Consider the following 57671-nt stretch of genomic DNA (forward strand, 5'->3'; position numbering starts at 1 on the left):
GTTGATGCCCAGCCGCTCGGCGAGTTCCTTGGTGCCGAGTGGATGATCGCTGGTCGTCAGCTCCTGAAAACAGCGGATGCCATCGACAAGGCTCTGATTGGGCTGGGATGTCTGGGGTTTATCACTCACTTCACAGCTCCCGAGGTCACGCCGCCGATGAATTGCTTCTGCAGCACGGAAAACACAAGGATAATCGGTGCGGCGACGATAAAGGAAGCCGCCATGGCCCCGCCCCAATCGGCATTGTTTTCGTTGATATAGCGTAACAGAAGGCCGGGACCGACGGTGCGCTTGTCGTCAGAGGTGATCAGCGTCATCGAATAGAGCAGATCATTCCACGACCACATGAAAGCATAGAGCGCAACGGTGATGAAAGCCGGCAGCGAGATCGGCATGACGATGCGGCGGAAGATCCTCATGTTGCTGGCGCCATCCACTTTGGCCGCCTCGATCAACTCGTTCGGCACCTGCTTGAAATAGCTGTACATCATATAGGTCGAGACCGGCAGCGCGAAGACGATGTAGGAGATCGTCAGGCCGATGCGGGTGTCGAGCAGGCCGACCGATTGCAGCATGGGATAGATGCTGATCAGCAGCACACCAAAGGGAAACATCTGCGCCGACAGGATCAGCAGCATCAGTGGACGTTTCACCGGATAGTCGAACTTGGCGAAGGAATAGCCGGCAAGCGCTGCCAGAACCGCATTCAAAAGCGCCGAAGCGGTGGAGGTGACAAGGCTGTTGCCAAGCTGCAGGACCAACGGACCCTGCGTGACGGCATTGATGAAATGGCCAAGATAAGGCCGGTGCGGCACGAAGGTCGGGTCTGACAGGTAAAGCTCTGCATTGGCCTTGAAGGCGCTAGACAACGCCCAATAAACCGGGAAGAACAAAAAGAAGGCGATGACGGCGAGAATGACGATAAAGCCGGTCTTTTCCCGCCAGGTACGCAGTTCAAGCATGGCTCAATCCTCCCTGAACAGGCTTCTGAGATAGAAGATCACGATCGGCATCAGCGTGAAGACCCAGAGCACACCGATGGCGGAAGCCATACCGAGATTCCAGTTCTGGAACGCCTGCTTGTAGACCTCGATCGACAGGACCGAGGTTGCCCGGACCGGACCGCCGCCGGTCAGCGCGAAAATAATATCGAACTGCTGCAGATTGCCGATCATGCCGAGCGCGCCGGTGACGAGGAAGACCGGTTTGAGATGCGGCAGGATCAGGCGCCGCACGATTTTCAGATTCCCGGCGCCATCAATGCGCGCTGCCTCGATCTGCTGAAATTCCATGCTCTGCAGCCCTGCAAGGAAGAAGGACATGAACAGCGGGATGGAAATCCAGGTCCGCGTCAGGATGACGGCCATCATCGCCCCGACATCATTGGAGAGAAACTGAACGGGGGAATTGACCGCCCCGACATCCATCAACAGCACGTTGACGATGCCGTAGCGCCCGTTCAGCATCCAGGCCCAGATGAAGGCGCTCACCGTCGACGGCAGGATCCACGGCAGCAGCGTCATGGTGCGGAAGACGGCGCGGCCGCGGAAATCCTGATACATGAGCAGCGCCCAGGAAAGGCCGAGAAACATTGTCAGAAGCGTTGTGCCGGCAACAAAGATGGCCGTCGTCACCCAGGAACCGAGAACGTAAGGGTCAGTCAGAATGGTCTCGAAGTTCTCAAAGCCGATGAAGATCGGCTCCGTGTCGTAGATCGTGTACTGGTAGAAGGCCATGGACATGGCATCCACAAAGGGCCAGGCCACCATGACCAGAAACGCAATCATCGCCGGGGCGAGAATCAGATAGGCAAAACGCCTGTCTGAACGTTTCAGATAGCCGGGCTTGCGCCGAGCCGGGTTTTTCGTCCCCAGCTGGTGCGTGGTCGCCATGTCCATGTCACCGTCCTCAGTTCATCAGTTTTTCGATGCGGGCCTGCATATCGGCCGCAGCCGCTGTCGCATCCTTTTTGCCCAGCATGGCGGACTGCACTTCCTCAGATACAATGCCGACATAGTTGGCGCTGTCCTTGAGAGAGGCCAGTTCGTTGAGCTTCGGCATACCAAGCGAGGCATTCCAGTCGACAATATACTGGTCGGAGGTAACGATGTCGCTCGCCCGTGCCGACTTGGTGACTGGGATTGCGCCAAGCTTCTGGAAATATTCGAGCTGGATCTCGTCATTCATCGTCAAGCCCGAAATCAGCTTTGCCGAGGGGCTCTCGGCGGAAAGGGCGCCGTCCACCATACCTTCGTCCGTCTTGCGCATCACCAGAAGGTGACCCCATTCCATGGAATGCGGCGTCATGCCGGCCTCGGCTACCGGCATGGGGATCGGGTAGACGTATTTTACGAAGGCTTCGCCCTCGCCGGAGAAATCCTCAGCAAAGCCCTTGGCAACCGGCGCGTCGAAATAATAGGCGCTCTCGCCCTGACCGAACATGCGCCGTGCAGCACCACGATCAACATCAAGGGCGGCAAGGCCGCGATCGACCAGATCCTTCATGAAGTCCAGCGTCTGAACCGTCGCTTCAGAATCGACGACCGGCTGGCCGTTCTCGTCGAAGATCGAGCCACCAAACGCCCAGAGCCAGAGCTGGAAATCACTTGTTACAAGATCGTCACCCTTGGTCATCATTGCATAAGGCGTGCTGTTCGGATTGGCCGCCTTGACCTTTTCAAGGTCAGCAACGAAGTCGGCGATCGTCGCCGGTGGTTCGCTAACCCCTGCCGGCTCCAGCACCTTTCGGTTGGAGACAAGGCTGATCGAGCCGATATTCCATGGCATACCCACCTGTCTGCCCTGAACCTGACCTGCGGCCAGCACTTCCGGCGGGAACATCGCCGCGAGCTGTTCCTCGCCGTAAAGCTCGTTGAAATCGACCACATCCGGCATCTGGGCGAAGGTCGGCAGCCAGCGTTCCTGCGCCTGGTAGACATCAAGCGGCTGCTTGGTCCTGATCCTCAGGAAAACCGTCTTCTGCATATCCCCCCAGGCGCTCGAAAGCACATCAACCGGCACGCCGGTCTCTTCGATCAGCCCGGTCATGACCGGCGCATTGCTGGGCTCGGCAGTGATCCAGTTCAGGAATGTCACCTGGCCATCGGCGGCATGAGCGCCAAGCGCACTTACCGAAAGCGCTAGCGCTGCTACGCCCGCTTTGAAAGTCATCATCGTTTCTCCTCCAGTTATCGGTTTACTCTAAACGCAGTCCAAGCAGTGACACGGCGTGGCCCTGTCTGTTGGCCAGCCGCAGGCTCAAGCTGTCGATCTGGTTTTCCTCCGAAAGATCGACAGTGAGGACGGGATTGCGATTGTCGTGAATCTCGGCCACGACGCGGCCATTTGCGCTGACCGTGACGTCATGGACAAGAAGCGGCATAACCCGATCATGGTGGCGGTATTGCACGCTTTCCAGCGGATGATCGTAGTCGCAATCAAGGTAGAGAATAAGTTTCCTGGCGTGGACCGCTTTCTCGAAGCTGAGTTCTATTTCTGGCGCCGGGTCCGAGCGATCAGCCACCCAGGCATTGGGTCCGAAGGTTGGCCTGAGTGGCCCGAATGTCAGATTGGCGACATCGAAGACATGCACGGGGTGGTCGGCGACAAAGGCGATATTGGCACCGCCGGGTCGCCGCTCGGGCACCCAGAAATCGAAACTGTCGACGCCAAGTTCGCTTGGCGCGTCCTGACGTGCCGTGGTCGAGACCTTGTCGAGGCCGCCTTTCTTGACCGCGACCAAACCGGTGATGCGTTCACTCGAAAGCCCAAGCTCGATATCCGGATTTTCTGCAAAGCAAACAAACACATACTGTGCCCGCGCAAGTTTCGGCAGCGGGATCGCGACTGTCTGCTCGCCAGCTTCAAGCGAGAGCGAAACCGTACTGACCAGGATCTCCGGTGTATGATTTTCAGGCTTTTCGGCAATCTGCAGCTCTACTTTGAGCTCTGTCTGCCGCGCGACCCTAAGCGGTACGTGGATCACATTGTCGATGTCGGTACGCCCCGGCAAGAGCTGGGCATAGCTGGCGGTCAGCTGCCTGTAGCCGTGGTCATGGGCGAGACCGGAGAGTGCAAGGGTCGAGGAAGCGGTAATTTTCGCGGTACGCGCCAGATTGCCGTCTGCCAAGGCATCGTAATGGGGGACGTAATGGCCCGCACGTGACAAAGACCGCTTCAGAGCGGGAAGATATTCCGGCTTCGCCACATCGCGCGGCAGAATGCCAGCCCTGACGCAAAGGGCTGCAGCCGTGCCGATCGCCTGACCAACGGTCGACGAGGTTGCCATCACCCGCGAGGAACCGAAGGCGACGTGAGAGGCGGACAGGAGCCTGCCATTGGTGAAGAGATTTTCGATATTGCGGCTGTACATGCAGCGGAATGGAATGCCGTAGACACCCTTGGCGTGAAATTGATTGCAGCCATCGGCGTCGCCATAGACGCCGTCGGCAGGATGCAGGTCGATCGACCAACCGCCATGGCAGACGTCGTCTTCATGGACGACCTGGCGGATGATATCCTTCTGTCTCAGAATATAATCGCCTTCTGCGCGCCGGCTTTCGCGCTTACCCGGAATGGTGCCGACCCATTCAAGCGCCAGATTGGCGGCTTCAGGAAATTCGCCGGAATTCTTGATGTAATTCCAAACACCATAGACGATCTTCTGCAGCTCGACCTTGATCTCTTCCGACTGATGGATGGTGTCCAGTCTACCGCCCCATTCGATCCACCACAGCGAACATCCCTGCTCTGTGGTGCGGAACCGGCGGTAGCGCGGAATAAGACTTGGCACGTCCTTCAGCGCAAGATCGGGCGCAACATAATCGACGGGATGGCCGACATCCTTGGTATAGAAGTACATCGAATGGCCAAGCAGCTCGCCGTAATTATTGCCCGGCGCCATCGGTTCATCAAACTCGTCCGCCTTTTCCGCGCCCATGCGATAGGCCGCACCCGACATGTGAACGAGGATCCCGTCACCGCTAGAGTCGGCAAAGAAAGCGCCGGAAAGCCGGTACATGGTGCTGTTCTGGGAATTGAAGGCATGGATCTCGCGGACTCGATTGTCCGTTGTCACAGCGTGAAAAACCTGAGTGTTGACCAGTACGGTCAGGCTCTGCTCCCGGCTCACCCAATCCTGAACGATGCTGTCGAAGATGACGGGATTGCCGCCCGGGTTGCGGAACTGGTTTTCCAGCAGCAGCTCGTTGATGATGCCGCCCTCGCGGGCAAAGCGGTTGTTGTTGCCGCCATGGGAGGTGGCGCCCAGGATCCAGAGACGGACTTCGCTTGAAGCATTGCCGCCCAAAACCGGCCGGTCCTGCACCAATGTAACCTTCAGGCCCTCTCTTGCTGCCGAAATTGCAGCGCAGACACCGGAAAGACCGCCTCCCACAACGACCAAATCCGCCTCAATCTCTACACTTTTCAGATCCCGCGGCGTGCTGGCCCCCTCAACGATCATACCTTCCTCCAATTTCAATAATAGAAATATCTATAATTGAAATTATCCTGTCAAGGCAGAAATGACGTGACGCGCAGATATCCTGTTGCAGATGACCTGAGTCCCAACTTCTCTCCAGGCCCTGGTAGACACTTGGGCATCGATGGACACGCGCGCCGGCGACGTTTCGGAAACGGCTGCAGCGACAAGATCATTGGATGGGGCTCGGATACTCACGACCCTTGCCACAGTGAAAATGACAGAGAGATATTCCCGAGGAGACAGGCTCGAAGAGACCGAAAAGATCGCGAAAGCGCGAGCAGGTATAAGGCTAATCAAATCGGCCGGGTGAAATGCAGTGTAGCGAATGAACGCTTTTAGCCTACTGGCTGAAATTTTTGGAGCGGGTAGCGGGAATCGAACCCGCGCGTTCAGCTTGGGAAGCTGACAGGCTACCATTACATCATACCCGCAGCCGGAAGCCGTTCAATACCACCGGCGGCGGGCCGGCGGCAAGCGCAAAAAAAACGGCGATCAACCGGCCGGTGAGAGGCCGCCTGCCAGCGTCGGCAGAAGTTCCGAAACCGTCGGGTGGATCGGCACGGCCCATTGCAGGTCCTTCGCCGTCGCGCCCATGTTGATGAGATTCAGCACCGCATGGATGGCCTCGTCGCCGCCCGGGCCGAGAATGGCGCCGCCGAGAAGCTTTCCGGTATCGGCATCGGCGACGAGCTTCATCAGGCCGGCGGTCTCGCCCTTTTCCTTGGCGCGCGCCACGTTCGACATCGGCCGACTGCTGACCAGAACCCTGTGGCCGGCCTTCACGGCCTGCGCCTCGCTCATCCCGGCCCGACCAAGCGGCGGATCGGTGTAGAGCGCGTAGCCGGCGATCCGGTCGTCCACCGAGCGGCTTTCGCCGTCGAACAGATTGGCGGCAACAATCTCGTAGTCGTTATAGGCAGTGTGGGTGAAAGCGCCGCGGCCGTTGCAATCACCTAGCGCGAAAATGCCGGGAACGCTGGTTTCGAGCCCGGAGCCGACGGTGATATAGCCGCGCTTGTCCACCGTGACGCCGGCCTTTTCGAGGCCGAGATTGTCGGTATTCGGTCGGCGCCCCAGCGCCACGAGCAGATCGGAGCCCGTCGCCGTGCGTGTGTCGCCGCCGCAATCGGCATGCATCGTGATCTGGCCGCCATCGCGGCTGAGGCGGATGCACTCCGCGCCGGTCATCACCGTGACGCCCTCGTCCTCCAGGAACCCACGCACGGCATCGCTGACCTCCGGGTCCTCGCGGCCGATCAGCCGCTCGCCACGCTCGACCACGGTGACCTTTGCGCCGAAACGAGCGAGCATCTGCGCGAATTCCAGCCCGATATAGCTGCCGCCGAGCACCAGCAGATGCTCCGGCAGCCGGTCGAGGCCGACCATATCGCTGTTGGTGAGGTATGCTATGTCCGCGAGGCCCTCGATATCGGGCACTGTCGGACGACCGCCGACATTGATGAAGATCTTGCCCGCCGTCAGGATTTCGTCGCCGAGCGCGATCCTGTCCGGTCCTTCGAAGCGGGCGTGGCCGCGCAGGAGCGACACCTTGTCCAGACCTTCAAGCCAGCCTTCAAGCCCCTTGCGCGACGCGCCGGCGACGTCAGCGGTGCGCGCCTGCACCCGCTTCATGTCGACCGTGATGGCGCCGGCGATATCGACGCCGAAATCGGCCGCCCGCCGGGCGACATGGGCGGCGCGGGCGCTCGCAACCATGGTCTTCGTCGGCGTGCAGCCGGTGTTGACGCAGGTTCCGCCGACGAGATGACGCTCGATCAGCGCGACAGTCTGCCCTTCGGCAGCGAAGCGCGCGGCAAGCGGGGCCCCCGCCTGACCGGCGCCGATGATGATGGCATCGAATGTTTTCATAGGCTCCACACGATAGCCCAGGCACCGAGAATGGCAACCGCATCCTCGATCAGGGCCGCCGGCAGGTCACGGCCGAAATAGACGGCGAGGCGATGGCGCGCCGCAGCACCGCCGAGCGTGCCGAGCACCGCGCCGACCATGCCGAGCACAAGCCCCGCAAGCCAGAAACCGCCCGCAATGCCGAATGCCGCGCCGCAGACCGCGCCGGTGAAGATGCGCGCGCCGAACTGCGGCGGCACCTTGCGGCTTGGCGTGGAGGGAAGCTGGTCGGTAACGAGTTCGGCGAGGGCGAGCACGGTGAGAATGCCCACGGCCCATGGCGAGGCCAGAAAGGAAAGCCATGATCCGGAAAGATCGAGAGCACCAAGATAGGCCGCCCAGCTGATCGCAGCAGGTGCCATCATCGCCCTCAGGCCTGCAACAATGCCGATTAACAACGCCAGAAGATAAAGCATGCCGCCAACTCCGACTTGGTTGAATTTTGTCAATCTAGCACGCCGTGCTTGAGCCGCAACGGGAAAAGCGTGCAATGCAGCAGACCTTGACGCCGGCGAATTCCAAGCTAAATCTGGGGCACAGTCCGGCGGAACCTGAAGACGCCGAGACGAACCCGGTGCCGGGCCCCTCTGGCGAGAGTTCGACGGCGCTCTCGTGATGTCGGTACCGCCCGCAAATCAGCCGGCGGACATGGTAACCATGTATCATCTTCAGACTTCCGCAACGCGCTGGCGTAACGCCGGCGCTCGAACCCGTATTGCGTCCCTTTCCGCCCTCCTTTGCTGCGAGGTGCGACCGTGAGCACGCTTTCCTATTTCAAGTGGGCCCTGATCATCACGGTGCTCGGCCTCGCCGCGAGTGCCGCCTATGGCTATTTCGCCTTTGGACCCGAGGCCGCACTGGCCTTCCTGTTCATCACCGCGGTTCTGGCGGTGCTCGAAATCTCGCTGTCCTTCGACAATGCCGTCGTCAACGCCAACAAGCTGAAGCAGATGAGCCATGCCTGGCAGCGACGGTTCCTGACCTGGGGCATACTGATTGCCGTCTTCGGCATGCGGCTCTTGTTTCCGCTCGTCATCGTCGCGCTTGCCGCCCATCTCGGTCCGCTCGATGCCATCCACCTCGCCTTTGCCGAACCCCGCGCCTACGCCGCCATCATGCACGAGGCGCATATGCCGATCGCGGCCTTCGGCGGCACCTTCCTCTTGATGGTCGGGCTCACCTATTTCTTCGACCACGAGAAGGACGTGCACTGGGTGTCTTCGCTGGAGCGGCCGATGTGCCGGCTCGCCTCGATCAAGGGCATCGAGATCGGCATTGCGCTATTGCTCATCCTGGTGTTCTCCGGCCTCGTCGCCGAGGAGCGCAAGACCGATTTCCTCTATCCCGCGATCTACGGCCTCGTCACATTCCTCGCCGTCGAAGTGCTGAGCGGTCTGCTCGATGCCAGCCAGGCGAAAACGGCGAAGATGGCCGCGCAGGGTGGTTTCGGCGCCTTCATCTATCTCGAAGTGCTGGATGCCAGCTTCTCCTTCGACGGCGTCGTCGGCGCCTTCGCGCTGACCAAAAACCTGCTGGTCATCGCCATCGGTCTCGGCATCGGCGCGATGTATGTGCGCTCGCTCACCATCATGCTGGTCGACCGCAAGACACTATCGCAGTTCCGCTTCCTCGAACATGGCGCCTTCTACGCCATTCTGGTGCTGGCGGTGATCATGTTCACGCAGACGCTGATGCACATCCCGGAAGCCATCACCGGCCTTGTCGGTGCGGGCCTCATCGGGCTTTCGATCTGGTCATCGGTGCGCTGGAAGCGGGCAATGCAGCAGGCCTGAGCCTATTCGGCCGCCGCCTTGTGGAAGATGGCGATCTGGTTGAGAAAGGCGCGCAGCACGGCCGGCTTCAGCGGCTTGTGCTGCACGCTGATATCCTCCGCCTCCGCCATGTCGCGCACCTCCTGGGTGCGGTCCGCGGTCACCAGCACGGCCGGGACATGCCGGCCGTGATGCTCGCGCAGTTTTGCCACGACATCGACCCCGCAACCGCTGTTGTCGAGATGATAGTCGGCGATGATGACATCGGGCAGCGTTTCGATCGCCTTCGCCTCGTCAAGGTCGCGCGCGACGAACACCTCTGCGCCCCAGCCGCCGAGCAATAGCCGCATCCCTTCGAGGATCTCGGCCTCGTTGTCGATGCAGAGCACCTTCAGCCCGTGGATCGCCTGACCGAGCGGGCGTGCGGAAACCTTTGCCGCCGCTTCCTGCGCGGCCTCGGCTCCAGCATCCGCCAGCGGCACCGAAAGCCGGAACACGGTTCCGGCGCCGGGCGCCGAGGAGAGCGCCACCGGATGCTCCAGCATGCGCGACAGCCGGTCGACGATCGAGAGGCCGAGGCCAAGCCCCTGCGCCGCCCGCGCCCCCTCCTCCAGCCGGGTGAATTCCTTGAAGATCGTATCCGCCTTGGACGGCGGTATGCCGATGCCGGTGTCATAGACCTCGACGACGGCGAGCCCGCCGCGCCGGCGCACGCCGACCAGAACCTTGCCGGAGAGCGTATATTTGATCGCGTTGGAAACGAGGTTCTGCACCAGCCGTCGCAGGAGCTGCGTATCCGAGCGCACCTTCAGCGACGAGCCGACGACCACCAGTTCGAGGTCCTTTTCATCGGCCAGCGGGCGGAAATCGGTTTCCACCCGGCGCAGCACTTCGCCGAGATTGACGGTGGTGAAATGCGGCTTCATGGCCCCGGCATCGAGCCGGGAAATGTCGAGCACGGCGCCGAGAATGTCCTCGACCGAGAGCAGCGCGGAATCGATGCGGCCTGCAAGGTCGCGGTTTTCGCCACCCGCCGGCATGCGTTCGCCAAGCGAGGTGGCGTAGAGCCGCGCCGCGTTCAGCGGCTGCAGGATGTCGTGGCCGGCGGCGGCGAAGAACCGTGTCTTGCTGATATTGGCCTCGTCGGCCGCAGCACGCGCCTCGCTCAGCGCCTTGTTCACTTCGGTGAGCTCGGCCGTGCGGGTCGCGACGCGCTGTTCCAGCGTCTCGTTCGCCTGCTTCAGCGCCAGGTCGGCCTCCACCCGCCGCGTGATGTCAGTAAAGGTCACCACCGTGCCGGCATCCGGCATGGCGCGTGACTGCACCTCGATGATGCGCTTGCCGAGCACCATCGGAAACGCCTTCTCATGGCCGCGCAGTTTCCTGAGCGCCTCCTGCGCCTCCTCGCCCGTCAGGTCGCCGCGCGAGGACAGCCGACCCATGATGTTGATCAGCGGATAGCCGACCTGCCCCACCTCCTCCGGCAGGTCGAGCAGCGAGCGGAAGCGCTTGTTCCAGACGGTCAGCCGGTTCGAGGCATCGAACACGGCGATGCCCTGGTCGATCTGCGCCAGCGCCGATTGCAGCAGTCCCTGATTGTACTGCAGCGCCTCGCTGGCCTGATCGAGCAGGAAGGCGGCATCGCCCGAGGCGGCTTCGGCGCGCTGCAGCACCAGCGACAGCACCAGACGGGCCGATGAGGAGCCGATGGCGCTGCCGAGAAGCTGTTCGGAGAAATGGATCAGCGCCATATCCGCCTGTTCGCCATCGGCCATCCGCCGCCCGGCATTGCGCTCGAAGGTGGCGAAGGACCGCGCCGTGCGCTCTTCACCGAGATAGCCGTTCAGTGTCTCGCGCAGCATGCCAACGGAAACGCCCGTGCCGATGCCGCGCGCCGAGGATTGCCAGCGCGCCTGCCGCTTGACGAAGATGCCGGACTGAATGCGTTCCAGCGGCCGGGCCGGTCGGCTGAGCGATCCGAGAACGAGCGCCCCGACATTGGCGATCAGCGACAGGCAGGTGACGTTGAACAGCGCGTCCGCATTCGGCCCGGTGAAAAGCCCGGTTCCGGGAACCAGAAGATCCATGATCGAGCCGGCGATCGCCGAATGATCCGGTCCGCCGAGGCTCGGCACGAACAGGAGGTAGACCCAGATGAGAAAGCCGAGGACCAGGCCGAAGATCGCGCCACGGGCATTGGCATTGCGCCAGATAAGGCCGATGAACAGCGCCGGCGCCACCTGCGCGATCGCCGCGAAGGCAAGAAGGCCGATCGAATAGAGCCCGCGATCGCTGTCGACATGGCGATAATAGACATAGCCAAGCAGCATGACCCCAAGGATCGATGCCCGGCGAATATTGAGAAGAACGGAATGGAAGTCGCGATGCTGACCCTCGCCGGCAATCATCCGACGCCGGAGGAAGATCGGCGTGACGATATCGTTCGACAGCATGATGGCAAGCGCGACCGACGAGACGATCACCATCGCAGTCGCCGCTGAAAAACCGCCGATGAAGGTGACCAGCGAGATCAGCGGCATGCCTTCGACGATCGGGATCTGCAGGACGTAGAGGTCCGGATCGATGCCCGGACCGAGCCGCATGGCCCCGCCGATTGCGACCGGCAGAACCAGCGCGTTGATGGCGACGAGATAGAGCGGGAACAGGAAGCGGGCGAGGTTCAGTTCCCCCTCCGACCTGTTTTCGACCACGGTGACATGGAACTGTCGCGGCAGGAGCAGGATGGCGCAGGCCGACAGGACCGTCATCAGCACCCAGCGGCTGAGCGGCGTATCGTAGCTCAGCGCCGAAGAGGCCTGAAGGTTGTTGCGCGCCTGGGCCAGCAGGTCCGCCGGGCCGTCGAACAGGAAGAACAGCACGAAGAGGCCGACCGAAGCGAAGGCAACCAGCTTCACCACCGATTCCATCGCGATGGCGAGGATGAGCCCGTCCTGGTGCTCGGTCGCGTCCGTATGTCGCGTGCCGAAGACGATGGCGAAGCTTGCGAGCACCAGCGTCACCGAAAGCGGCAGGCCGAGGCCGAAGACGGCTCCGGACGGCTCGATGCCCGTCTGCGCCTCGACCATCACCGAGACCGAATCCGACACCGCCTTCAATTGCAGCGCGATATAGGGAATGGCGGCGGCCAGCGAGATGATCGCCACAAGGCTCGCCACCATCGGGTTCTTGCCGTAGCGGGCAGCGAGAAAGTCGGCGGCAGAGGTCAGCTTCTCGGATTTCGCCAGCGACACGATGCGGCGCACGACAGGCATGCCGACCGTGAAGACGAGGATCGGGCCGATATAGATGCCGATGAATTCGAGACCACGGGTCGCGGCAAGGCCGACGCCGCCGAAATAGGTCCACGACGTGCAGTAGACGGCAAGCGACAGCGCATAGACGAAGGGACGGCCGGAACGCGGCGCGATCGCCCGCTTCGCCCGCCGGTCGCCGAAGCTCGCGACGACGAACAGAAGCAGGATATAAAGCAGCGCCGCCAACGATATCAGCCAGCCAGGCAACATCCGGTTTCTCCCATGCCGGCGGCTGGAAACGCGCGCTCTCCCGCCGACCGTCCGAAGATAGTCCAGCCTCGCGGATTTTGGAATGCGACTGAGGGTGCAGAAGGCATCACAAAAAACAATGATTTGCGCTTCAAAATTGATGGAATCCAGCGCCCGCTTCGCTCTAGAAAGGAAGGACATCGGAGAACAGCATGTCCTATCTCGAAACCATCAGCGCCCGCGCCAAGGCCGCGCCCGAAAGCGGCATCGTCGAAATCATCAACTATGCGCGCGGCCGCGACAATCTGCTGCCGCTGTGGGCCGGCGAAGGCGACCTGCCGACGCCCGGTTTCATCCGCGAGGCCGCCAAGGCGGGTCTCGACCGCGGCGAGACCTTCTACACCTATCAGCGCGGCATTCCCGAACTGCGCGCGGCGATCGCCGATTACTATGCGCGTTATTTCAACGCCGCGCTGTCGCCGGAGCATGTCTATGTCACCGGTTCGGGCATGCATGCGATCAAGCTGATGGTGGAGGCACTGACGGAGGTGGGCGACGAGGCGATCTATCTCGCCCCGGCCTGGCCGAATATCTCCGCCGCCCTCGGCGTTTCGGGCGCGAAACAGGTCGGCGTGCCGCTCGCCTTCACCGATGGCCGCTGGACGCTCGATCTCGACAGGCTCGAAGCGGCGATCACGCCGAAGACGACGATGATGTTCATCAACACGCCGTCGAACCCGACGGGCTGGACCGCAAGCCTTGCCGAATTGAAGGCGCTTCTCGACGTCTCCCGCCGTCACGGCATCTGGATCCTCGCCGACGAGATCTACGCGCTCTATCACTTCGCTGGCGGTCGCGCCGCCTCCTTCCTCGACGTCATGGAGGATGGAGACAGGGTGGTGTTCGTCAATTCGTTTTCGAAGAACTGGTCGATGACCGGCTGGCGCCTCGGCTGGCTGGTGGCACCGCCGGAACTCGGCGATGTCATCGAGAACCTGGTGCAATACACGACCTCGGGCGTTGCCCAGTTCATGCAGAGCGGTGCGCTGGCCGCCATCCGCGACGGCGACAGTTTCATCACCGAGAACATCCGCCGTGCCCGCGAGGGCCGCGACATTCTCTGCGACCGGCTGCTTGCCACCAATCGTGTGGAAACGCTGAAGCCCGATGGCGCGCTCTATGCCTTCCTGAAGATCGACGGCATCACCGGCAGCCGTCGGGCCGCTCTCGACATCGTCGACAAGACCGGCGTCGGCCTCGCGCCCGGCTCCGCCTTCGGCCCCGGCGGCGAGCCTTTCCTGCGCGCCTGTTTCCTGCGCGACGGCGGCCAGCTGGCGGATGCCGCCGAGCGGCTAGCGGATTATATCGGCAAGCTCTGAAGCGCGCGCACCGTCACTTGGCGGGCGGACGGCGATAGCCGACGAGCGGCAGGAACAGGTCGTCCACAATCTCTGCGATGACGGTGTCGCTTGCCGGCTTCAGCGTCATCATCATTTCGTTGCGCAGCATGTCGACCGGCAGCGAGACGATGCGCGGCTTGATTGGCTGATCGTCGATCTCGCCACGCTTGATGGCACGGTCCAGGACGACCTCCATCACACGCTGATCGCGCGACACGATCTGGGTCTTCAGCTCCGCCGGGCTTGAGTTGGTCTCGCGGAAGAACTCGCTGAGTTCCACCGAAATCAGTGTGCCCATCCGTGTCCGCCGGGCCACGACATCCTGCAGCAGCCTGACAACGTCGTCGCGAAGATTGCCGGTATCCGGAATGGTGGGCGGAGTGACCTTCATCTGATGGCGCATCGCTGCGACGGCGAGTTCGGCGCGGTTCGGCCAGCGGCGGTAGATGACAGGCCGGCTGGTTCCGGCCCGGCGCGCGACCGCTTCCATTGTAAGGTTCCCGTATCCCTGCTCGATCAGGGTCTCCCATGCCGCCACAAGAATGGCCGCCTCAAGGGCCTCTCCGCGTCTTCGTTCCGTTTTCCTGGCGATCATCAAAGCTCCGATAAGATACATGAATGAATCCTGTTGACAGAATCATTCGTGAATATTAGATACATCGGCGTTTCTTATTTGCCAATCCTCAAACTGGAAGCCGGCTGTGGAAACACATTTGACGGCCGCATGAGCGACCTATTGGGGATGACCGAATGACCAGTTCCAACGAGCAGACGGGCGCGGCCGAGCCGCTTGCCCAAACCAGAAACGAACAGCCACCCCGCCGCCACCGGCGGAGCGGACGGTTTATACTGATGGCCTCGCTACCGGTTCTGCTGGCCGTCATCGGCGGCTACGTCTATGTGAAGGGCGGCCGGGTGATCTCTACCGAGAACGCCTATGTCAGCCAGGACCAGGTGAAGGTGGTGCCGCAGGTGAGCGGCGAAATCGTCAGCGTCGGCCCAGGTGAGAACGATATCGTCGAAAAGGGCAGCCTGCTGTTTGCGATTGACGACGCGACCTATGTGAACGCCGTCGATCAGGCGAAGGCTGCCGTGGCCTCGGCCCGTCTCGACGTCGAAAAACTGAAGTCGGCCTATCTGAAGGCCGAAGCGCAACGCGATACGGCGCAGCAGGCGCGCGATATCGCACGCACGCGCGAAAAGCGTCAGAAGACGCTTCTCGGCCAGGGCGCCGTCAGCCAGACGGCGCTGGACGAGGCGGACCTGACGCTGAGGACCGCCGAAGGCGCGGTGGTTTCTGCGGAACAGGACGTGGCCAGCGCGAAGGCATCGCTTGGCGGCGACCCCGATATCGCGACCGACAAGCACCCCGAGGTCATGGCCGCGCTGGCAAAACTCTCCGCCGCCGAAATCGATCTGGCGCGCACGAGAGTGGTCGCCCCCGCCGATGGCATCGTCACCCAGACAACCTCGCTCCGGCCGGGTCAGTATGTTTCTGAGAGTTCCAGCGTCGTCACGCTCGTCGAAACCGGCACAACCGTCATCGAGGCCAATTTCAAGGAAACGGAGCTGACCCATATGCGCCCCGGCCAGCCCGTGGACGTCACCATCGACGCCTATCCGGATGTCACCATCCGGGGCACGGTCGAAAGTCTCGGCGCCGGCACAGGCTCTGCGTTCTCGCTGATCCCGGCTCAAAATGCCAGCGGCAACTGGGTCAAGGTGGTCCAGCGCGTGCCGGTGCGCATCGCCCTTGAGCCCGAAGACGAAACGCCGCCGCTACGCGTCGGTATGAGCGCGCTCGTCGAAGTCGACACGGGACATGCGCGCGGATTACCGGACTTCGTCAGGAGCGCGCTTGCCACCGTCGGCATCGGAACCACCGCCATTGCCGCCGAGGCCGATCCGCGATGAGCACCGGCGCTTCCGAGCCGGTCGACATGCTGAACATCCCCCACAAGGGGCTGCTGTCCATTTCCATCATGCTGGCCACCATCATGCAGGTGCTCGACACGACCATCGCCAACGTGGCGCTGCCATCGATGCGCGGGTCGCTCGGCGCCAGCCAGGACCAGATCACCTGGGTGCTGACCTCCTACATCGTCGCCTCGGCCATCGTCACCCCGGTCACCGGCTGGCTTTCCGACCGCTTCGGTCTGCGCCAGATCTTCATCATTTCGGCCGCCGGTTTCGTGGTCACCTCGATGGCCTGCGGCATGGCCTCCTCGCTGAACGAAATGGTCGCCTTCCGCATCGCCCAGGGCCTGTTCGGTGCCTGCCTCGTGCCGCTGTCGCAAACCGTCCTGCTCGACATCAACCCGCGCGAACGTCACGGCCAGGCCATGGCCGTCTGGGGTATGGGGGTGATGCTCGGGCCGATCATCGGCCCGACTCTCGGCGGCTGGCTCACCGAAAACTGGGGCTGGCGCTATGTCTTCTACGTCAACCTGCCCGTCGGCCTGCTGGCGCTCGCCGGCATGTTCATGTTCCTGCCGAAAACACCGCCGAAGGTCCGCCGTTTCGACTTCTTCGGCTTTACCATGCTGGCCATCGCCATTGGCGCGCTGCAGATGGTGCTCGACCGCGGACAGGCGCAGGACTGGTATCAGTCGACCGAAATCTGGCTCGAAACCGGGCTTTTCGTCTCCGGACTTTGGGTTTTCGCCATCCATATCCGCAATGCCCGCGATCCGTTCATCTCGCTGCATGTGCTGAAGGACACCAACCTGCTGACCGCACTGGCTCTCATCGCCCTCGTCGGCGCCATGGTGCTCGGCGGCTCGGCCCTCCTGCCCTCGATGCTGCAGGATATTCTCGGCTACACCGCGAGCCGCTCCGGCCTGATCATGGCGCCGCGTGGCTTCGGCACGATGGTAGCGATGATGCTTTACGGCCGGCTCTCGAACCGTATCGATGCGCGGGCGGCCATTCTTCTCGGGCTGACGCTGACGGCCTGGTCCATGCTGATGATGACCCGGTTCTCCGTTGACATGGGCGAAGGCCCCATCATCACCAGCGGCATCATCCAGGGCTTCGGCCTAGGTCTCGTCTTCGTACCATTGTCGGCGCTCGCCTATGCGACGCTCGAAGCGCGCTACCGGGCGGAGGCGGCCGGCCTGTTCAGTCTGGTTCGCAACATCGGCTCCAGTGTCGGCATATCGCTGCTGTCGACCGTGCTCGCCTGGAATGTCGCGATCAACCGCACCGAGATGACCGCGCAGATCACCGAAAGCGGCCCGCGGCTTGCCGACATGGCGGAAAAGACGGGCTTCCCGCACACGGTGCTGGTCTATCTGGTCAACAGCGAGATCAGTCTTCAGGCATCGATGATTGCCTATCTCGATGACTTCAAGCTGATGATGATCGTGACCTTCGCCCTGATGCCGCTGGTGCTCTTGATGCGCAAGCCGGGCGGACCGAAAGTGACGCGCGTCGTCGTCGACGCCGGCCACTGATCGGCCGCAAGAAAGGTGCGGCATGCCGGAGCGCGCCGCACCAAGGAAGCGTTACTGCGCCAGTTCGACGGTGCGCTGGTCGTTTACCGTGGCTTCCGCCTGTTCGACCGCATTGGTGAAGGTCTCGAAAATCTCGTCACCGCCATCCATGGAGCCCTTGAACCATTCGAAGACGGGCTGCACGGCGTCGCGGAAGGCTGCCTTTTCCTCCTCCGTCGGCACATAGATCTCCCCGCCATCGGCGACGAATTCCTCATAGGCGGCGATTTCCTTGCGCTTCGGGCTGGCGAAGGTCGCCTGCTGCAGGGCGTAGAAGGCATCGACGACAATGCGGCGCTGAACTTCGGTGAGGTTCATGAAGCGGTCGTTCGACATCCACCAGAAGGCGGCCATATAGGAGTGGCGGTCGAGCGTGAGATATTTGAGGCCGGCGTCCGGGAACTTCATGTTCATGATGTCGGTGATGCCGTTGGCCGTGCCCTGCACCACGCCGGTTTGCAGCGAGGTGAAGAGTTCCGGCCAGGCGATCGGCGTCGGCGCGGCACCGAGCGCCTTCACCAGTTCCTGCGGCAGTTCCGCCGGCACGGTGCGCATCTTCAGCCCTGCCATGTCGGCCGGTGTCTTGATCGTGTGCTCCGTATTGGCGAAATTGCGCCAGCCACCGGTGTTGCCGATGGTCATCAGCCGCATGGTGCCGCCGCTGTCGGCCAGCGCAAGGTTGCGCAGATCCGCGGTGAACGGTCCGCCGAGAACCGCCTCGGCCACGCGATCGTTATCCATCAGATAGGGCAGATCCAGGACCTGCAGATAGGGGAACAGACCCGCCGCGCCGCCCGAGGTCGACATGTAGACATCGATCGTGCCATCGGCGATGCCCTGCAGGCATTCCTCGCCGGTGGCGCAGATCTGCGTGCCCATGAAGATATCGACGGTCATCGTGCCGTTGGAGGCGTTTTCGATATAGTTCTTGAACACGACGAGGCCATCATAGTCCTCGTCGTTCTCGTTGGAATTGGCGGTTGCCCTCAGCGTGATGTCGGCAGCCGAAGCCAGGCCTCCGGTCACGCAGACAAGCGCGGTGGCGACGAGCGCCCCCCGCATCAGGTGTTTCAGCATGGTGTCCTCCCTTTTCTGGTTGTCTCACTCATAGCGCATTAATTCAGGAAACCGAACAGGCGCGGCAGCGTCAGGCTGAGCGCCGGAACATAGGTGATGAGAAAGATGACAGCGACCTCGACGGCGAGGAACGGCAGCACGGCCCGCGCCACCGTCTCGACCTTGAGCCGCGAGACCGAGGCGGTGACGAACAGCACCAGCCCCATCGGCGGCGTCATCAGCCCGACCGTGAGATTGACCGCCATGATGATGGCGAAGTGCACAGGCTCGACGCCCATCTGCACGAAGATCGGCCCGAGGATCGGCCCCAGGATGATGATCGCCGGCCCCGCATCCAGAAACATGCCGACAATGAACAGCAGCACGTTGATCAGGAACAGCAGCAGCAGCGGGTTCTCGGTGAGGCTCAACATGAAGCCGGCGAGCATTTCCGGCGTGTGCGCCAGCGACGCGACCGTCTTGAAGGCCATGGCCGCACCAACGAGCAGCAGCACCACGGATGAGGTTAGCCCGGCCCGCGTCAGGATCGACGGCACATCGGAAAACTTCAGCGTGCGCAGCACGAAGAAGCCGATGAAGAAGGCATAGGCGACGGCGATCGCCGAGGCCTCCGTCGGGGTGAAGATGCCGCCCAGAATGCCGCCCATGATGATGATCGGCGTCAGCAGCGGCCAGAAGGCCTTGAGGCTCGCCTCGCCGCGCTCTTTCCAGCTCGCCCGTGGTTTTGCCGCTGGCAGGCCCTCGCGCTCCGCCAGGAAACGGACCAGCACCATCAGCGCCAGCCCGATGACCACTCCCGGCACGACCCCCGCCAGAAACAGCGCCGCGACACTTTCGCCCATGACATAGGCATAGATGATCATGATGCCCGACGGCGGAATGATCGGGCCGATGATCGAGGAGGCTGCGGTGACGGCGGCGGCGAACTTGCGCGAATAGCCCTCACGCTCCATGGCCGGGATCATCATCGAGCCGAGCGCCGAGACATCCGCCACGGCCGAGCCCGAGAGGCCGGCAAAGAGCATCGAGGAAAGGATGTTCACATGCGCCAGACCGGCGCGGAAGTGGCCGATCACGGCCTGAGAGAATTCCACCAGCCTTGCGGTGATGCCGGCCCGGTTCATCAGTTCGCCGGCAAGCATGAAGAACGGCACGGCCATCAGCGGGAAGCTGTCCATGCCATTATAGACGTTGCGGTAAAGCAGCACGATGTCGCGTTCCTGGCCGTTGAACCAGAGCAGCAGCGCCGGTGCGGCGATCAGTGCGAAGACCACCGGCAGACCGATGAACAGGAAGACGAGGAAGAGCGGCAGGAACAGGCTCAGCATCATTCGCCCTCGAGCGTCCGGTCGACGGGAAGCGGTTCCAGCCGGTCGCCGGCGCCGCCAAGGCTCGCGAGCAGGCGCAGCACCATCTCGCAATTGACCGACAGCATCAGCGTCACGCCGGTCGCGAGCGAAGCCATCATCGCCGCGCGCGGCACCTTCATCCACTCGGTCATGTCGATCGAGACCGGGAGCTGCAGCGCCGGCATGGCGAAGCGCCCGCCGATCCCCGTGACCTCGGCCCAGCCGATGCGCATCGCCGCATAGAGAACGACGGCCGACACCAGCGCCATGGCGAGACTGAGGATCAGGGCCAGCCGGACGGGCAGGAAACGCGAGACCATGTCGATACTGACGAAGCCGCCGTGGCGAAAAGCCGTCGGCGCCATCAGCCCGACCATCCACAGCATCAGGAAGCGTGCAAGTTCCTCGGTCCAGGCAAGCGCGTCGTTCAGCACATAGCGGAAGAAGACCTGGATGAGGATGGTGATGACCATCAGCCCGACGAGAGCCGCCCCGAGCAGGAGGCAGAACCTGAGCAGCGGCGCGTTGACCCGCGCGAGAAATTTGGCCAAAGCCAGCAGAGGACCCATCAGCTTTCCGTGTTCACCGCCCCGGTTGAAAGCTCTGCCGCCGCCAGACGCCGCACGCGACCGCTTTCTTGCGCCGTCCACAGGATATCCGGAGATGCCGTGGCCGAAGCACGTCTTTTGGTGAGCTATACACGGCGCATCGGCAGGCGGCAAACGACTGTCGTGAAACCAACAGGCACTTGCTTGCGTATTCGTGAGCTGAAACGCTGAATTTGATGGACGGAGGCGCAATGTCAGCGGTAACTTCAACGGAAACCCTAACGCCCAGACCACCATGCGCCGACCGCTACTCGACTTTGACACATCCGCACCGCGCCAGGACGGCGATACCCTGGACATCATTCTCGAGACGGTCCGCACCCATCTCGACATGGATGTCGCCTATGTCTCTGAGATCATCGGCGACGATGCCGTGTTCCGGGCGGCGAGCGCACCGGGTCGCGAGGCGCTTGTCGGCCCCGGCAAGACGATGGACCTCCGGCAGGTCTATTGCCGGCGGATCATCGACGGCGCCCTGCCGCGGCTGATGGCGGACACCAGCAAGCACCCGCTCGCCGTCGCGCTGCCGATCACCAGTGCCGTGCCGATCGGCTGCCATATGAGCGTGCCGCTGCTGCGCGAAGACGGCAGTGTCTACGGCATGTTCTGCTGCCTCGGCACCAAGCCCAACCCTTCCCTCGGCCAACGCGACCTGGAGGTGATGGAAACCTTCGCCAATCTCGCAAGCCGCCAGATCAACGAAGGCATCCAGCGCCGCAAGGAAATCGCCGCTGCGGAGGAGCGTATCGAAGCTGCGCTGCGCGAGGATGGGTTCCACATGGTGCTGCAGCCGATCGTCTCGCTTGCGACCGGTACCCCGATCAAGTTCGAGGCTCTGTCGCGGTTCAACGGCCTCCCGCAACGCCCGCCGAACCTCTGGTATGATGAGGCGCACCGCATCGGCCGGCAGGTGGAGCTCGAGATTGCTTCGATCGAGAACGCGCTGCGGCTGCTTGAGCGGCTGCCCGCCGACATGTCGATCGGCGTCAATGCCTCACCCGCCACCATCGCCACCGGCGCCCTGACCGAGGTCGTCCGCAGGTCCGAGCCGAAGCGCATCATCGTCGAGATCACCGAGCATGCGGTCGTCGAAGACCATGACAGCCTTGCCGCCGAACTTTCGAACCTGCGCCGCCTAGGGGTGAAAACCGCTGTCGATGATGTCGGGGCAGGTTTCTCGGGCCTCGTCGCCCTTTTGAAAATGCAGCCCGACATCCTGAAACTCGACGTCGAGCTCATCCGCGACATCGATACCAACCCGGCCAAGCAGGCGCTGGTGCTCGGCATGGTCCATTTCGCCGAACAGACCGGCGCGATCACCATCGCCGAGGGGGTGGAAACGGAAGCCGAGCGCGAAACGCTGAAGAGCCTGCGCGTCGTCAACGGCCAGGGTTATCTCTTCGGCCGTCCGATGGCGATCGCCGCCGCGCTGGAGTGGCTGGCGGCAAACCGCGACCCGGCGGCGCGGGCGACCTGAGAAGGCCCTCCATCGCATCCAGACATCGCTCGAGCCTTGGAGATCTCCAGCCCGCCGCGGGCATCAAGGCTGGTGGCGGCGGTGCGCTGCTTGTCACACCGGGAAATATCGATTAAGCGCACCGTCTTAACCGGCTTTTGTGGTAGTCAGTCCTCATGATCACGCTCAAGACCAAATATGCCTTGAAGGCCCTGATGGTGCTGGCGGACGAGAAGGCCGCGAAGGGCGATGCGCTGCGCATTGAAGAAATCGCCAAGCGCTCGGACGCGCCGAAGCGGTTTCTCGAGCATATTCTGCTCGACCTGAAACGGGCCGGCTTCATCGGCTCGCGCCGCGGCCGCAACGGCGGCTACGAGCTCATCAAGGATGCCAGGACGATCTCGCTTGCGACCGTGCTGCGCCTGATCGACGGCCCGCTCGCGCCCCTGCCGTGTCTGTCGCGCAACGCCTATCAGCGCTGCGAGGACTGCACGGACGAAGAGACCTGTCGCGTGCGGGCCGTGTTTGGCGGGTTCTATTCTGCCTATATCCTGATGGTCGAATCCCTGACGCTAGCGGATCTGCAGCAAGACGCCCGCCCCCTTGAGCGCTTCGGACTGAACTGAATTTCCGTTCAAAATCAACAGCTTTTAATCACGACCAATATAAACGTGTTTTTGCTGTTGCAAATCACGATAAAGTCTGTCGTATTAATCGTATCTTGCATAGAGGCCCGTCTGCGGCGCCAAAGCCGCTACCGGGTTCGCGTCAAGACCGCCGCGTGAAGCGGCCCGTGGCCAGCAGAGGAGAGCCAGATGTACCGCACCGTCGTGATCGATCTTCATGTACTCGCACTTGGCCTGGCGGCCGATGGCCAGCCTCCATCGAAAGCCCCCGAAAAATCAGCCCGCCCCAAAAGCCGCAAAGCCAAGGCCCAGTCCGGCTGGCGCCAAAGGCTTGCGGGCGTCTTCACCGGACTCGGCATGCTGCTCGCGGCCGCCGCATCCGCCGAGGCCAGGGATGAGCTGCTCAATGTCTCATACGACCCGACCCGCGAATTCTACAGGCAATATAACGAACTGTTCGAAAGCTGGTGGCAGGCCGAGGGTCATGAGCCGATCACCATCAAGCAGTCGCATGGCGGCTCCGGCGGCCAGGCCCGTGCGGTGATCGACGGGCTGGAGGCCTCGGTGGTGACGCTGGCGCTTTCGGCCGACATCGACGCCATCGCCGAGCAGACCGGCAAGATCCCGGCGGACTGGCAATCGCGCCTGCCGCACAATTCCTCGCCCTATACCTCGACGATCGTGTTTCTGATCCGCGCCGGAAACCCGAAGGGCATTCACGACTGGGGTGACCTCGTGCGCGACGATGTGCAGGTCATCACACCGAACCCCAAGACCTCCGGCGGCGCACGCTGGAACTTCCTCGCCGCCTGGGGTTGGGCGATGAAGCAATACGGAAACGACGAGAACCAGGCCAAGGCCTATCTGTCGGCGCTCTTCCACAACGTTCCGGTGCTCGACACGGGCGCGCGCGGCGCCACCAACACCTTCACCCAGCGCGGCATCGGCGATGTCCTGCTTGCCTGGGAGAACGAGGCCTTCCTGGCGCTCGCCGAAGCCGGCGATGGCGCGTTCGAAGTCGTCGTGCCATCTGTTTCGGTTCTGGCCGAGCCGCCCGTGGCGCTCGTCGACGGCAACATCACCACTGACGAAGAGCGTACGGCCGCAACTGCCTATCTGGAACACCTGTACAGCCCGGAAGCCCAGGCGCTGGCGCTGAAGAACTTCTACAGGGCCTGGGACACCTCCGCGGCCGCGCCCGAAGACATTGCCCGCCTGCCAGACGTGGAACGCCTGACGATCGATTCCTTCGGCGGTTGGGCCAAGGTACAGCCGGCCTTCTTCGGCGACGGCGGCATCTTCGACCAGATCTACGGGGAATAGGCCATGCGGACGGGCATCCTTCGCGCGCCCTCGGCGCTACCGGGCTTCGGACTGAGCTTCGGCATAACCCTGACGCTTCTGTCCGTCATCGTCCTGCTGCCGCTTGCGGCCCTTCTCGGTCGCGGCGCAACAATCGGCCCCGCCGAACTCTGGACGGTAATCGCCAACCGGCGCGTCCTTGCCGCGCTTTCGCTCTCCTTCCGCGCGGCGCTCGTCGCCTCGCTGTTCAACCTGGCCTTCGGGTTGCTACTCGCCTGGGTTCTGGTGCGCTACCGGTTTCCCGGAAGGCGGCTCGTCGACGCTGCCGTCGACCTGCCCTTTGCCCTACCGACTGCCGTGGCCGGCATCGCCCTGACCGCGCTTTATGCGCCGAACGGCTTCTTCGGCCAGGCCTTCGCGGCCGCCGGCATCAGGATCGCCTATACCGAATACGGGATATGGCTGGCGCTGATCTTCGTCGGCATGCCCTTCGTCGTGCGCACCGTTCAGCCGGTGATCGAGGAAGTCGACTCCGAATGCGAAGAGGCGAGCGCCACCCTTGGCGCAAGCCGCCTCTACACGCTCCGCCGCGTGGTGCTGCCGGTGCTGACGCCGGCGCTGCTCACCGGCTTTGCCCTGGCGCTGGCCCGCTCGGTGGGGGAATACGGGTCGGTGATCTTCATCGCCGGAAACCTGCCCTACAAGACGGAAATCGCGCCGCTTCTGATCGTCATCCGGCTCGAGGAGTTCAACTACGATGCCGCCGCGGCGATCGGCATCGCCATGCTGGTGATCGCCTTCACGATCCTCCTCGCCATCAACGCAATCCAGGTCTGGACCAGAAGGAGGATCGGCAATGGCTGAGACCGCATTCATCCCCGTCACCACGGAAAGCAAGCACGCACGCCTGATCCTCTGCATCATCGCCCTGTCGCTGGTCGGCCTGCTGCTGCTTGCCCCGCTCGCGGTGATCTTCGTGATGGCGCTCGCGGATGGCTTCAGGGCAGCCGTGGAAGGCATCTCCAGCCCCGATGCGCAAAGCGCCATCCGTCTGACGCTGATCGTCTCGGCCATCGTCGTGCCGCTCAACGCCATCTTCGGCGTCGCCGCCGCCTGGTCGGTCGCCAAGTTCGACTTCCGCGGCAAGGCGCTGCTGATCACGCTGATCGACCTGCCGTTTTCCGTTTCGCCCGTGGTCGCAGGCCTGTCACTGGTTCTGCTCTTCGGCAGTCACGGTGCCTTCGGCGCCTGGCTGATCGCGCACGACCTGAAGATCGTCTTCGCCTTTCCCGGGCTTCTCCTGGCGACGCTGTTCGTCACCTTCCCGTTCATTGCCCGGGAGCTCATCCCCGTCATGATCGAACAGGGTCGCGCCGAGGAGGAAGCCGCTCTGACGCTCGGCGCTTCGGGCTGGCGCGTGTTCTGCACCGTAACGCTTCCCAACATTCGCTGGGCGCTGCTCTACGGCGTGCTGCTGTGCAATGCCCGGGCGATGGGTGAGTTCGGCGCCGTTGCCGTGGTGTCCGGCAAGATCCGCGGCGAGACGACCACGATGCCGATCATGATCGAGATGCTCTACAACGAATATCTTTCAGTTGCAGCCTTCTCGCTCGCCGCCCTGCTCGCCCTGCTTTCCCTTGTCACCCTCGCGCTCAAATCCCTGCTCGAATGGCGTTATGCCGGCCAACTCGCCGCCACCCGGCGGCACTGAAGGAGGACTGATCCGATGCATATCGAAATCGATGAACTGGCGAAGGAATTCGACACCACGCGGGCGCTGCATCCGGTGTCGCTGTCAATTCCCTCGGGCGCCCTCGTGGCCCTCCTCGGCCCCTCGGGCTCCGGCAAGACCACGCTGCTGCGCATCCTCGGCGGACTTGAATTCCCGTCCTCCGGACGTGTGCTGTTCGAGGGAACCGATGCGACGGGCCTTACCGTACAGAAGCGCCGCGCCGGCTTCGTCTTCCAGCACTACGCGCTCTTCCGCCACATGACGGTGTTCGAGAACATTGCTTACGGACTGAGGGCGCGCAAGCGCAGCGAAAGGCCGCCGGAGGCGGAGATCGTCCGGCGGGTAAACCGGCTTCTGGAGATGATCCAGCTTCCCGATATCGGCACGCGATATCCGAGCCAGCTTTCCGGCGGTCAGCGCCAGCGGGTTGCCCTTGCGCGCGCACTCGCGATCGAGCCGCGCATGCTGCTTCTCGACGAGCCTTTCGGCGCACTCGACGCCAAGGTCCGAAAGGAACTCCGCCAGGGGCTCCGCCATATCCATGATTCGACCGGGCTGACGACGATCTTCGTCACCCACGATCAGGAGGAGGCGATGGAACTTGCCGATCTTGTGGTGGTGATGTCGATGGGCCGGATCGAACAGGCCGGCAAGCCCGCCGACATCCGCGCCCGCCCCGCCACCGAATTCGTCCGCGCCTTCACAACGGCCTGAGGGACCGCCGGCGCACGCAATCGCGTGGGCACGAAACGCCAAACATATCAGAATGTTGAAAGTGAATTGGTGCCCAGAAGAGGACTCGAACCTCCACACCCTTGCGAGTACCAGCACCTGAAGCTGGCGCGTCTACCAATTCCGCCATCTGGGCAATGACGGCTCGTTTAAGAGGCGCGCGGAGATTAGTCAACGGGTATTTGAATTTTTCGTCTCAAAAAATTCATGTTGGCCGCCGCGCCTCCCGGGCGGGCTGTCAACCGCGCCCTCAGCTTCGCCGATGCGGTCGACATGGCCGAGATCGCGCTCGGGATCGATGATGTCGCGGACACGCTGTTTCAGCTCCTTGGGACCGGGGAAACCGCCATCGCGCTTGCGTTCCCAGATCAAGGTCTCGTCGAGCCAGATCTCGAAGATGCCTCCGGTGCGCGGCTCGAGCGTCACGGCGCCAAGTTCCATCGAGAAAGTGCTGAGCAGTTCCTGCGCCATCCATGCCGAACGCATCAGCCAGTTGCACATGCTGCAATAGACAATCCTGACCTTCGGTTTCTCGTCCATCTGTCGTCTCCACACTGCCGGTTTCCCAAGCCATAGCAGGCTTCGGCCATATGGCAACAACCGCTTTCAGGCCGAACCGCGGCTCTGCCTGGAACCAAACTTCGCCCTCGGCAGTTGCTTTTCGAGGCGAAATGCGCCTTTCTACCCTAAAGGAATTTTGTGGATGAGTGTCACTTTGAAAATCGCACCGATCACGGCTCTGGCCGTCAGCACCTTGCTGATCGCAGGCTGCACCACTTACGACCAGCAGCGCTATACGCCGCCGCCGGCGCAGCAGCCGCAGCAGCCGACCTCCATGGTCGATGGCCAGTGGCTCGACAAGAACGGCATCATCTCGAACTTCTACGCCGGCACCTTCGAGACCCGTACCAGCGACACCAACCAGGTGCTGGCGACCGGTACGTATACCGAAGTCGGCAACAACGTCGTCGAAATCGATCTGACCTCGGTGCTGCGCCAGACCAGGAGCCGGGTCAACTGCGCCGTCGTCAGCAACTATCTGATGAACTGCACACCGAGCCAGGGCTCGCAATTCTCGCTCTACAAGCCCGCAAACGCCCCGATCGGCTTCACCCTCGACAACGTGCCTGTGGCAAGTGCCACGCCGCCGTCGACGGCAGCACAGGCCAATCCGATGGGTTCCGCAGCGCCAGCGGCCGTCGGCACCTTCTCGTCATCGCAGATGGGCGTCACCTTCTGAGCGAGGGCCGCCGCAGGGCAGGATGCCGGGCCTGATTGGCGAAGCGAGCGCTTCCCCGGCTAATTTGACCAGAAAGTCAAAAAAGTCTTTTCCAGCTCTTGACGACAGGGCGAAAAGCATCGTCACATTCGTTCGTTACGTTTTGACGGCGGCTTGGCCGCGTTGCCTTTCGAAAACAGGAGTTTGGTCATGAATTCCCTTTCCCGGGCCGCCGTTCTGGCGGCCTCCGTGGTACTCGCATCCACGGGAAGCGCCTTTGCCGATTTCGATCTCGAGATCCTGCACAATAACGATTTCCATTCGCGTTTCGATTCCATCAACGGCTATGATTCCGCGTGCTCGGCAGAGGACGAGACCGCCGGCGAGTGCTTCGGCGGCGCCGCACGGCTGCTGACCGCCGTCAACGAGACCCGCGATGCGCTCGAAGCCGAGGGCAAGAACGTCATCCTGCTGAACGCCGGCGACAACTTCCAGGGGTCGCTGTTCTACACGACCTACAAGGGCGCGATGGAAGCCGAGTTCATGAACATGCTCGGCTATGACGCGATGACGGTCGGCAATCACGAATTCGACGACAGCGAAGACGGGCTGAAGACCTTCCTCGACATCGTCACTTTCCCGGTCGTCACCGCCAATGTGAAGACCAATGCCGATTCGACCGTTAGCGGCATGATCGAGCCTTCGATCGTGCTCGATATCGACGGTGAGAAGGTCGGCATCATCGGCGCCGTGACCAATGACACGCCGGAACTCGCAAGCCCCGGCAAGAACATCGACATCACCGTCGATGTCGACGCGATCACCGCCGAGGTCAAGAAACTCACCGATGAGGGCGTCAACAAGATCATCGCGCTGACCCATGTCGGCTATCCGCGCGACCTTGCCGCGATCGCCGTCATCCCCGGCGTCGATGTCGTCGTCGGCGGCCATTCGCACACGCTGCTTTCCAACACCGACGAGAAGGCGGAAGGCCCCTACCCGACCATGGTCGACAATCCGGACGGCTACCAGGTTCCGGTCGTTCAGGCCAACCAGTATGGCAAGTATCTCGGCGATCTCGACGTCGTCTTCAATGATGACGGCGTCGTTACATCGGCCAAGGGCGATCCGATCCTGCTCGACGCCTCGTTCGAACCGGATGCCGATGTCACCGCCTGGATTGCTGAAAAGGCCAAGCCGATCGAGGCCCTGAAGACGAGGGAAGTCGGCGAATCGACGGCGCAGATCGTCGGCGACCGCAATGTCTGCCGTGCCGAAGAGTGCTCGATGGGCAACCTCGTCGCCGATGCCATGCTTGCGCGTGTCAAGGACCAGGGCATCACGCTCGCCATCCAGAACGGCGGTGGCGTTCGCGCCTCGATCGATGAAGGCCCCGTGACCATGGGCGAAGTGCTGACGGTTCTGCCCTTCCAGAACACGATCGCCACCTTCCAGCTCAAGGGCTCGGACGTCGTGGCCGCGCTTGAGAACGGCCTCTCCCAGATCGAAGAGGGCGCCGGCCGTTTCCCGCAGGTTTCCGGCATGAAATACACCTATGACCTCAGCAAGGAGCCGGGCAGCCGCGTCGTTTCCGTCGAGGTTGCCGACGGCAATGGAGGTTTCGCACCGATCGAGCCGGAAACGGTCTATGGCGTTGTCACCAACAACTTCATGCGTTCCGGCGGCGATGGCTACGCCGTCTTCGCCGACGAAGGCATGAATGCCTATGATTTCGGGCCCAACCTCGAAGACGCCGTTGCAGAATATCTCGGCACCAACAGCCCTTATACGCCGTACACGGATGGCCGCATTACCAATGTCGCCAAGTAAGCTGTCATAGCTTTGCAGACGAGATGGCCCGGCGATCGCGCCGGGCCATCTTGCTATTGCCGGAACGGCGGGCGATATGCCGCAATCGGTAATCTGGAACCACACCGTCGACGTATTATATTGAGGGCTGCAAACGCGCCGCACTTTGCTCACGACTGACACAGGATCAACATCCATGACCGACATCCACGCCATAAGGCCGGAAAATCATCCTGAAATCGCGATTGGGAAAGTCGGTGTCCTGCTCGTCAATCTCGGGACCCCGGACGGCACGGACAAGAAATCGATGCGCCGCTATCTGGAGGAATTCCTGACCGACAAGCGCGTCATCGAATGGCCGCGCGCACTCTGGTACCCGATCCTCTACGGCATCGTGCTTGCCCGCCGGCCCGCCAAGGTGGGCAAGGCCTATGAATCGATCTGGAACCGTGATCTCGACGAGAGCTATCTGCGCACCTACACCCGCAATCAGGCCGTAAATCTTGCCGCCACCTTTGCCGGCAATCCCAACATCGTCGTTGACTGGGCGATGCGCTATGGCAACCCGTCGATCCCGGACAAGATAGCCGAACTGAAGGCTGAAGGCTGTGACCGGATCGTGCTCTACCCGCTCTATCCGCAATATGCCGCCTCGACCACCGCGACGGTCAACGACAAGGCCTTCCAGGCGCTCCTGAAGATGCGGTGGCAGCCGGCGCTCAGAACCGTGCCGCCCTATCACGATGACCCCGTCTACATCGATGCGCTGGCGCGCTCTGTGGAAGCCCATCTCGCGAAGCTCGACTGGGAACCGGAGATGCTGATCACCTCGTTCCACGGCATTCCGGTCTCCTATTTCAAGAAGGGCGATCCCTATCACTGCCAGTGCCGCAAGACAGGTCGCCTGCTGCGCGAGCGTCTCGGCCTTTCCGAGGACAAGTTCATGGTCACCTTCCAGTCCCGCTTCGGGCCGGAAGAATGGCTGCAGCCCTATACCGACAAGACCGTCGAAATGCTGGCGCAAAAGGGTGTTAAGCGCATCGCCGTGATGAACCCCGGTTTCGTCTCCGACTGTCTCGAGACACTCGAGGAGATCGGCGAACAGGCCCATGAAAGCTTCATCGAGAACGGCGGCGAGCACTTCACCCATATTCCCTGTCTCAACGACAGCGAAGATGGTATGCGGGTGATCGAGCATGTCGTGTCCCGTGAACTCAAGGGCTGGATAAACTGAACAAGGTCGGCACACCGGCCAACGGAGGAAATGACATGGATATGCTGACAGGCTTTTCCGTTACCATCATCGTGCTGGCCTTTCTGGTGCTGCTCACGCTCTTTGCCGGCATCAAGACCGTGCCGCAGGGCTATGGCTATACCGTCGAGCGCTTCGGCCGGTATACCCGCACGCTGACGCCCGGCCTCAACCTGATCATTCCGTTCATCGACACGATCGGCAAGCGCATCAACGTGATGGAGCAGGTGCTCGACGTGCCCGAGCAGGAAGTCATCACCCGCGACAATGCCAGCGTGGAAGCCGATGCGGTCGCCTTCTACCAGATCCTCAATCCCGCAAGCGCCGCCTATCAGGTTGCCAATCTGGAGATGGCGATCCTGAACCTGACCATGACCAATATCCGCTCGGTGATGGGCTCCATGGATCTCGACGAACTGCTGTCCAACCGCGATTCGATCAACGAACGTCTCCTGCGTGTCGTCGATCTCGCGGTCGAACCGTGGGGCGTGAAGGTCACCCGTATCGAGATCAAGGACATCCGCCCGCCGACCGACCTTGTCGAAGCCATGGGCCGGCAGATGAAGGCCGAGCGCGAAAAACGCGCCCAGATCCTTGAGGCGGAAGGCAGCAAGACAGCGCAGATCCTGCGTTCGGAAGGCTCCAAGCAATCCGCCATTCTGGAAGCCGAGGGCGAGCGCGAAGCCGCCTTCCGCGAGGCCGAGGCCCGCGAACGTCTGGCAGAGGCGGAAGCCAACGCCACCCGCTCCGTCTCGCTTGCGATCGCCGAGGGCGATGTTGCCGCGATCAACTACTTCGTCGCGCAGAAATATACCGAAGCCATGGCTTCGATCGGCACTGCGAAGAACTCCAAGGTGGTGCTGATGCCGATGGAAGCGTCCTCACTCATCGGCTCGCTCGGCGGCATCGGCCAGATCGCCCGCGAAGTCTTCGGCTCGGATGGAGATGCAGGTGCCACCACACAGCCGCGCCCGTCCCGTTCGACACCTACGGTAGGCGCCCGTCGCCCCGATAGCGAAAGCTGACGCCAATGGATCTGGTCGGCATCATCTCATCGACAGGCCCGTGGGGCTGGATCATTGCCGGCCTGCTGCTGCTCGTCGCAGAACTCATCGTGCCCGGCGTGTTCCTGATGTGGATCGGCATCGCCGCACTCGTTCTCGGCATCCTGTCGCTGGTGCTCTGGCCGTTCGGCTTCTGGGGCTGGCAGTTGCAGCTTCTGCTGTTTGCAGTCTTTACGGCGGCGAGCATCATCATCGGCCGGCGCGTTCTGTCGAACCACGATACCGCCTCCGACCAGCCTTTCCTCAACCAGCGCGCGGCCGGTCTTGTCGGCCGCACGGCAGTGCTGATCGAACCGATTGACGGCGGACGCGGCCGCATAAAGCTCGACGACACGATCTGGGTCGTCGAGGGTCCTGACCTTGCCGCCGGCACGCATGTGCGCATCGTCTCCGGCGACGGCCGCAATCTCACCGTCGCGCCGGTGGAATAGCCTCAGTCGCGGGCCGGACGACCGGTCGGGTTGAAGCCGCAATCGAGACTTCCCGGCCGGCCGGGAAGCGAAAGTGCGGCGACCTTCGGCTCAACCTTCGAAATCACCTTGCCATTGCGCATCACGATAAGTCGCGCCGGCTTCAGCCGAAGCGCCTCGATGACATCCTCGGCCTGCAGCATCACCAGATTGGCTTGATTACCCACCGAGAGCCCGTAACCATCGAGCCCGAGCGCCTTGGCCGAATTGACGGTGATGCAGTCGAAGATCGCCTTCTTGTCCTCGATACTCGCCATCTGCGTCACGTGGATCGCCATGTGGGCAACCTCCAGCATGTCGCCCGAGCCCATCGAATACCAGGGGTCCATCACACAGTCATGGCCGAAGGCGACATTGATGCCGGCAGCGAGGAGTTCGCGCACCCGCGTCATGCCGCGCCGCTTCGGATAGGTATCGTGCCGGCCCTGCAGCATGATGTTGATCAGCGGATTTGGAATGGCGTTGATCTCGGCCTCCGCGATCAGCGGGATCAGCTTCGAGACATAGTAATTGTCCATCGAATGCATCGAGGTCAGATGCGAACCCGCGACCCGGCCCTGCAGTCCATGGCGAACGGTCTCGGCCGCCAGCGTCTCGATGTGGCGCGACATCGGATCGTCGGTCTCGTCGCAATGCATGTCGACCGACAGGCCACGCTCGGCGGCGATACGGCAGAGTGCTGCGACGGACTTCGCGCCATCGTCCATGGTGCGTTCGAAATGCGGAATGCCGCCGACGACATCGACGCCCATGTCGAGGGCACGGTTCAGCGATGCCTCGCCGTCTTTCGCGCGGTAATACCCATCCTGCGGGAAGGCGACGAGCTGCAGGTCGATATAGGGTGCAACCTTCTCCTTGACCTCAAGCATCGCCTCGACGGTCGTCAATTTCGGATCGGAGGTATCGACGTGGGTGCGGATGTGGAGCAGCCCTTGAGACACGGCGAGATCGCAATAGGAAAGCGCCCGCTCCACAAGTGCCTCGACAGTCAGAGTCGGCCGCAGCTCGCCCCAGAGCGCAATGCCTTCGAGCAGCGTTCCGGAGACATTCATGCGCGGCAGGCCGAGCGACAGCGTCGCGTCCATGTGGAAATGCGGATCGACGAAGGGCGGCGAGATCAGTCGGCCCGTGGCGTCGATGGTCTCGGCGGCCTCCGCCACAAGGTTTGCCTCGATGGCTGCGATCCTGCCACCGGCAATGGCAATGTCCATGCCTGTGCGGCCATCGGGAAGGTTGGCATTCTTGATGATCAGATCGAACATGGTTTTTGCCTTTTCTCATTGCGAGCGGTGCGCTTTGCGCCTGCCTCGCCTATCTCGCTTCCGTCATGCTCGGGCTTGTCCCGAGCATCCAAGCACGTCTCGCCGCGACTGGCGCGCCGGATGTGCCAGACCGCCGACGCAGATCGCGCTCTCTGGTGGTTAGATCCTCGGGACAAGCCCGAGGATGACGCCCAGGGGGAGGCAAGGCTATCAAACAAACGCCATTCCCCTCACCTTTCCCCGCGCCGATAGGGCTGCATCAGCGCCTGCGGCACCCTTGCGCGGCGCGCCATGACAGCCAGCGCCGCAATCGACAGCAGGTACGGGATCATCAGGAAGATCTGGTAAGGCACGGCGCCGTCGAGCGCTGTCTGCAAGCGCAGCTGGAAACCATCGAAGAAGGCGAAGAGCAGTGCGCCGAACAGCGCCCGCTCCGGCCGCCACGAGGCGAAGACGACGAGCGCGATACAGATCCAGCCACGGCCCTGCACCATGGTCGGAAAGAAGGAATTGAACGCCGAGAGCGTCAGGAAGGCGCCGCCGACGCCCATCAGCGCGCTGCCGGCAATGACGGCGCCATAACGCATCGCCATCGGATTGACGCCCTGCGCCTCCGCCGCATGCGGGTTCTCGCCGGACATGCGGATCGCAAGCCCTAGTGGGGTCTTCGCCAAAATATAGGCGAGCACGATGGCGAGAAGGATGGCGAGATAGGTCGGCGCGGTTTGGGTGAAGAAGGCGGGGCCGATGAAGGGCAGGTCCGACAGGCCCGGAATGTTGATCGGCTGGAACGGTTCGACCGTCGGCGGCGAACCGGAAACCGGCACCATCAGCCGGAACACGTAATAGGCAATGCTTGACGCAAACAGCGTGACGCCGAGGCCGGAGACATGCTGCGACAAGCCCAGCGTGACGGTGAGCACGGCATGGAGCGCGCCGAAAACGGCCCCGCCGAGCGCCGCGACCAAAAGCCCGGCCCACAGATCGGCGCCGTTATAAACGGCAAGCCAGCCGACCATGGCTCCGAAGGTCATGATGCCCTCGATGCCGAGGTTCAGCACACCGGAGCGTTCCGACAGCAGCGCACCGAGCGTGCCAAGGATGAGCGGTGTCGCGATGCGCAGCACGGCGGCCCAGAGGCCGGCGGAGGCGAGAATGTCGACCAGCGTATTCATCGGCGCACCCTGTATTGCGTGAAGAAGACGGCGACCAGCATGGAGATCAGCGACAGCGCCACGGTGACATCGGCGATATAGGTCGGAATGCCGAGCGAGCGGCTCATGCCGTCCGCGCCGACGAACATGATCGCGGTAAACAGCGCCGCCAGCACCACGCCGAGCGGATGCAGATTGGCGAGCATGGCGACGACGATGCCGGAGTAACCATAGCCCGGCGACAGATCCGTCGTCACATAGCCCTTGACGCCAAGCACTTCGATAGAGCCTGCAAGGCCCGCAAGCCCGCCGGAAAGCATGGCGACCAGCACCAGCGTGCGCCCGAGCGGAACGCCGGCGAAGATCGCGCCCTTGGGGTTGAGGCCAACTGCGCGCGAGCGCATGCCGAAGGTCGTGCACGACTGGATGAAATGGACGATGAAGGCAAAGGCGACTGCGACGACGAGCCCGATATGAAGCCGCGAGCGGTCGATGAGCTTCGGCAGTCGCGCTGCCCTCTCGACCGCTTCGGATTGCGGCCAGCCGAATGCAAGCGGATCCTTCAGCACAGTATCGATCAGCATCGAGACGAACAGGATGGCAACGAAATTCAACAGCAGCGTCGTCACCACCTCGTCGACGGAAAAGCGAAGCCGGAGCCACAGCGGCACCAGAAGAAGCACCATGCCGGCGACAGCACCGCTCGCCATCAGAAGCGGTATCTGCACGGCGCCGGGCAGACCGGCCGTCAGATTGGCGCCAACGGCGGCGGTGGCGATGGCGCCAAGATAGAACTGGCCTTCGCCGCCGATATTCCAGAGCCGGGCGCGGAAGGCGACGGCGGCGGCAAGGCCGGTGAGGATCAGCGGTGTCGCGCGCGTCAGCGTCTCGGTCGCGGAAAGCTTCGAGCCGAAGGCGCCGACGAGGATCTTCCAGTAGGCCTCGAATACCGGCGCGCCGGCAAGCGCGATCAGCACACCGGCGACAGCGAGTGCTGCCGCCACCGCAATCAGCGGCGTTGCGATAACAAGGGCAAGCGGCCGGTGCTCGCGCCGTTCAAACCGCATGGCCGGCTCCCTTCCATTCGCCGGCCATCATCAGGCCGAGCATCTGCGTATTGGCGTCTTCGGCGGCAACTGGCGGCGAAAGCCTGCCGCCGACGATCGCCTGAATGCGATCGGCAAGCGCCATCACCTCGTCAAGGTCTTCAGAGATCAGCAACACGGCAGTGCCCGCGCGGCGGGCAGCGAGGATGCGCTCGTGCACGGCGGCAACCGCTCCCTCATCGAGCCCGCGCGCCGGCTGGGCCGCCAGCAGGATCTTCGGATGTTCGATGAGGTTCCGCCCGAGGATCAGCTTCTGCATGTTGCCGCCGGAGAGCAATCGCGTGCGGCTCGCAGCCGTGCCGCCGCGCACGTCAAACCCCTTGATGATGTCATTGGCGAAAGCCGTCGCCTTCTTCCGGTCAACGAGGCCTTTTTTCGAGTAATCGGAAATCCGCTCCAGAACAGCATTTTCCCAGATCGCCATTTCGCCGATGGCGCCCTCGCCGTTGCGATCCTCCGGTACGCGGCCAATGCCGAGCGCGATGGCATCGGCCACCGAGAGATCGTCAACACCCTTGCCGAAAACCACCAGATCGCCGGCAGAGCGTTTCGCCGTGCCGCTTAGAAGCGCGGCGAGCGTCGACTGACCATTGCCGGAAACGCCAATAATGCCGAGCACCTCGCCGGCATGCACCCTGAAATCGACAGCCTTCAGCCGGTCGACGCCATCGATGCGGACAGTCACGCCGGCCGCTTCCAGCACCACAGGACCCGGCGTCGCGGGTTCGCGCACCGGGCGTTCCACCTTGCGGCCGACCATGAGTTCGGCAAGCTCCGCCTTGCTGGTTTCGAATGCCCTTCGCTCGGCCACCTGCCGGCCGCCGCGCAACACGACGACGCGATCGGCGGTCGCCATCACCTCGTCCAGCTTGTGGGAAATGAAGATCAGCGACAGGCCCTGCGCCGCCATCTCCTTCAGCGTCGCAAACAGCTTCTCGGCTTCCGGCCCGGTCAGCACCGCCGTCGGCTCATCGAGCACGAGAATGCGGGCATCGTTATAGAGCGCTTTCAGGATTTCGACGCGCTGCTGTTCGCCGACGGAAAGGTCGCCGACACGGGCATCAGGATCGACTGCAAGGCCGAAGCGCGCAGAGATTTCCGTCAGTTTCGCCCGGCCCGCCTTTGTGTCCGAGGCGAGCGAAAACAGGCTTTCCGTGCCGGTCATGACATTTTCGAGCACTGTGAGATTGGGGGCGAGCGAGAAATGCTGGTGGACCATGCCCACCCCGGCGCGGATCGCCGCGCGCGGACTGCCGGGGACAAGCTCCTGGCCCATGACGCTGACAGAACCCGTGTCCGGTACGTAATGGCCAAAAAGGATGCTCATCAGCGTCGTCTTGCCGGCGCCGTTTTCACCAAGCAGCGCGATGATCTCGCCCTTTTCGAGCGTCAGAGAAATATCATCATTGGCGAGCGTGTCGCCAAAGCGCTTGGAGACGCCGGAAATTTCAAGAACACTCATGCGTCCGCTCCCGCAATCTGAAAGGGATGTTGCCATCGGCCTTCCGCCTCAAGCCGCGCGGCAAGCGCCAGTAGCAGTTCCTCACCGCCCATCGGCGCGAAAACCTGTATCGGCAGCGGCAATCCGTCCGCATCGGCCCCGAATGGAACCGTTATTGCCGGAAATCCTGAGGCATTGGCAAGGGCAGCGAGCGGCGCGAACGCCTGCATCCGCGCAAAATGAAGCTCGACATCATCATGATCGGTCGGAAAGCTGCCGAGCGGCTTTGGTGCCGAGGTCAGCATCGGCGCGATCAGGCAATCGATGTTTTCGAAGACCCGCCAGAAATCGCGCGCAATGAACGCCAGGCGATTGACGATGCCCCAAGCCTCGGCCCCGGTCATGGCAGCGCCACGAGCGATGACAGCCTGCGTCATCATCTCCGTGCGGCTGACGTCAAACCCTGCAGTCACCGCGAATTCCGCGAGATTGATGGCCGCGATATCGGCAAAGACGGCGGCGCTTTCGTTCGCCAGGCGCTCAATGTCGCGCCAGGAGAGAGAGACGAGCCGGTGCCCGTCGCCCTCCAGCGCCCGCGCAGCCTCTTCGAGGACGACAAGACGTGCCGGATCGCAAGCGATATCGCCGCTATCGGTCAGCAAACCGATACGCAGCGATTTCTCGGCTGGGACGAAAGGAACTGGTTCAGCAAACGGTCCGCGCGGATTGCCGGAAAGGGCGGCAAACGCAGCCTTCGCATCCCGCACCGAACGACAGACGGCAAGCTCGGTCGCGATACCGCCAAGGTAGTTTCCATAGCCCGGCCCCGCCGGCATCGCGCCGCGTGAGGGCTTCAACCCGACAAGCCCGCAGCAGGCCGCCGGCACGCGGATGGAACCGCCGGCATCGGTTGCGTGGGCGATGGAAACAATCCCCGCCGCGACCGCAGCTGCAGCTCCCCCGGAAGAGCCGCCCGGCGAAAGGCTTTCGGAGAGTGGATTGCGGCAAAGCGGACCCTTCTGCGGTTCGCTAGCCAGAGACAGGCCGAATTCTGGGCTTGTCGTCAGCCCGAACAGGCAGAAGCCGGCGTCACGAAAGCGTGCGGCGAGATCGCTGTCGGCGGCTCGATCCGCCCCGTCAAGGGCTTTCGATCCGGCGGTGACAGGAAGCCCTTGAAACGGGCCACCCAGATCCTTGGCAAGCGTCGGCACACCGCCAAACGGCATGATAGAACGAAGGTCCGCCGGCAGGCGGTCAAACCTGTCGGCGGCATCAAGTCCGGCCGCATCATCGATGGAGCAGACTGCGCCCAGATGGGCGTTATCGTTGGCGGCGGCAAGCGATCGCTCCATCGCCTGCCGCGCCGATATCCGCCCGGAGCCGATCGCGGCGGCGAGCGCGGTCGCGTCGGCTGGCATATCGCTTATTTCGGTTCGTCCATGTTGCGCGGAACCTCGAAGGTGCCGTCGATGATTTCCTGGCGCTTGGCCATCATCGCCTCGACAGCCTCGGCCGGGGCAGCGCCCTCGACGAAGGAGATGTCGCTGCCACCTTCCTTCAGCATGCCGAATGCCGTGTAGTCCTGACCGACCGGATTGCCCGCCTCGACATCGGCAAGAGCGGCGTCGAGGATCGGGCGGAAGCCCCAGAGCGCGTTGGCGAACACGGTTTCGGGATAGCGCGGCGTGTAATCGATCAGCGATCCGACGGCCTTGATGCCGCGTTCCTTGGCGGCATCGGCCGTGCCGATGCGCTCGCCGAACAGGATATCGGCGCCCTGGTCGATCTGGGCGAGACCGGCTTCGCGCGCCTTCGGCGGATCGAAGAAGGTACCGATGAAGGTGACGGAGTGCTCGGCATCCGGGTTGACCGCCTTGACGCCCTCGGCGAAGGCGTTGATCAGCATGTTGACTTCCGGGATCGGCATGGCGCCGACCGAGCCGACCTTGTTGGTCTTGGTCATCTTGCCGGCCAGCATGCCGGCGAGATAGGCGCCGTCATGGTTCCAGGTGCCGAACACGCCGAAATTGTCGCCCGACGGGCCGCCGGAGGATCCGAGCACGAAATTGGTGTCCGGATAGTCGGCGGCAACTTCGCGCGCTTCGGATTCGACGGCATAGGCTTCACCGATGATCAGGTCGGCACCCTGCTCGGCATATTCGCGCATGGCGCGGGGATAGTCGGTGCCCGAGACGCTTTCGGAAAAGACGTATTCGATCGTGCCATCGGCGGCGGCATCCATCAGCGCCTTGTGGATCACCGAATTCCAGGCATTTTCAACCGGCGACGCATGAATGCCGGCGACCTTGAGCTTCTCGGCAGCGCTAACAGCCGGAGCGACGGACACAGCGCCGAGCACCAGACTTGTCAGCATCAGCGAACGGCGGGAAATCATCAGTTTATTTGTCATGGCGGAACCCCTCTTTGACCAATTGGTCGAAAATTTACGGGCTGCACAAAGGTGTGTCAAGCAGCTGAAATGCCCAGCATTTGTGCAGTTCAGCGTTTCACAGGCGGAGCAGCCGGCATGTCCGGTAGCCCGATTCTGTTTTTGATTTCAAATGGATTTGTCAATTTTCGACAACATAGAACGCGGCCTCTGCAGGACCTTTGTATCAGCGATCTCAGGCGATCGCCGCCGGCGCGTTTTCTTCCGTCTCGATCGGCAGAAGCTTCATGAACGAGCGCGGCGCGCTTTCCAGCGGCTGGTTGCGGTCCATCGACTGCGCGGAGGCCGCGACGAACAGTTCCCAGCAGATCTCATCGTCTGCAAGCCTGCAGGTCCCGATCCGCTCCTGCCAGCCACGGGCCACCGTTTCCGGCACCAGCGCAACACCAAGCCCGTGGGCGACGAGCTCCAGCAGGCTGTCGAGATCGTTCACCTCGAAGGCAATACGTCGCGCGATGCCGGCCATGTGAAACGCCTCGTCGATCAGCAGGCGCGGCCCCCAGCCGGGCTCGAAATCAACGAAGGAGAAGGCGGCTAGCTCGGCAAGGCTGACGCCGTCGCGCCCCGCAAGCGCATGCGTCCTGTGATGGATTGCGACCAGTTCCTCGCAGGCAACGCATTCGGTGACGATATCGGCCGGCGGCTCGGCAATCTGCAGAAAGGCGAGGTCGAGCAGCCCCTTGCGCAGCTTCTCGATCAGATGATCTGGACTGCCCTGGCAGAGGCGGACATCGACCAGCGGATATTCGCGGTGGAAGCGCGCCAACAGTTCCGGCAGGTCGAGGAAGGCCGGCAGGCCCTGCACCGTGCCGATCGAAAGCTTGCCGCGCTCGCCGCTTTCGACCGAGGCAACGGTCTCCTTCAGTTCCTCGCATGCTGCCAGTACCAGCTCGGCCTTTTCCAGCATCGCCTTGCCGGCCGCCGTCAGCCGCACCTGCCGCGTGGAGCGGATGAAGAGCTTGGTCTCGAACTCATCCTCCAGCGCCTTGATCGCCGAAGACAGGGCCGACTGAACGATGTTGAGCTTGTTGGCCGCGCTGGTGAAATGCTGGGCGCGGGCTGCGGCGACAAAATAGCGAAGCTGCCTCAGTTCCATAGGCGCCTCCTCCTCTTATTCGGCGAGATCGATGAATACGATCTCGACAATCTATTTGACGGATAAAACCTCGCTTCGCAATATCCGCGTCAATCGGGAGGGGCGGCCCCGCGCCTTCAGGCGCGCGGCCCGCCACATCAAACAATGGGAGTGAGCATCATGAAATATACCCGTCTCGGCAAGACTGGCCTCGAAGTCAGCCGCATCTGCTTCGGCTGCATGTCCTTCGGCAAGAAGACCGACGAACGGCCCTGGGTTCTTGGCCTCGACGAGGCCCGGCCGATCTTCCGTCACGCCTACGAGGCCGGCATCAATTTCTATGACACCGCCAATGTCTATGCCGCCGGCACCAGCGAGGAAATCACCGGCGCGCTGCTTGCCGAGCTTGCGCCCCGCGACGAACTGGTGGTCGCCACCAAGGTGTTCGGCCGCATGAGCCCGAAGCCGAATGGCCAGGGCCTGTCGCGCAAGGCGATCCTCGCCGAAATCGACAACAGCCTTAGCCGGCTGAAGATGGACTATGTCGATCTCTACCAGATCCACCGCTTCGATCCGTTCACGCCGGTGGAAGAGACGATGGAAGCGCTGAACGATGTCGTGCGCGCGGGCAAGGCTCGCTATATCGGCGCCTCGTCGATGTTCGCCTGGCAGTTCGCCAAGCTGCAGCATGCAGCGGAGAGCCATGGCTGGACGAAATTCGTGTCGATGCAGGATCAGCTCAGCCTCACCTATCGCGAGGAAGAACGGGAGATGTTGCCGCTCTGCGTCGATCAGGGCATCGGCGTCCTACCCTGGAGTCCGCTTGGCGGCGGCAAGCTAACCCGCCCCTGGGGCACGAAGACGGACCGCTCGACCACCGACCGTTACAACAAGTCGATGTATGACGATGGCGAAGACAATGCCAAGAACGTCGTCGCAGCCGTCGAAAAGGTGGCGAAGGCTCGTGGCGTGTCGATGGCGGAGGTGGCGCTCGCCTGGGTGCTGCAGAAGCCGGTCGTCACATCGCCGATCATCGGCGTCAGCAAGCTTTCCCATCTGCAAGACGCGATCGCGGCCGTGGACCTGACGCTCTCCGACGACGAGATCGCCGCGCTGGAAGCCCCTTACAAGCCGCTCGCTGTCACCGGGTTCTAGGAGCCGAGCGACGTCCAAACAAAAACGCCCGCAGCAGCACCGCGGGCGTTTTCGTGAATAGCGGGGGACCTCAGCGATAGAGGTAGCTGCGGCCCTTCTCGTCGAACAGGTGAAGCTTGTCGGGATCGGCGACAAAGCGCAGCGGATCGCCCGGCTTGCCGCGATGAATGCCGGGCAGCTTGACGATCAGCGGCTCGTCGTCGACCAGCGAACCCTCGATGTAGATGAGGGTGACCTCACCGAGCGCCTCGATGATCGAAATCTCGCCTTCGAACAGGAAGGTTTCGCCCTCGCCGGCGGTGCGGACGTCCTCGGGACGAACGCCGAAGCTTGCGGCCTTGCCTTCGTCCTCGGCCGGCGTTGCGATCGGAACTTCGATGCGCTTGCCGTCACGCAGCTCGACCTCTGTGGTCTCGCCGGTCCGGGTGATCTTGACCGGCAGGATGTTCATCGCCGGCGAACCGATGAAGCGGGCGACGAAGAGGTTGGCCGGACGCTCGTAGAGCTCGAGCGGTGCGCCGACCTGCTCGATGTAGCCGCCGGAGAGCACGACGATGCGGTCGGCAAGCGTCATCGCTTCGACCTGGTCGTGGGTCACGTAGATCATCGTGGTATCGGGCATCTGGTCGTTGAGCTTGGCGATCTCGATGCGGGTCGCGACACGCAGCGCGGCATCGAGGTTCGAAAGCGGCTCGTCGAACAGGAAGACCTTCGGATCGCGGCAGATGGCACGGCCGATCGCCACGCGCTGACGCTGACCACCGGAAAGCGCCTTCGGCAGACGGTCGAGATAGGGCGTGATCTGCAGCATGTCCGCGGCGGCCCGCACGCGGCGGTCGATCTCTTCCTTGCTTTCCTTGGCAATCCGCATGCCGAAGGCCATGTTGTCGTAGACCGACATATGCGGGTAGAGCGCGTAGGTCTGGAACACCATGGCGATGCCGCGCTTGGATGGCGGGATCTGGTTGACCACCTGTCCGTCGATCGCGATGTCGCCGCCGGAGATTTCCTCAAGGCCCGCGATCATGCGCAGCAATGTGGACTTTCCGCAGCCCGACGGGCCGACGAACACCACGAATTCACCCGGATTGATGTCGAGATCGATGCCGTGCAGCACCTCGACATTGCCGTAGGATTTCTTGACCTTTTTGAGCGTAACGCCAGTCATATCTCGCCCCTTTCCCTTTATTCTCCGTGGCGGGCGAAGTAAGCGCCCCAGGCAGGAAGTTTTATCGTGTCGCCGTCCCGATCAACGGCAAAGCCGAAGTCCTCAGCCGAAAATGCGTTCCAATCGCCTTCGGGAAGCTTCGCCGTGACGGGTTCGGCCGACATGTTGAATATGCAAAGCACCGTCTCGCCACCCTCCTCGCGGGTGAAGACCAGCGTGTCGCCTTCGTGCGGAATGAAGGCGATGGTTCCCGATATCAACGCCTTGTGCTGCCTGCGGAAGGCAAGAAAACGCCGGTAATGCTCGAGCACCGAGGTGTCTTCGCCCTGCTGGACGTCGACCGACTTCATGATGTGATCGGCAGAGACCGGCAGCCAGGTCTTTTCCGCAGTCGAGAAACCGCCATTGGCGGCACCCGCCTGCCAGACCATCGGGGTGCGGCAACCGTCGCGGCCCTTGAATTCCGGCCAGAACTCGATGCCATAAGGGTCCTGCAGGTCCTCGAAGGCGACATCGGCTTCGGTGAGCCCAAGCTCCTCGCCTTCGTAGATGCAGACCGAGCCGCGCAGCGACATCAAAAGCGAGGCCAGCATCTTGGCATAGGCCGGCTTGTCCTCGACATCCGCGCCCCAGCGGGTCAGATGACGCACGACATCGTGGTTGGAGAAGGCCCAGCAGGCCCAGCCCTCGGGTGCGGCATCGGCAAAGGCATTGATGGAATCGACAACGCGTTCCGGCGTCACCTTCTGCGGCGCCAGGAATTCGAAGGCGTAGCACATCTGCATCTTGTCGCCGCCGGAGGTGTACTCACCGACGATTTCGAGACCGCGCTGCGCTTCTCCGACCTCGCCCACGGCGGCAATCGCCGGGTATTCCTCCATCACCGCCCGGAGGCGCTTCAGGAATTCGAGGTTTTCCGGACGGCTCTTGTCATAGAGATGGAGCTGGTAGTTGTAGGGATTGACGGCCGGCGCGGTGCTGTCGTTCCTCAGCTCCGGCGCAAGCGGCGGGTTGTCCCTCAGTTCCTTGTCGCAGAAATAATAGTTGATCGTGTCGAGGCGGAAACCGTCGACGCCGCGATCGAGCCAGAAACGGACGGCTTCGAGCAGCGCGTCCTGGACGTCCATGTTGTGGAAGTTGAGATCCGGTTGCGAGGCCAGGAAGTTGTGCAGGTAATATTGCAGGCGACGGGCATCCCACTGCCAGGCCGAACCGCCGAACATGCCGAGCCAGTTGTTGGGCGGGGACCCATCCGGCTTGGCATCGGCCCAGACATACCAGTCGGCCTTGGGATTGTCGCGTGATTGCCGGCTTTCCATGAACCAGGGATGCTGGTCAGAGGTGTGCGACAGCACGAGGTCGATCATGATCTTGAGGCCGAGCTTGTGGGCCTTCTCGATCATCAGGTCGAAATCGGCGAGCGTGCCGAACATCGGGTCGATGTCGCAGTAGTTCGACACGTCGTAGCCGAAATCCTTCATCGGCGAGGTGAAGAACGGCGAGATCCACACGGCATCGGCGCCGAGTTCGGCGATGTAGTCGAGCCGGTCGGCGATGCCCTTGATATCGCCGATGCCGTCGCCGTTGCTGTCTTGGAAGGAGCGCGGATAAACCTGATAGATGACGGCGCCCCGCCACCAGTTCTTGTCCGCTGCCTGATTGTTGATTGCATTCATTGCTTATGTCCTGAAATTCATGATCTTGCCGGGCGGAAGGGCGGCATCAGCCGCCCTTGACCGACCCCGCAAGCAGGCCGCGCACCAGATAGCGCTGCAGCGCGAAGAACACGATAAGCGGCACGATGATGGAGATGAAGGCGGATGCCGTCAGGATCTCCCAGTTGCCGCCGCGGGAACCGAGCAGCTCGCGCAGCCTTGCCGTCAGCACGATCGTCTGCTCGCTGTTGCCAAGGAAGACGGTTGCCACCAGCAGGTCGTTCCAGGTCCACAGGAACTGGAAGATCGCGAAGGAGGCGAGCGCCGGATAGGACAGCGGCAGGATGATCTTGTTGAAGATCATGAAGTCATTGGCACCGTCGACACGGGCCGATTCCATGATCTCACGCGGCAGGCCGGCGATATAATTTCGCAAGAGGTAGATCGCGAGCGGCAGACCAAATCCCATATGCGCCAGCCATATGCCGACATAGGTCTTGGCCGGCACGCCGAAGGTCTGGCCGATCTTGTTATACATCTGCAGCAGCGGAATGAGCGACATCTGCAGCGGCACGACCAGCAGGCCAACGATGATGGCCAGGAGCAGGTTGCGGAACGGGAATTTCATCCACGACAGCGCATAGGCCGCATAGGCCGCCACCAGAACCGGGATGATGGTGGAGGGTATCGCCACCGTCAGCGAGTTCAGGAAGGACTGGCCGATGCCCTCCGCCGTCAGAACGTTGCGATAGTTCTCAAGTGTGAAGCGCGGCGGAATTTCCGCGGTGACGAAGATGCGTTCGCCGCGCCGGCCGAAGGGTTCCGGCGAGGTCATGCGGTAATCGCCGCTCTCCTCGACGGTCAGTTGCTGGCCATCGCCGATATCGACGGTCTGGCCGACTTCGTATTCCTCCGGCCTCAGCGACGAAGTGCCGAACTTCGCGACCTTGCCGCCAGCGCCTTCCAGCGCGTTGCCGGTGATGACATAGACACCGTCTTCCTCGGTCTGCCCATCCGCACCCGGGGCACGGTAGATGAGGTTCTGCGTCGAGGTCGAAAGCGACGTCCACCAGCCGGAGGCGACGATCTGGTCCTTGTCACGGAGCGAGGTGACGAGCAGGCCGAAGGTCGGAATGGTCCACAGAATGACCAGGAGAGCCACGGTGATGTGCGAGAACCAGACGAGCGGCGATCTTTTGTGAGAAAGCATTTACCGGCCCTCCATCTCTTTGCGCGCGTTGCGGATGTTCCAGACCATGATCGGAATAACGAGGACCATGATGACGATGGCGATCGTGGCGCCGCGGCCGAAATCGCCGCCGCCTCTGAACATCCAGTCGAACATGAGATTGGCGAGCACCTGCGTGTCCCATTGCCCGTTGGTCATCGCGAGCACGATATCGAAGATCTTCAGAACGATGATGGTGATCGTCGTCCAGACAACGGCAATGGTGTTGTAGATCTGCGGAACCATGATCTTGAAGAAGATCTGCAGCCCGTTGGCGCCGTCGATGACGGCCGCTTCGATCGTCTCTTCCGGAATGCCGCGCAGGGCCGCCGACAGCAGCACCATGGCAAAACCGGTCTGGATCCACAGCAGGATGACCATCAGGAAGAAGTTGTTCCAGAACGGCATGGCGATCCACACATGCGGCTCGCCGCCGAGTGCCACCACGATCGCGTTCAGGATGCCGATCTGATCGGCGCCGTCGCCGCGATAGTCATAGACGAACTTCCAGATGACCGAGGCGCCGACAAACGAGATCGCCATCGGCATGAAGATCATCATCTTGGCGAAGGAGCCCCACCAGATGCGGTCGGTCAGCCAGGCGATGATCAGGCCGAAGAAGGTCGACAGCGCCGGCACGAAGACCAGCCAGAGCATATTGTTGAACATCGACTCGCGGAACTCGGCATCGAAGAACAGCCAGCGATAGTTGGCGAGCCCGACGAAGTTCTGGCCGGAAGGTCCGTGCAGCGAATAATCGACGGATGCGACCACCGGCCACACCAGATAGACGCCGAGCGACAGCAGGGCCGGCCCGAGGAAAAGCCACGGACGGATCATCCCCGAAACGCGCAGGTTGCGCACGCCCTTGGCAGGGTCACGCGTCTGCGACGGGAAGATGATGTCGAGCAGCTTGTTCGAACCGTAGAAATAGATAACAGCGGCAGCAACGCCGATGACGACGGCCAAGAGGGCCTTGATGACTTGTTCCACGCCTTTCAACTCCCCAAAACGGCTCTCTTCGGCATATCGCCAGCACCGTTCAGCTTATTGTTTTGGCTTCGGGCTTCAGCAAGCGCCGCAAAGCACAGAGCAGAAATTCTTCGGGATCGATCGATTGCGCTTCCAGTTGGAAGCAAGCAGCCGGGCCGTAAACGGCCCGGCGCAGTATGACAAATCGTTCAGGATTTGACGACTGTTACTTGATCGCGTCCCAAGCCTTCTGGATGCCGTTGGCCGCATCTTCGGCGGATTCGCCGCCGACGAAGTCAACCATGCCGGTCCAGAATGCACCCGCGCCGATCTTGCCCGGCATCATGTCGGAACCATCGAAGCGGAAGGTCGTGGCTTGCGTCAGGATCTCACCTTCGCCACGCGCGGTGTCGTTGGCATAGGCTTCCGGATTGACGTCCTTGTAGGGCGTCAGGAAGCCCGACTGGGCCATCCAGACTTCATGCGCGATCGGCGTTTCCAGGAACTGGATGAAGGCTTCGGCAGCAGGGCTGTCATTGGTGATGCCGAACAGCGTGCCGGCGCCAAGAACCGGCTTGCCGAGATCTTCGCCTTCATAGGCCGGGAAGTAGAAGAAGTCCGCATCGAGGCCGAGTTCCGTGCCCTCCGGGAAGAAGGACGGGATGAACGAGGCCATGTGATGCATGTAGCACTTCGGCGGCGAATCGAAGAGGCCCTTCGGGCTGTCGCGGAAGTCGGTCGAGGCGACAGCAGCGGAGCCACCGTCGACGAACTTGTCGTTCTTGGCGAACCAGCCGAACTCATCGATGGCGTTGACGACACGCGGATCGTTGAACGGGATTTCGTTGGTGACCCATTCGTCGTAGACTTCCGGCGGCTGCGTGCGCAGCATCATGTCCTCGACCCAGTCGGTGGCCGGCCAGCCAGTGGCGGCACCCGAGCCAAGACCGATGCACCAGGGCGTACCGCCATCGGCAACGATCTGCTCGGTCAGCGCCTTCAGGTCTTCCATGGATTCCGGGACTTCGTAGCCGGCATCATCGAAATTATCCGGAACATACCAGACGAGCGACTTCAGGTCGGCCTTGTAGGGGAAGACATAGAGAGACTTCTCGCCATCCGGGCCGGCATAGGTAGAAAGATCAACCCAGGACTGGCCGGCCGCATACTTCTCCGACAGGAACTCGCCGGCTTCGGCCGGAAGCTTGGTGAGCAAGCCCTTGGCCGCGAGGTCGGCCGCAAGACCCGGCTGCGGGAAGACGGCAATGTTGGCCGGGCTGCCCGCCTGGGTATCGATGACGATCTGCTGCTCGAAGGAGTCCGAACCGGAATACTCGACATTAACGCCGGTCGCTTCCTCGAAATAGGCGAGGACGCTTTCGAACAAATCCTTGTCCGGGCCGAGCCACGGGCCGAAGATCGACAGCGTCTGCCCCTTCAGGTCGCCATGCGCCTCGGAAAACTGGGTAAAGCTGTCCCAGTTGAAACGGGAATCTTCGCCGGGAGCGAATTTGAGATCGGCGGCGTGCGCCGCACCGGCAAAAAGTGCCAGCGTGGCAACGCCGGTCAGAAGAGCTTTGTTCATGTGATTTACCTCCCATCACATTCGGACCCTGAGGGCCCCGTTGTCGAGTGACGCTTCTTCCAAAGCGTTTTGACAGATCAAGACATTTCTCGTGTGACGCCCCAGAGTCAACCCCTTTCGGCGAAACGAGCTTATTTTTTGCCCGTTTTTGTCCTTTGGAACCGATTTTTGGCGACCGCCCCACAAAAAGAACTTTCCCAAACCGCGCCCGACTTGCTAAAAAAGCCAAAGCGCTTTGAAAGCCGCCACGGCCCACCTCGGGCTCGCCCCGGCAATATCGGCTGAGACAATGATCGCTTTGTCGACCATAGCACGATATGACATCTAATTGGACCGGGGGTGCGCGTTTTCAATGACCTGAGCTTCGGGTTTTCGGACCAGGCTCATGTCGGCGGTTTTCGCCCAGGGAGGATGCGGGAGTGAATTTGAAACAACTGGCAGCCCAGCTCGGGCTGTCTCCAACCACGGTCAGCCGGGCGCTGAACGGCTATCCCGAGGTCAATGCCGAAACGCGCGACCGGGTCCTGCGCGCCGCGCGCGAAACCGGCTACCGCCCGAACCGCACTGCCCAGCGGCTCGCAACCGGCAAGGCCGGCTCGATCGGCCTTCTGATGCCCGTGGGCGCCGAGGTGATGTCGGACCTGCATTTTGGCGAATTCCTGCGCGGCCTCGGCGAAACCGCACAGAAGGAAGACTTTCACCTGGTGGTCATGCCCGCCGATCCGGCCGACGAGGTCTCGGCGCTGCGCAGCCTCGCCACCAGCGGCTATGTCGATGGCCTCTGCCTCGCCTATATCCGCGAGAACGACAGCCGCATCGACCTGATGGAATCCTTCGGGCTGCCGTTCATCGTCCATGGCCGCTTCTTCGACCCGCCCCACCCCTACCCCTTGCTCGACGTCGACAACGAGGCGTCGTTCTTCGAAGCCACGCGATTGTTGCTGCAGCTCGGCCACAGCCGCATCGGGCTGATCAACGGTGACGAGGAATTCGGCTTTGCCATCCGTCGCCGCGATGGCGTGGTCAAGGCTCTTGCCGAGCGCGGCCTGACGCTTGAGCCGCGCTTCCATGCTTCCGAACAGATGACGGAGGAAGGCGGCCAGCGCGCCACCGAGCGCTTTCTTGCCGCGCCGGAGCGGCCAACCGCGCTTATTTGTGCGAGCATGGTGCAGGCGCTCGGCATTGTGCGCGCCATCGAGCAGGCCGGACTGACGCTCGGACGGGACATTTCGCTGATTTCCTATGACGATGTCCTGCCGCTGCTGCGCCCCGAGCTGTTCACGGTACCGCTGACCACGACGCGCTCCTCGCTGCGCATGGCCGGCCGGCGCATCGCCGAACGCCTGATCCACGCGATCAAGGGCAGTACGCAGGACACTCTGGAAGAGCTGTGGCGGCCGGAACTCGTGGTCCGCGCCTCGACAGGACAGGCGCCGGGAAAGAACTGAAAGACGATGCAATACTTGCGCTATACTTCAGTATAGATCACGCCGGCACGCTACACGTCTCCGGTTCGGATGAACGCACAATAAAGCGCAGGGAGCGAACCTGCCGCATGGCGACACCCGCCTTTCCACGCCCCACTCCGTAAGGCCAGCAGAGACCGAAAGCGCGACACGCCCATCAAGGCGCACCGCGCGATCATCCACTCCCGAGACTGCGCACCGTCTCGGTCAGAACTGCCTTATCCAGACGTTCAGCGTGGTGAAACCTTCAGGATTGATTGCATAAAACCTTTTTGTCCCGACAGGGGTGACCCGGACGAGCTTGCTATCGAGCAAGGCTTTCAAATGCTGCGAGACCGCAGGCCGGCTGATCGGCAGGCCTTCGGAAAGTTCGGTAACCGTTTTGGGTTCGCGCCGAAGCGCCATCAACAGGTGACGGCGATTCGGGTCGGAAATTGCAACAAAGGGGTCAAACGTGCTCATGCACGCATATTACGTTAAAGTTACCGAGACCACAAGTAGTTCTTGAGTTAGCCCAACCCGTATTAAAATCGCGATTTGTCAAAATACTCGACGATCGACAATTTCTCGGTTTCTTCTTTATTAGATTCGACTAAAGACGTGCCATCACGGGACTGTGATGGTTTCGCCGCCAGGTTTTTACTGCTCGCATTACCAGTAATAGGTGAACTCGTGCTATTGAACGACACCAGGATCGCCTCGGTCGGCCGCGCGCCCTTGACCGGATAGTCCGGAGCGGCGGCGTTGATGCGGGCAGCCGTCGGGCGGAACTGAGCGCGGAAGTCATCAGCTTCGTTCACCGCGACCTCGGTGGTGTTGCCCATCGTGTCAAGCTTGCTCGCAAGTTCGGCATGGGCTGAACGGCGCGGATCGGGCCGCGGTGTCGCCACGGCGAGCACGGACTGCGAGGCCACCGGATCGATCGAGGTTCCGCTGCTGGTGGTCGCCGCGTAGGCCAGACGCGGGCTCGGAACAGGCACGTTGTTGTTGTCCATCAGATCGAAGGGCGCGTCGCCGGCGCCATCGTCAAGTGCTGCCACCTCCACCGGGCTTGCCTCCACGGGCGCAGCGGCATCGGCGACCAGCACGTCAGCCACGGACACCCCATCGCCAAGCGAAGCCGGCCGCGCCTGCGGAAGCGGAATATTGGCGGCAAGCAGAGCCTCTGGCGTTGAGACAACTTCGGCAACAGGCGGGGTCGGATCGACAAGCGCGGTCGCAAGCGGCGTGCCGAGGTCGGCATCGGCAGCACCTGGCCTGCTCAGCGGCAGCGGGATGTCGAGATCGTCGAAGGAAACGGCAGCCGTCAGGATATCGACGGGACGCTGTGCCGGCTCGACGGCAGGCGCGGTGCGCGACGGCGCTGCAGTGCGCGGCGAAGCACGCGGCGTCGGCGCTTCATCATTGCCGCCCTTGTCGCGGCCACCAAAGAGCATGGCGAGCAGGTTGGGACGCTCATCCTCGTCGCCGTCCTCCGTACTTGCAACAGCAACCGGGGCGGAGCTTCCCACGGAACCCTTGGCCTTGTACTCGGCCAAAGCTTCGGAATAGCCCGGCAGCGGCTTGCCGTCTGAAGGAATGTGAAGGGTGTGGCCTTCCGGGAAGATTGCCGCGAGCTGGCTGCGGCTCATGCGCGGCCAGGCGCGCACGCTCGCCACATCAAGATGCACGAAAGGCGAACCGGAGGTCGGATAATAACCGACGCCGCCGCGCTGCATCTGCATCGCGGTTGCCCTGAGCTTGGCCAACGGCACACCGGGGATGAAGAAGTCCATCGCCTTGCCCTGGATATGCTGGGAATTCTTGGCAACACCGGAGGTGTTCTTGCGGAGCATCGAGTTGGTCGCTGGCGAGCGATAGGCGGAAACGACGTTGATGTAATCCTTGGCGCCGACCTTCTGGTAGACTTCCCAGACCAGATCGAACAGCCGCGGATCCATGTTGGTCGGCTCGCTGTGGCGCCAGTCGCGCAGGAACCAGTTGAGCTGCTCGAGCCCCTTCTTGTCGTAGCGGCCATTGCGCTTGAAGGTGATCTCGGCGCGTTCGCCGGTATGGACATAATAAATCTTGAGCGTGCGCGTTTCCGCACGGGCCTCAGCGCCGCCAAGCGTCAGAAAAACAGTGGCGACCATTGCCAGCACAATGAGTGTCCGTCGCAGAAGCGATACAGTTGGACGGATTGGCAAACCGGATTCTCCCCTGGGTGTCTTGAAGATCGCGAGCTTTCTGTCCCCTGCGATCGTCGTTCAGGCTGCTCTGGATGCGCTTCAGATTTGAAGGTCCAATGCGGCGCAAACGAGGCGGGACGCCATCGCGGCTTCAACCTGCCATCTTATAGGCAACATTCCGTTAATTTCATAGTCCCGTTATAGGAGCGTATCCTTTAGCAAGGGTTAAATCCTTGCTCTCGATCAGGTGTTCTTGCAGAAGTCAGCGTCCCGTTTTCGGCCACTTCCCTGGCGCAAGCGCCCACCCGCCGCCAGCATTTTCGCGACGGCGGATTGCGGAAGCCGGAGAACTGCACATATGTTGACGAAAGGCTCCGAGGAGCAGAAATGACGACGACAATCACGAAAGGCAGGCTCATGTTCGACACCCCGATGACGCGCGCACCGGCGGAGACCGCAGCTCAGGCGGATGACAACACGCTGGGCACCCTGCCGCTCTGGGACCTGACGCACCTCTACCCCGGCGCAGATTCGCCAGCATTCAAGTCCGCCTTCGATGGCGCAGCCTCTGCGGCCCGCGACTTCGCCGCCCGTTTCCGCGGCAAGCTGGCGGAAGCCGCCGGCAAGACCGGCGATGACGGTCTGGGAGCGGCCGTCGAAGAATATGAGGCGATCGGCGATACGCTCGGCCGGCTCGGCTCGTTTGCCGGCCTTTCCTATTATGCCAATGCGGCCGATCCGGTCCTGCGCAAGCTTTACGGCGATACCTCGGCGCGGATCACCGAAATCTATGCCGACCTCCTGTTCTTCGAACTGGAACTGAACCGGCTTTCGGAAGAAGAAATCGAAAAGGCACTTGCCGCCGACGCCCGCTTTGCCCACTACCGGCCCTGGGTACTGGACCTGCGCAAGGAAAAGCCGCACCAGCTCGACGACCGCACCGAGCAGCTGTTCATGGAAAAATCCATGACCGGCAGCCAGGCCTTCAACCGGCTGTTCGACCAGACCATGGATGCCATGCGCTTCACCATTGACGGCGAGGAGATGCCGCTCGAAAAGGCGCTCAACATGCTCTCCGACGTCAAGGAGCCTGTGCGCCGCAAGGCAGCCGAAGCGCTGGCCACGACCTTCAAGGTCAACCTGCCGACCTTCTCGCTGATCATGAACACGATCGCCAAGGACACCGAGATCAACGGCCGCTGGCATGCCTTCGAAGACATTGCCGATAGCCGCCACCTGTCAAATCGTGTCGAACGCGACGTGGTGGACGCGCTGACGGAAGCCGTGCGCGATGCCTATCCGCGCCTTTCCCACCGCTATTATGCGATGAAGGCGAAGTGGCTCGGCATGGATCAGATGAACTACTGGGACCGCAACGCGCCGCTGCCGGAAACCGTCGAGCGCACGATTCCGTGGGATGAAGCCAAGGATACCGTGCTTTCCGCCTATGGCGCCTTCTCGCCGGACATGGCCGACATCGCCCGCCGGTTCTTTGATGAGAACTGGATCGATGCGCCGATCCGCCCCGGCAAGCGCACCGGCGCCTTCGCCCATCCGACCGTGCCTTCCGCCCATCCTTATGTACTGGTCAATTACCTCGGCAAGCCGCGTGACGTGATGACGCTGGCGCATGAGCTCGGCCATGGCGTGCACCAGGTGCTGGCGGCAAAGCAGGGCGCGCTGATGTGCTCGACGCCGCTGACGCTTGCCGAAACCGCCTCCGTCTTCGGCGAAATGCTCACCTTCCGTGCGCTGCTTGCCAAGACCACTGACAAGGCGACCCGCAAGGCGATGCTGGCACAGAAGGTCGAGGACATGATCAACACGGTCGTGCGACAGATCGCCTTCTACCAGTTCGAGCGCAAGGTCCACACGGCGCGCCGCGAGGGCGAACTGACCGAAGACCAGATCAACGAGATGTGGATGTCTGTCCAGGCCGAAAGCCTGGGCCCGGCAATCAAGCTTGCCGACGGTTACGAGACCTACTGGAGCTACGTGCCCCACTTCATCCACTCGCCGTTCTATGTCTATGCCTATGCCTTCGGCGACTGCCTGGTGAACTCGCTCTACGCCGTCTACCAGAACGCCGAAAGCGGCTTCCAGGACAAGTATTTCGACATGCTGACCGCCGGCGGCACCAAGCATCATAGCGAACTGCTGAAGCCGTTCGGCCTCGACGCCTCCGATCCCGCCTTCTGGGGCAAGGGGCTGTCTATGATCGAAGGCCTGATCGACGAACTCGAAGCACTCGACAAGGGATAGGCCGCTACGCCCATGGCCCGACCGCCGATTGCCTGTTTCAGCGACGATCTCGCCGGCCGGATGCTGACCTTCAGCCGGCCCGACACGCTCATCGTCGCCGAAACGGCCGACGCCGTTCTTCCGGCGCTTGCGCGCATGGAAGAGCTGCGGCAGGCAGGCCGGTGGATGGCGGGCTATATGTCCTATGAGGCCGGGTTCCTGCTGGACACGGCACTTGCCGGGATCGCCCCCGAAAAGCCGGACCTGCCCTACCTTTGCTTCGGCGTGTTCGACAGGCCGGAGGAGGCGGCTCCACCCGAACCGGAACGAGCACAGGACTTTCTTTCGGAAGTGACGCCCGCCTGGGACTTCGAAACCTACGAACGCAGGTTCGACCGCCTTCATGCGCATCTGATGGCAGGAGATTGCTATCAGGGCAATCTCACCTTTCCTGTCCACGCCCGCTGGAGCGGCGATCCGCTTGCCGCATTTCATGCCTATGCCGCGCGCCAGCCGGTGCGCTATGCGGCCTACATCGATCTCTTCGGTCCCCGCATCCTGTCGCGCTCGCCCGAACTCTTCTTCGAGACCGGCGCCGACGGCTTCATCGAAACACACCCGATGAAGGGTACGGCCCCGCGCGGGAGAGACGCGGCCGAGGATGAGGCGATCATTGCCGCAATGCTTGATGATGAGAAGACGCTTGCCGAAAACTGCATGATCGTCGACCTGCTGCGCAACGACATTTCCCGGATATCCGAAAGCGGATCGGTTCATGTGCCGAAACTCTTCGACATCGAAACCTATCCGACGCTGCACCAGATGGTGAGCCATGTGCGGGCGAAGCTTCTACCCGATGTCACGCTCACCGAGATCTTTTCCGCTCTCTTTCCCTGCGGTTCGGTGACCGGCGCGCCGAAGATTTCCGCTATGAAGATCCTGCATGGCCTGGAACAGGGCCCGCGCGGCGCCTATTGCGGGGCGATCGGCATGATCGGCCCGGACGGCGCCATGCGCTTCAATGTCGCGATCCGGACGCTGACGCTTCATGATGACGGCCGCGCCGTCTTCAATGTCGGCGGCGGCATCGTTGTTGATTCGACTGCGCGCGGCGAATATGAAGAAGCCTTGCTGAAGGCCCGTTTCGCGACGGGCGCGCTTGCCCCGGAAGGATCCCGATGATCGTCATCTCGCTCACCTATGTTCAGCCGATGGAAGAGGTCGAAAAACATTTCGACGGCCACATAGAATGGCTGAACCGGCACTATCAGGCGGGCGATTTCGTCGCTTCCGGCCGCAAGGTGCCGCGGACGGGCGGTGTCATCCTGTCTCACGGCACGATCGAAGAGGTCGAGGCCATCTGCCGGGAAGACCCCTTCGTCGCCGAAGGCGTCGCTACCTTCGAACTCACCGAGGTGGATTTCTCGCGCACGCTGCCGGCGCTCGAAGGCCTTAAGGGATAGGCAGGAGATGGAACGTTCGCTCCGGCACATGCCCTATGGCCGCGCCTACAAGCCCTTCTCCATCGGCCTTTCCCAGCTTGCACCCGACAATTGGCTCGAACCCGACGACGAACTCGGCCGCTATCTCGATGAAAAGCGCTCGCTGCTTGCCGAACGCCGCGACGAGATTTTTCGTGCAGAAGAGGACAGCCTCAAGGCTCAGCGGGAGGCGCTTTCGATGCTTGTCGCCCATCTCGCGGAACGCCACGGCAACCTCTATCGACGCGACGGCAACCTCATGCAGGTCGCACACCGCTCGGTGGCCCTCGACGCCGCCGAACCGCCGCTATTGACGGCCGGCCTGATTGTGCAGGACGATCTTGCGATCCTGATCAAGCACGACGATGCCTGGCATCTCGCCGCCGGCTTCATCGCCTTCCCCTCCTCCTGGTCGCTCGCCGACAAGGCCGGCAAGCCGATGGATACGGTGCACGCGGATGTTCCCGGCTTCCAGGCCGGCACGCGCAACGCGGCGCTGGTCACCCGCATCTTCGACAACCTGAAGCCCGGCCTTCCCGCCGAGCGCTTCAACTGGTCGTTCAAGGGCAGCGCCGCCCTCGCCATGCCAGTCTCGAAGCATTTGCCCGAAGATCCGTTCCGCCCGGTTCGGCCGATCGCCGATAACGTTCTCAGGGTCGAACGCCAGACACTGACCCGATTGCCGGAGACAGGCGCCATCCTGTTCACGATCCGCATCTATGCCGACCCGCTTGCCGCCATTCTCCGCCACCCGGAGCATGTGACCATCGCCCACGAGATGATACGCCAGCTTGACGGGCTGACGGCCGAAGAGCGGGCCTACAAGAGCATGGCGGACGCCGATGTCGATGCCCTGCGTGCGCATCTGGTGCCGATTGCCGGTCGCCCGGTGGAAGTGGACCGGTAAATCGGGTTTACTGGGATTTGCCAGACCAGCCCAATTTTATCGATGCAACCGGGAACATTGTTTGCCGCGTCATACTTTTCGACTACGGTTGCCTTATTGCGTCACATGCGCACAGAGATTGAGAAGGAAGTGGAAATGAATCAGGACTATCCGACATATGCCGAAATCACCGGTCCGATCGTGATGATCGGCTTCGGCTCCATCGGTCGCGGCGCGCTGCCGCTGATCGAGCGGCATTTCCGCTTCGACAAGTCGCGCATGGTCATCATCGACCCGAATGACGCCCACGCCAATCTCGCCGCCAGCCACGGCGTCCGCTTCATCCATGCCGCAGTCACCAAGGACAATTATGAAGAGCTGCTGGAGCCGCTGCTGACGGAAGGCGAAGGCCAGGGCTTCTGCGTCAACCTTTCGGTCGACACCTCCTCTCTCGACATCATGAAGCTCTGCCGCTCGCTCGACGTGCTCTATATCGACACCGTGGTCGAACCCTGGCTCGGCTTCTATTTCGGCGGCGGCGACAATGCCGATCGCACCAATTACGCGCTGCGCGAAACCGTGCGCAAGGAGAAGCGCAAGAAGCCCGGCGGCACCACCGCGGTCTCCTGCTGCGGCGCCAATCCCGGCATGGTGTCCTGGTTCGTCAAGCAGGCGCTGGTCAATCTGGCGCGCGACACCAGCATGGATTTCGTCGAGCCGCAGGCCGACGATCGCGAAGGCTGGGCGAGGCTGATGATGGATGTCGGCGTCAAGGGCGTTCATATCGCCGAACGCGACACCCAGCGCTCGAAGTTCCTGCGCCCGCAGGGCACCTTCTGGAACACATGGTCGGTCGAGGGCTTTGTTTCCGAAGGCATGCAGCCGGCCGAACTCGGCTGGGGCACACATGAAAAGTGGATG

Annotated in this window: 47 protein-coding genes, 2 tRNA genes and 2 pseudogenes (2 of these 51 cut by a window edge); 22 read left to right on the forward strand and 29 right to left on the reverse strand. The window is 62.3% G+C overall.

The annotated features are described in order from the left end of the window. The 8 genes from TM49_RS00790 to TM49_RS00825 form a co-directional block, all read right to left on the reverse strand. A protein-coding gene (locus TM49_RS00790) for an IclR family transcriptional regulator (protein ID WP_045679121.1) crosses the window boundary here: on the reverse strand, positions 1-129 show its start. The gene continues 594 nt to the left of window position 1, outside the view; only the first 129 of its 723 coding nucleotides appear in the window; the start codon lies at positions 127-129; its stop codon lies beyond the left edge, outside the window. Further along, positions 126-962 (reverse strand): carbohydrate ABC transporter permease, encoded by an 837-nt coding sequence (locus TM49_RS00795; RefSeq protein WP_045679122.1) that lies wholly within the window; start codon positions 960-962, stop codon positions 126-128. The genes TM49_RS00790 and TM49_RS00795 overlap by 4 nt, the downstream gene beginning before the upstream one ends. A 3-nt stretch (positions 963-965) precedes the next feature. After that, positions 966-1898: a carbohydrate ABC transporter permease gene (locus TM49_RS00800; RefSeq protein WP_052699648.1), complete on the reverse strand. Its 933-nt coding sequence runs from the start codon at positions 1896-1898 to the stop codon at positions 966-968. Between the two features lie 10 nt (positions 1899-1908). Then, on the reverse strand, positions 1909-3171 hold the full coding sequence (locus TM49_RS00805) for an ABC transporter substrate-binding protein (protein WP_158498591.1): 1263 nt from the start codon (positions 3169-3171) through the stop codon (positions 1909-1911). Positions 3172-3196: 25 nt separating this feature from the next. Further along, positions 3197-5395 (reverse strand): FAD-dependent oxidoreductase, encoded by a 2199-nt coding sequence (locus TM49_RS00810; protein WP_244464846.1) that lies wholly within the window; start codon positions 5393-5395, stop codon positions 3197-3199. Between the two features lie 447 nt (positions 5396-5842). Next, positions 5843-5916, reverse strand: a tRNA-Gly gene (locus TM49_RS00815). A gap of 61 nt (positions 5917-5977) precedes the next feature. After that, a complete protein-coding gene (locus TM49_RS00820) occupies positions 5978-7354 on the reverse strand; it encodes an FAD-containing oxidoreductase (RefSeq protein WP_045679125.1) in 1377 nt (458 codons plus the stop codon). Next, positions 7351-7809, reverse strand: coding sequence for a DUF4126 family protein (locus TM49_RS00825; RefSeq protein WP_045679126.1), 459 nt, complete (start codon positions 7807-7809; stop codon positions 7351-7353). Before TM49_RS00825 ends, TM49_RS00820 begins: the two co-directional genes overlap by 4 nt. A gap of 339 nt (positions 7810-8148) precedes the next feature. Between TM49_RS00825 and TM49_RS00830 the strand changes: the two genes are divergently transcribed. After that, complete coding sequence (locus TM49_RS00830) at positions 8149-9186, forward strand: DUF475 domain-containing protein (protein WP_244464770.1); 1038 nt, start codon at positions 8149-8151, stop codon at positions 9184-9186. A 2-nt stretch (positions 9187-9188) separates the two neighbouring features. Here the strand turns inward: TM49_RS00830 and TM49_RS00835 are convergent, their stop codons facing one another. Beyond that, on the reverse strand, positions 9189-12689 hold the full coding sequence (locus tag TM49_RS00835; protein ID WP_045679128.1) for a hybrid sensor histidine kinase/response regulator: 3501 nt from the start codon (positions 12687-12689) through the stop codon (positions 9189-9191). A gap of 191 nt (positions 12690-12880) precedes the next feature. On the opposite strand from TM49_RS00835, the gene TM49_RS00840 reads away from it, so the two are divergent. Continuing rightward, positions 12881-14047, forward strand: coding sequence for a pyridoxal phosphate-dependent aminotransferase (locus TM49_RS00840; RefSeq protein WP_045679129.1), 1167 nt, complete (start codon positions 12881-12883; stop codon positions 14045-14047). Positions 14048-14060: 13 nt separating this feature from the next. Here TM49_RS00840 and TM49_RS00845 read toward each other — a convergent pair whose 3' ends face one another. Further along, on the reverse strand, positions 14061-14663 hold the full coding sequence (locus TM49_RS00845; protein WP_045684555.1) for a TetR/AcrR family transcriptional regulator: 603 nt from the start codon (positions 14661-14663) through the stop codon (positions 14061-14063). Positions 14664-14818: 155 nt separating this feature from the next. Here TM49_RS00845 and TM49_RS00850 point away from each other — a divergent pair, with 155 nt between their 5' ends. Together TM49_RS00850 and TM49_RS00855 are read left to right on the forward strand one after the other, a co-directional pair. Then, the gene (locus tag TM49_RS00850; RefSeq protein ID WP_045679130.1) at positions 14819-15982 is read left to right on the forward strand and encodes an HlyD family secretion protein; all 1164 of its coding nucleotides are present in this window, start codon (positions 14819-14821) and stop codon (positions 15980-15982) included. Beyond that, the gene (locus TM49_RS00855) at positions 15979-17523 is read left to right on the forward strand and encodes a DHA2 family efflux MFS transporter permease subunit (protein ID WP_045679131.1); all 1545 of its coding nucleotides are present in this window, start codon (positions 15979-15981) and stop codon (positions 17521-17523) included. Before TM49_RS00850 ends, TM49_RS00855 begins: the two co-directional genes overlap by 4 nt. A gap of 51 nt (positions 17524-17574) precedes the next feature. On the opposite strand, the gene TM49_RS00860 is transcribed toward TM49_RS00855, so the two are convergent. The 3 genes from TM49_RS00860 to TM49_RS00870 are packed head-to-tail and all read right to left on the reverse strand — an operon-like array spanning position 17575 to position 20557. Beyond that, the gene (locus TM49_RS00860) at positions 17575-18639 is read right to left on the reverse strand and encodes a TRAP transporter substrate-binding protein (RefSeq protein WP_045679132.1); all 1065 of its coding nucleotides are present in this window, start codon (positions 18637-18639) and stop codon (positions 17575-17577) included. 38 nt (positions 18640-18677) lie between these two features. Beyond that, the gene (locus TM49_RS00865; protein ID WP_045684557.1) at positions 18678-19967 is read right to left on the reverse strand and encodes a TRAP transporter large permease; all 1290 of its coding nucleotides are present in this window, start codon (positions 19965-19967) and stop codon (positions 18678-18680) included. Further along, positions 19967-20557, reverse strand: coding sequence for a TRAP transporter small permease (locus tag TM49_RS00870; protein ID WP_045679133.1), 591 nt, complete (start codon positions 20555-20557; stop codon positions 19967-19969). The genes TM49_RS00865 and TM49_RS00870 overlap by 1 nt, the downstream gene beginning before the upstream one ends. Positions 20558-20831: 274 nt before the next feature. Between TM49_RS00870 and TM49_RS00875 the strand changes: the two genes are divergently transcribed. The 6 genes and pseudogenes from TM49_RS00875 to TM49_RS00900 form a co-directional block, all read left to right on the forward strand. Then, on the forward strand, positions 20832-22073 hold the full coding sequence (locus TM49_RS00875; RefSeq protein WP_045679134.1) for a sensor domain-containing phosphodiesterase: 1242 nt from the start codon (positions 20832-20834) through the stop codon (positions 22071-22073). Between the two features lie 155 nt (positions 22074-22228). Beyond that, on the forward strand, positions 22229-22678 hold the full coding sequence (locus TM49_RS00880; protein ID WP_045679135.1) for an RrF2 family transcriptional regulator: 450 nt from the start codon (positions 22229-22231) through the stop codon (positions 22676-22678). A gap of 357 nt (positions 22679-23035) precedes the next feature. Then, a complete protein-coding gene (locus TM49_RS00885; protein ID WP_045684559.1) occupies positions 23036-24001 on the forward strand; it encodes a sulfate ABC transporter substrate-binding protein in 966 nt (321 codons plus the stop codon). Between the two features lie 3 nt (positions 24002-24004). Then, positions 24005-24844 carry a sulfate ABC transporter permease subunit CysT gene (cysT, locus tag TM49_RS00890; protein WP_045679136.1) on the forward strand — a complete coding sequence of 280 codons (840 nt, stop codon included), beginning with the start codon at positions 24005-24007 and terminating at the stop codon, positions 24842-24844. Then, complete coding sequence (cysW, locus tag TM49_RS00895) at positions 24837-25691, forward strand: sulfate ABC transporter permease subunit CysW (protein WP_045679137.1); 855 nt, start codon at positions 24837-24839, stop codon at positions 25689-25691. The genes cysT and cysW overlap by 8 nt, the downstream gene beginning before the upstream one ends. Before the next feature lie 15 nt (positions 25692-25706). Further along, positions 25707-26414, forward strand: a pseudogene (locus TM49_RS00900) (sulfate/molybdate ABC transporter ATP-binding protein); the annotation flags it as partial. 79 nt (positions 26415-26493) lie between these two features. Here TM49_RS00900 and TM49_RS00905 read toward each other — a convergent pair. Together TM49_RS00905 and TM49_RS00910 are read right to left on the reverse strand one after the other, a co-directional pair. Continuing rightward, a tRNA-Leu gene (locus TM49_RS00905) sits at positions 26494-26580 on the reverse strand. Between the two features lie 128 nt (positions 26581-26708). Further along, a pseudogene (locus tag TM49_RS00910) lies at positions 26709-26984 on the reverse strand (Rdx family protein); the annotation flags it as partial. Positions 26985-27147: 163 nt separating this feature from the next. Between TM49_RS00910 and omp10 the strand changes: the two are divergent. The 5 genes from omp10 to TM49_RS00935 all read left to right on the forward strand — a co-directional run bounded on the left by omp10 (position 27148) and on the right by TM49_RS00935 (position 32219). Next, complete coding sequence (omp10, locus tag TM49_RS23265) at positions 27148-27684, forward strand: outer membrane lipoprotein Omp10 (RefSeq protein WP_144409416.1); 537 nt, start codon at positions 27148-27150, stop codon at positions 27682-27684. Between the two features lie 189 nt (positions 27685-27873). Next, positions 27874-29493: a bifunctional metallophosphatase/5'-nucleotidase gene (locus tag TM49_RS00920; protein WP_045679138.1), complete on the forward strand. Its 1620-nt coding sequence runs from the start codon at positions 27874-27876 to the stop codon at positions 29491-29493. Between the two features lie 175 nt (positions 29494-29668). Then, positions 29669-30706 (forward strand): ferrochelatase, encoded by a 1038-nt coding sequence (gene hemH / locus TM49_RS00925; protein ID WP_045679139.1) that lies wholly within the window; start codon positions 29669-29671, stop codon positions 30704-30706. A gap of 35 nt (positions 30707-30741) precedes the next feature. Then, on the forward strand, positions 30742-31749 hold the full coding sequence (locus TM49_RS00930) for an SPFH domain-containing protein (protein WP_045679140.1): 1008 nt from the start codon (positions 30742-30744) through the stop codon (positions 31747-31749). Between the two features lie 5 nt (positions 31750-31754). Further along, positions 31755-32219, forward strand: coding sequence for an NfeD family protein (locus TM49_RS00935; RefSeq protein WP_045679141.1), 465 nt, complete (start codon positions 31755-31757; stop codon positions 32217-32219). A gap of 2 nt (positions 32220-32221) precedes the next feature. Here TM49_RS00935 and TM49_RS00940 read toward each other — a convergent pair whose 3' ends face one another. The 7 genes from TM49_RS00940 to TM49_RS00970 form a co-directional block, all read right to left on the reverse strand. Further along, complete coding sequence (locus TM49_RS00940; RefSeq protein WP_045679142.1) at positions 32222-33520, reverse strand: amidohydrolase family protein; 1299 nt, start codon at positions 33518-33520, stop codon at positions 32222-32224. A gap of 230 nt (positions 33521-33750) precedes the next feature. After that, positions 33751-34695, reverse strand: a complete 945-nt coding sequence (locus TM49_RS00945; RefSeq protein WP_045679143.1) for an ABC transporter permease — start codon at positions 34693-34695, stop codon at positions 33751-33753. Beyond that, on the reverse strand, positions 34692-35741 hold the full coding sequence (locus tag TM49_RS00950) for an ABC transporter permease (RefSeq protein ID WP_045679144.1): 1050 nt from the start codon (positions 35739-35741) through the stop codon (positions 34692-34694). Before TM49_RS00950 ends, TM49_RS00945 begins: the two co-directional genes overlap by 4 nt. Beyond that, a complete protein-coding gene (locus TM49_RS00955; protein ID WP_045679145.1) occupies positions 35731-37242 on the reverse strand; it encodes an ABC transporter ATP-binding protein in 1512 nt (503 codons plus the stop codon). The genes TM49_RS00950 and TM49_RS00955 overlap by 11 nt, the downstream gene beginning before the upstream one ends. After that, positions 37239-38639, reverse strand: a complete 1401-nt coding sequence (locus TM49_RS00960; protein ID WP_045679146.1) for an amidase — start codon at positions 38637-38639, stop codon at positions 37239-37241. The genes TM49_RS00955 and TM49_RS00960 overlap by 4 nt, the downstream gene beginning before the upstream one ends. Positions 38640-38644: 5 nt before the next feature. Then, complete coding sequence (locus TM49_RS00965) at positions 38645-39631, reverse strand: BMP family protein (RefSeq protein ID WP_045679147.1); 987 nt, start codon at positions 39629-39631, stop codon at positions 38645-38647. Positions 39632-39845: 214 nt separating this feature from the next. Further along, positions 39846-40766 carry a LysR substrate-binding domain-containing protein gene (locus TM49_RS00970; protein ID WP_045679148.1) on the reverse strand — a complete coding sequence of 307 codons (921 nt, stop codon included), beginning with the start codon at positions 40764-40766 and terminating at the stop codon, positions 39846-39848. Positions 40767-40925: 159 nt separating this feature from the next. On the opposite strand from TM49_RS00970, the gene TM49_RS00975 reads away from it, so the two are divergent. Beyond that, on the forward strand, positions 40926-41900 hold the full coding sequence (locus TM49_RS00975) for an aldo/keto reductase (protein WP_045684567.1): 975 nt from the start codon (positions 40926-40928) through the stop codon (positions 41898-41900). A gap of 70 nt (positions 41901-41970) precedes the next feature. On the opposite strand, the gene TM49_RS00980 is transcribed toward TM49_RS00975, so the two are convergent. The 5 genes from TM49_RS00980 to TM49_RS01000 all read right to left on the reverse strand — a co-directional run bounded on the left by TM49_RS00980 (position 41971) and on the right by TM49_RS01000 (position 48508). Then, positions 41971-43068 (reverse strand): ABC transporter ATP-binding protein, encoded by a 1098-nt coding sequence (locus tag TM49_RS00980; protein ID WP_045679149.1) that lies wholly within the window; start codon positions 43066-43068, stop codon positions 41971-41973. Positions 43069-43085: 17 nt separating this feature from the next. Then, positions 43086-44744, reverse strand: coding sequence for a beta-galactosidase BglA (bglA, locus tag TM49_RS00985; protein ID WP_045679150.1), 1659 nt, complete (start codon positions 44742-44744; stop codon positions 43086-43088). A 46-nt stretch (positions 44745-44790) separates the two neighbouring features. Beyond that, positions 44791-45933 (reverse strand): carbohydrate ABC transporter permease, encoded by a 1143-nt coding sequence (locus TM49_RS00990; protein WP_045679151.1) that lies wholly within the window; start codon positions 45931-45933, stop codon positions 44791-44793. Next, positions 45934-46944, reverse strand: a complete 1011-nt coding sequence (locus TM49_RS00995) for a carbohydrate ABC transporter permease (protein ID WP_045684568.1) — start codon at positions 46942-46944, stop codon at positions 45934-45936. A gap of 205 nt (positions 46945-47149) precedes the next feature. Then, on the reverse strand, positions 47150-48508 hold the full coding sequence (locus tag TM49_RS01000; protein ID WP_045679152.1) for an ABC transporter substrate-binding protein: 1359 nt from the start codon (positions 48506-48508) through the stop codon (positions 47150-47152). Positions 48509-48927: 419 nt separating this feature from the next. On the opposite strand from TM49_RS01000, the gene TM49_RS01005 reads away from it, so the two are divergent. Then, on the forward strand, positions 48928-49956 hold the full coding sequence (locus TM49_RS01005) for a LacI family DNA-binding transcriptional regulator (protein ID WP_045679153.1): 1029 nt from the start codon (positions 48928-48930) through the stop codon (positions 49954-49956). Between the two features lie 225 nt (positions 49957-50181). Here the strand turns inward: TM49_RS01005 and TM49_RS01010 are convergent, their stop codons facing one another. Both TM49_RS01010 and TM49_RS22485 read right to left on the reverse strand, forming a co-directional pair. Further along, a complete protein-coding gene (locus TM49_RS01010) occupies positions 50182-50436 on the reverse strand; it encodes an ArsR/SmtB family transcription factor (protein ID WP_045679154.1) in 255 nt (84 codons plus the stop codon). 62 nt (positions 50437-50498) lie between these two features. Then, positions 50499-52160 carry a peptidoglycan L,D-endopeptidase MepK gene (locus TM49_RS22485; protein WP_425283267.1) on the reverse strand — a complete coding sequence of 554 codons (1662 nt, stop codon included), beginning with the start codon at positions 52158-52160 and terminating at the stop codon, positions 50499-50501. Positions 52161-52574: 414 nt separating this feature from the next. Between TM49_RS22485 and TM49_RS01020 the strand changes: the two genes are divergently transcribed. The 5 genes from TM49_RS01020 to TM49_RS01040 all read left to right on the forward strand — a co-directional run. Continuing rightward, positions 52575-54404: a M3 family oligoendopeptidase gene (locus TM49_RS01020; RefSeq protein WP_045684571.1), complete on the forward strand. Its 1830-nt coding sequence runs from the start codon at positions 52575-52577 to the stop codon at positions 54402-54404. A 12-nt stretch (positions 54405-54416) separates the two neighbouring features. Continuing rightward, positions 54417-55565: an aminodeoxychorismate synthase component I gene (locus tag TM49_RS01025; RefSeq protein ID WP_045679155.1), complete on the forward strand. Its 1149-nt coding sequence runs from the start codon at positions 54417-54419 to the stop codon at positions 55563-55565. Beyond that, positions 55562-55846, forward strand: a complete 285-nt coding sequence (locus TM49_RS01030; protein ID WP_045679156.1) for a YciI family protein — start codon at positions 55562-55564, stop codon at positions 55844-55846. The genes TM49_RS01025 and TM49_RS01030 overlap by 4 nt, the downstream gene beginning before the upstream one ends. 7 nt (positions 55847-55853) lie before the next feature. Continuing rightward, on the forward strand, positions 55854-56771 hold the full coding sequence (locus TM49_RS01035; protein WP_045679157.1) for a heme-dependent oxidative N-demethylase family protein: 918 nt from the start codon (positions 55854-55856) through the stop codon (positions 56769-56771). A 135-nt stretch (positions 56772-56906) separates the two neighbouring features. Continuing rightward, positions 56907-57671: the 5' portion of a homospermidine synthase gene (locus TM49_RS01040; RefSeq protein WP_045684572.1), read on the forward strand. It continues 678 nt past the right edge of the window; only the first 765 of its 1443 coding nucleotides appear in the window; its start codon is at positions 56907-56909; the stop codon falls past the right edge of the window.

The sequence above is a fragment of the Martelella endophytica genome, assembly GCF_000960975.1.
GTDB lineage: Bacteria > Pseudomonadota > Alphaproteobacteria > Rhizobiales > Rhizobiaceae > Martelella > Martelella endophytica.

What these genes read in the sequence shown, in the direction of transcription:
- TM49_RS00795 (WP_045679122.1), bottom strand. Translation starts at nt 962, where the DNA reads ATGCTTGAACTGCGTACCTGGCGGGAAAAGACCGGCTTTATCGTCATT.
- TM49_RS00940 (WP_045679142.1), bottom strand. Translation starts at nt 33,520, where the DNA reads ATGTTCGATCTGATCATCAAGAATGCCAACCTTCCCGATGGCCGCACA.
- TM49_RS00930 (WP_045679140.1), top strand. Translation starts at nt 30,742, where the DNA reads ATGGATATGCTGACAGGCTTTTCCGTTACCATCATCGTGCTGGCCTTT.
- TM49_RS01000 (WP_045679152.1), bottom strand. Translation starts at nt 48,508, where the DNA reads ATGAACAAAGCTCTTCTGACCGGCGTTGCCACGCTGGCACTTTTTGCC.
- TM49_RS00870 (WP_045679133.1), bottom strand. Translation starts at nt 20,557, where the DNA reads ATGGGTCCTCTGCTGGCTTTGGCCAAATTTCTCGCGCGGGTCAACGCG.
- TM49_RS00800 (WP_052699648.1), bottom strand. Translation starts at nt 1,898, where the DNA reads ATGGACATGGCGACCACGCACCAGCTGGGGACGAAAAACCCGGCTCGG.
- TM49_RS00855 (WP_045679131.1), top strand. Translation starts at nt 15,979, where the DNA reads ATGAGCACCGGCGCTTCCGAGCCGGTCGACATGCTGAACATCCCCCAC.
- TM49_RS00945 (WP_045679143.1), bottom strand. Translation starts at nt 34,695, where the DNA reads ATGAATACGCTGGTCGACATTCTCGCCTCCGCCGGCCTCTGGGCCGCC.
- TM49_RS01020 (WP_045684571.1), top strand. Translation starts at nt 52,575, where the DNA reads ATGACGCGCGCACCGGCGGAGACCGCAGCTCAGGCGGATGACAACACG.
- TM49_RS01025 (WP_045679155.1), top strand. Translation starts at nt 54,417, where the DNA reads ATGGCCCGACCGCCGATTGCCTGTTTCAGCGACGATCTCGCCGGCCGG.
- TM49_RS01030 (WP_045679156.1), top strand. Translation starts at nt 55,562, where the DNA reads ATGATCGTCATCTCGCTCACCTATGTTCAGCCGATGGAAGAGGTCGAA.
- TM49_RS01010 (WP_045679154.1), bottom strand. Translation starts at nt 50,436, where the DNA reads ATGAGCACGTTTGACCCCTTTGTTGCAATTTCCGACCCGAATCGCCGT.
- TM49_RS00960 (WP_045679146.1), bottom strand. Translation starts at nt 38,639, where the DNA reads ATGCCAGCCGACGCGACCGCGCTCGCCGCCGCGATCGGCTCCGGGCGG.
- TM49_RS00840 (WP_045679129.1), top strand. Translation starts at nt 12,881, where the DNA reads ATGTCCTATCTCGAAACCATCAGCGCCCGCGCCAAGGCCGCGCCCGAA.
- TM49_RS01035 (WP_045679157.1), top strand. Translation starts at nt 55,854, where the DNA reads ATGGAACGTTCGCTCCGGCACATGCCCTATGGCCGCGCCTACAAGCCC.
- TM49_RS00865 (WP_045684557.1), bottom strand. Translation starts at nt 19,967, where the DNA reads ATGCTGAGCCTGTTCCTGCCGCTCTTCCTCGTCTTCCTGTTCATCGGT.
- TM49_RS00935 (WP_045679141.1), top strand. Translation starts at nt 31,755, where the DNA reads ATGGATCTGGTCGGCATCATCTCATCGACAGGCCCGTGGGGCTGGATC.
- TM49_RS00835 (WP_045679128.1), bottom strand. Translation starts at nt 12,689, where the DNA reads ATGTTGCCTGGCTGGCTGATATCGTTGGCGGCGCTGCTTTATATCCTG.
- TM49_RS00965 (WP_045679147.1), bottom strand. Translation starts at nt 39,631, where the DNA reads ATGACAAATAAACTGATGATTTCCCGCCGTTCGCTGATGCTGACAAGT.
- TM49_RS00980 (WP_045679149.1), bottom strand. Translation starts at nt 43,068, where the DNA reads ATGACTGGCGTTACGCTCAAAAAGGTCAAGAAATCCTACGGCAATGTC.
- TM49_RS00880 (WP_045679135.1), top strand. Translation starts at nt 22,229, where the DNA reads ATGATCACGCTCAAGACCAAATATGCCTTGAAGGCCCTGATGGTGCTG.
- hemH (WP_045679139.1), top strand. Translation starts at nt 29,669, where the DNA reads ATGACCGACATCCACGCCATAAGGCCGGAAAATCATCCTGAAATCGCG.
- TM49_RS00975 (WP_045684567.1), top strand. Translation starts at nt 40,926, where the DNA reads ATGAAATATACCCGTCTCGGCAAGACTGGCCTCGAAGTCAGCCGCATC.
- TM49_RS00955 (WP_045679145.1), bottom strand. Translation starts at nt 37,242, where the DNA reads ATGAGTGTTCTTGAAATTTCCGGCGTCTCCAAGCGCTTTGGCGACACG.
- bglA (WP_045679150.1), bottom strand. Translation starts at nt 44,744, where the DNA reads ATGAATGCAATCAACAATCAGGCAGCGGACAAGAACTGGTGGCGGGGC.
- TM49_RS00950 (WP_045679144.1), bottom strand. Translation starts at nt 35,741, where the DNA reads ATGCGGTTTGAACGGCGCGAGCACCGGCCGCTTGCCCTTGTTATCGCA.
- cysT (WP_045679136.1), top strand. Translation starts at nt 24,005, where the DNA reads ATGCGGACGGGCATCCTTCGCGCGCCCTCGGCGCTACCGGGCTTCGGA.
- omp10 (WP_144409416.1), top strand. Translation starts at nt 27,148, where the DNA reads ATGAGTGTCACTTTGAAAATCGCACCGATCACGGCTCTGGCCGTCAGC.
- TM49_RS00970 (WP_045679148.1), bottom strand. Translation starts at nt 40,766, where the DNA reads ATGGAACTGAGGCAGCTTCGCTATTTTGTCGCCGCAGCCCGCGCCCAG.
- TM49_RS00825 (WP_045679126.1), bottom strand. Translation starts at nt 7,809, where the DNA reads ATGCTTTATCTTCTGGCGTTGTTAATCGGCATTGTTGCAGGCCTGAGG.
- cysW (WP_045679137.1), top strand. Translation starts at nt 24,837, where the DNA reads ATGGCTGAGACCGCATTCATCCCCGTCACCACGGAAAGCAAGCACGCA.
- TM49_RS00885 (WP_045684559.1), top strand. Translation starts at nt 23,036, where the DNA reads ATGCTGCTCGCGGCCGCCGCATCCGCCGAGGCCAGGGATGAGCTGCTC.
- TM49_RS00805 (WP_158498591.1), bottom strand. Translation starts at nt 3,171, where the DNA reads ATGACTTTCAAAGCGGGCGTAGCAGCGCTAGCGCTTTCGGTAAGTGCG.
- TM49_RS00875 (WP_045679134.1), top strand. Translation starts at nt 20,832, where the DNA reads ATGCGCCGACCGCTACTCGACTTTGACACATCCGCACCGCGCCAGGAC.
- TM49_RS00845 (WP_045684555.1), bottom strand. Translation starts at nt 14,663, where the DNA reads ATGATCGCCAGGAAAACGGAACGAAGACGCGGAGAGGCCCTTGAGGCG.
- TM49_RS00920 (WP_045679138.1), top strand. Translation starts at nt 27,874, where the DNA reads ATGAATTCCCTTTCCCGGGCCGCCGTTCTGGCGGCCTCCGTGGTACTC.
- TM49_RS00990 (WP_045679151.1), bottom strand. Translation starts at nt 45,933, where the DNA reads ATGCTTTCTCACAAAAGATCGCCGCTCGTCTGGTTCTCGCACATCACC.
- TM49_RS00820 (WP_045679125.1), bottom strand. Translation starts at nt 7,354, where the DNA reads ATGAAAACATTCGATGCCATCATCATCGGCGCCGGTCAGGCGGGGGCC.
- TM49_RS00860 (WP_045679132.1), bottom strand. Translation starts at nt 18,639, where the DNA reads ATGCTGAAACACCTGATGCGGGGGGCGCTCGTCGCCACCGCGCTTGTC.
- TM49_RS00850 (WP_045679130.1), top strand. Translation starts at nt 14,819, where the DNA reads ATGACCAGTTCCAACGAGCAGACGGGCGCGGCCGAGCCGCTTGCCCAA.